The organism is Kitasatospora sp. NPDC059795, assembly GCF_042732175.1.
Classification (GTDB): Bacteria; Actinomycetota; Actinomycetes; order Streptomycetales; family Streptomycetaceae; genus Kitasatospora.
In genome coordinates this window covers 65307-121169 of sequence record NZ_JBHWID010000011.1, presented here as the reverse complement: position 1 = coordinate 121169, position 55863 = coordinate 65307, and the positions used below count along the sequence as shown (strand labels likewise).

Genomic DNA, 55863 nt, shown 5'->3' with positions numbered 1-55863 from the left:
TCGGAGGGGCGTCGGCGACTGCCGAAGAGCCCTGTCCGCTACTCCCCGGCACCGTGGTGGAGGTGAGCTGCGAGCCGACCGGCCGGTGTGCCGCGTCCGGAACGGACCACGCGGTCGGGGACGGCGCCAAGTTCCTGTTCGACCTGTGGCTGTTCTCCTTCACACCCGGCCTCGCGCTGATGGCACTGGGCGCCCGTCGCTCCACCAAGCTCCGGCGCGCGGGAAGGCCGACCCGCGGCGGCATCGGTATGCCGCTCCGCCTGGTCATCGTGTGGTTCGTCGTGCTGCCGGTCCTGGCGCTGGTGCTGGGCATCGTCTCGATCGTCCTTCAGACCTTTCTGTTGATCAGTTGCGCGGGTGGGTCTCGTACATCCGCACCGCCACGGTGACGCCCGCCGCGGCGGTCAGTGCGGCGACCGCCCAGATCGCGGTGGTCACGCCGTACGCGTCGGCGAGGATGCCCGCCAGCAGTGCGCCGACCGCGAAGCCGCCGTCGCGCCAGAGCCGGTAGATGCCGACGGCGCGTGCCCGCCAGGCGGGGTGGGCGACGTCTCCGACGACCGCCAGCAGCGTCGGGTAGACCAGCGCGGTGCCCGCGCCCAGCAGGGCCTGGGCGGCGGCCCACACCGGGAAGCTGGTCCCGACCGCGACCAGGCCGAGGGCGGCGGCCTGCAGCAGCATGCCCGCGGTGATCAGGTGCTTGCGTCCGATCCGGTCCGACCACCAGCCGGTGAGCATCTGCCCTGCGCCCCAGACCGCCGGGTAGAGCGCTGCCAGGATGCCGATCCGGCCGAGCTCCAGTCCGTGCGCTGCGTACAGCAGCGGGAAGATGCCCCAGGCGAGGGCGTCGTTGAGGTTGTTGACCATGCCGGCCCAGCTGGCGGCGGACAGCGCCCGGTCGCCGAGGCTGGTGGTCCGGGCTATTCGGGCCGTACTGAACCTCGCCGGGTCGTCCGGTCCGCCATGCGCGGGAGCCGTACCGCTGCTCTCGGACGCCGGCACGGCCGCGCGCTCGGGCGTCGCCTCGACTGCGCGCATCGCTGCACCGGCAGTGGCCGTTCCCTCCGGCGGCGTGCCGCTGGACGCCGCGTGTGCGGCGGCCTCGGCCCGGGCGTGTTCGCGGGTCTCCCGGACGGCGGCGACCGTGAGCCCCAGGCCGAGTGCGACGTAGGCCGCGCCGAGCAGGAAGGGCTGCGGGCGCAGACCCCACTGGGCCGCGATGGCGCCGGTGGCGGTGGCGGTGGCGGCCACCGCGAGGTAGCCCGCCGCCTCGTTGAGGCCCATCGCGAGGCCGCGCCGGGCCGGGCCCACCAGATCGATCTTCATGATCACGGTGGTGGACCAGGTGAGGCCCTGGTTGACGCCGAGCAGCACGTTCGCCGCGACGATCCATCCCCAGGTCGGCCCCCAGGCCAGCATCGCCGGTATCGGCAGGGCCACCAGCCAGCCTGCGATCAGCACCGGCCTGCGCCCGTACCGGTCGGAGAGGGTGCCGGCGAAGAAGTTGGTGACCGCCTTGGTCGCGCCGAACGCCAGGATGTACGTCAACGCCCCCGTGTAGGCGGACATGTGGAAGACCTGGCCGGCGAGCAGCGGCAGGACCGTCCGCTCCTGGCCGAGCATGCCGCCGACCAGGGCGTTGACCGCCACCAGCAGGCCGAACTGGGCGAGGTTGGCGCGCAGTCCGAGCCGGATCGGTCGGGTCGCGGCCCCGCCGGCCGGGGCGGCCGGGGCGGCCGGGGCGGTGCGCGGAGCGGCGTTGGGCGCGGCTGCTGGGGGCGGCAGCGGGCGCTTGGCCTGAACGGACATGGGTGGCTCCCGGGTGGTGCGTGGATCGTGGTGCGTGGAGGAACGGGGCTCCACGGGCGTCGGTCGAGCGGCGGAGCATCATCGATGATATTCCAATCTTTCATGGATGAATGGAACTCGTCTCCACCAGTGGCTGCGCGGGCAGCCTCCGGACAGCCGGCAGGGCGAGCAGGAGGAAGGCGGCAGGAACGGCCAGCGCGGTCATGCCGAACAGCGTCCGATGGACGCCGATCCCGTCCGAGAGCGGGCCTGCGAGCACCAGGCCGAGGGGCATCAGGGCCACCGCGATCAGGTGGTCGTAGGAGCTGACCCGGGACAGCACCTGCTCGGGTATGTGCACCTGGAGCGCGGTCTCCCAAAGCACGAAGAACAGCGAGACGCCGACTCCCGTACAGGCCTCCAGCAGCGCGATCACGGCGACCGGCGCACCGGAGCCGATGATCAGCGCCTGGCAGGAGGCGATCGCCATCGCGACGGCGGCCACCGCCATCGGCCGGGCCGGTTTCAGGCGGTAGGCGCAGACGTCGCCGACGATCGAGCCGAGGCCGAAGGCCGCGACCACCACGGCCCAGGCGCCGGCCCCGCCCCATTCGCGATCCGCCAGGACCGGGCCGAGCACGAAGACGGAGGGCAGCACCACCACGTGGTAGACCGCCATGGCGAGCATCCCCGACCACACCCAGGTCCGTTCCCGTACCTGCCGCCAGCCGACCCGGAGTTCAGCCAGGAACCCGAGCCGCTCGGCCCGCTCCGCGACGGCCGGACCGCCCACCGCACCGAGCCTCGCCAGCACGGCGGCGCTGGCGGCGAAACTCACGGCATCCACCAGCAGGGCTCCGCCCGGCCCGACCAGGGCGACCAGCGCACCGGCCAACGCCGGACCGACCACCAGGCCCACCGAGTGCACGAACCCGCGCAACGCGTTGGCCTCGCCCAGCCGTTCACTCGGCACCAGCAGCGGAAGCAGCCCGGTCGAGGCCGGCAGGAAGAATGCGTCCGCCACTCCGAACACCACCATCAGCAGTGCCAGCACCCCGACCCGGGCCGTCCCGGTGAGCAGCAGCACCGCGACGGCGGCCTGGACAGCACACCGCACCAGGTCGGAGACCAGCATGATCCGCTGTCTCGGTATCCGGTCTGCCCACACCCCGCCGATCAGCGTGAAGACCAGCATCGGCAACAGGCCCGCCGCGGTCACCAGCCCGACATCGACGGCCGAGCCGCCGATCGACAGCACCGCGAACGGCAGCGCCACGAACGACACGCGATCACCCAGGATCGACAGCGACTGGCCGACGAACAGGCGGGCGAACTGGCGCTCCACCCGGAGCACTTCGGGAATCAGCGCAGCCACGGGCACCTCCACAACAGGTCGGGGAAAAGCGATCACCGCGATGGTAGGAAGCCCCGGAACAGCCTGTCGCGTGATTTATCCACAACGCGACCAATGCCCCGATTTACCTCAACTGCCGTCATCAACACCGAAGTTGACTGCCACCCAGCCCGATTCGCCCGAAAACCGGCCGCTGGCCTTCCCTCCTTCCCGCATCCCAATCCCACCGATCGGCCAGACTTTCGCACCCCCCCTTCCGACCGACCGGCCGTCCGATCGCCCGACCTTGCCCAACGCCCCAAGCACGCCCGGCCGCGCCCGACGTCCCGAACGACCGTCAACAGGTCGCCCACGCACGGACGCCGCACTTCCCCGCTCCCACAAGGACGTTCCGTGCCCGACGGGCGCCCGAGCCCACGTGACGCACCCGTGATCCGGGCGCGATGAGCTTGTGATTGGTCCGTTCGAGTGAATAGGCTCGGTCCCGCCCGCACCGCCGGGTCCCGCACGCGGCAACGCCGAACCCTGTCCGCCGTGTTGTCGGGTCGACCACCACAACCCTGGACAGGGACGGGGGAACCAGGTACGTCGCCGTCCCCACGGCTAGGGGTGAAGCCGCCCGCACCGGATCCGACCGGAACGCGGCGGCCGGGCCTCCTCCCGGTCCGAACCCGACAGCTCACCTCGCAGGCGTGCGGAGAGGACCGGACATGCTCTTCACGGGTTCCGGGCGCCACCGTCGGCAGAGCCCGGCGGAGAAGGCCGCCGAGCGGGCGATCGCCGCGGCAGGCGTCGCCGGCGTCGGCCTCGCCCTGCCGTTGCTCGCCACGACGGGCGCACACGCCGCGCCCAGCTCGGTCTGGGACCGGGTCGCCGCCTGCGAGAGTGGCGGCAACTGGACCTCCGACTCGGGCAACGGCCTGTACGGCGGCCTCCAGATCACCGCCCAGCGCTGGGTCGACTACGGCGGCGCCCAGTACGCCGAGCTGCCCAGCGAGGCCACCCGCAGCCAGCAGATCGCGGTCGCCGAACGCATCCTGGCCACCGAGGGCCCGCAGCCGTGGGCCTCCTGCGTGGACTCCGCGGACCTTCGCACGGCCAGCGCCCCCGGCGTGGTGGACAACAACGACTCCGCGGACGAGTCGGGTGCGCTGCGCGGCGCCCGCGGCGCAGCGGCCGTCAACTCCGCCGCGGACGGCACCGTCGCCGCGCCGAACGCCGCTCCGGTGTTCTCCGGCCTGCCCGGCTACGACCCGATCTACCACGTGTACTGGTACCAGAAGAACGGCGCCTGGTTCTGGACCAGCCACCAGAGCCTGTACGAGCGCTACATGCAGCTGACGCGTCCTCAGCCGCCCACGGCCACGCCGTCCCCGACCACCACCCCGGACGCCCAGGCCACCCCGCCCGCGCCGGGCACTCCGGCCGACCCGAGCGCCACCCCCAGCCCGACCACGCCCCCCGAAGACCAGCACGGCAACGGGAACGGCAACGCGAACGGGAACGGCGCCGAGAATGGCAACGGCCACTCGCCCGCCCCGGACCCGGCACCCACCACCCCGGACCCGAGCACGTCCGCGCCCACCGCCCCGCCCGCGTCCACCGACGCCCCGCCGGCGTCGAGCGCCCCGGCCACCACGCCTCCGTCCCCGCAGCCGTACACCGTCGGCCCGGGCGACACCCTCGCGAACATCGCCCGCAGCCACGAGCTGGGCGGCGGCTGGACCGAGCTCTACAAGGGCAACCAGCAGGTGGTGGGCGAGAATCCGGACCTGATCCGCCCGGGCCAGGTGCTGAACCTGGGCTGACGCCCGCCCGGGCCGGCCGCCGTCAGTTCGGGACGGCGGCCAGCCCGGTGCACCCGCGCAGTCCGTCGCGGCGTTTCTGCGCGGCCTGCGCCGCGCTGCCGGCCTGCGGAACGGGAACGCCCCGACCGTCGATGTGCGCGGGGGTGAACGTTTCTCCGGTGACCCGCCCGTCCGCGGTGATGGTGAGCGTGGTGACGCCGGTCTCGTCGGAGGCGGTGTAGTTCGAGGTGCCGTACCAGAGGAAGTTGCCGAAGCCGTACGCCACATAGGTGTTCCCGAGCATGCCCGCACCGAGCATGGTGTGGGCGTGGGTGCCGACCACGGCGGTGGCTCCGGCGGCGGCGAGCTTCTTGGCGAGTGTCTTCTGCGCGGCGGTCGGGCAGGCGACGCCTTCCTCGCCCCAGTGCAGGTAGACCAGCACCACGGGTGCCTGCGCCTTGGCCTCGGTGACGGCGTGCAGCAGCGACTTCTCGTCGAACGCGGAGGCGATGCCGGCCTTGTGCTCGCCGGCCCGCCACTTCTGGTTGGTGAGTTCGTCGACCTGGCTCGCCGCCAGCACGGCGACCTTCGTCCCGTGCACGGTGGCGATGTGCGGCGCGAAGGCTTCGGCCGCGTCCTTGCCGATGCCGATCAGCGGGATCGGGGAGCTCGCCTTGGCGGCGAGGGTGTCGGCGAGGCCGTCGGCGCCGAAGTCGACGGCGTGGTTGTTGGCCTGGGAGAGCACGTCCACTCCGGCGTCCTTGAGCGCGGTGAGCGCCTTGGGGCCGGTGCGGAAGGTGTAGGTCTTGGGTTCGGGCTTGCCCCGGCCGGTGATCGCGGTCTCCAGGTTCAGCACCGCGAGGTCGGCGGCGGCCAGGGTCTTGGCGATCGGCCCGAGCGCGGTCTCGGCGGTGGGGGCGGTCAGCCGGGAGGCGGTCCGGCCCTCGAAGTGGACGTCGCCGGCGAAGGCGACCGTGATGGCACCGGCCCCGGCACTCGATGCCGCGCTCGCCCCGGCACTGTCCTCCGCCCCACCGTTTCCGGGCACCGCGGACGACGTGCCCCCGGCGGATTCCCCGGCGGGGGCGGTGGCCGTCGTCCCGTCTCCGCCCGGTGGTGTCGGTCCGCCGCACCCGGCGACGGCAGTGAGCAGCAGGACGGCGACAGCGGCGGTGCCGAGTGGTGCGCGGCGCATGGTGATCCCCCCGGATCGTTCGGTGCGTCGCACTGTATCTGCGCCACTTCCGCACCGGAAGGCCGCTTCCGCACCGAACGGTCACAACCGGGCCGCCGACAGCCCCCGTCGCTCAGGCGATCACTCCGGCGGCGCGCAGCAGCCAGCGGTTGGCGCCGCCGACGAGTCCGGCCCGGTCCAGGACGCCGATCACCTTCCGCGCCATCTCGATCTTGGTGCTGCGCCAGTGCGGGTTGGCCCGGGCGACGGCCTTGCCGACCTTCGGGTCGATGCCGACGGCGGCGTAGACCCGGGGGTGGATCAGCGCGGTGGTGGCGAAGTAGATGACCACGCCGAGGAAGAGCTGCTCCCAGCGTCGCTGCACCATTCCGAGGCGCTTGCGGACGAGTTCCTCGCGGGCGTAGCTGATGTGCCGGGCCTCCTCGATGACGTGGATCCGGGAGACCTGCCGGATGAGCGGCTGGAGGGTGTCGTCGTTCATCACTTCGCGCTGGAAGGCGTCCAGGATCTCTTCGACGTACATGGTGCCGCCGAAGGTCTGACTGTGGGTGGAGATCGCCTTGAACAGCCGGCCGAGGTTGTGGGCGACGAATCCGGCACCGTAGGAGGGCGCGCCCATCTTGGCGATCATGCGGGCGAACATGATCGAGTGCCGGCATTCGTCGGCGATCTCGGTGAGCGCGTACTGGACGTGGTTGCTGGTGGGGTCCCGGTCGAAGGCGTGGCGCAGCAGCATCTGCATGAGGATCTCCTCGAACCAGATGCCGACGCTCGCGATCGAGGCGACCTCGTGCTTGGAGAGCTCGATGCGCTCGTCCTCGGTCATCCGCTCCCACAGGCCGGTGCCGTAGAGGGAGAGGTGCCGGGGCGGGCAGTAGTAGGCGCCCGGGACGGGGTCGGCGTCCCAGTCGACGTCCTTGAGCGGGTCGAACGAGAGCTTCGCGGAGGAGGCGAGCAGACGTTCGGCGGTGCGTTCCCGGTCGGGGGCGGTGCGCTCGCGGTCGGGGGCGCCGGGTGTGGCGGCGGGCTGGGGCGGCATGCCGGCTCCTTCGCGGTGGGGTGGAGTGGAACGGTGCCACTGCCCGCGAAGGTAGAAGTTATTAGACTGCCCGTCAATACAATGCGCAGAAGACGGCGCCCGCCGCCCTTCTGATGGTCCGTCAGCCGCGCCAGCCGGCCGGGTCGGACCATGCCGCCAGGACCCGCCCGCTGACGTAGCGCCGTGCTGTGCCGTCCACGGGGTCGGTGAACTCCAGGCAGCGGGCGAGCAGTTGGAGCGGGCGCCGGTAGTCCTCGGGGTCCTGTTCGGGCAGCAGTTCGGGGTAGATGGGGTCGCCGAGGATCGGCAGGCCGAGCCCGTTCATGTGCACCCGGAGCTGGTGGGTGCGGCCGGTGCGCGGGGCGAGCCGGTAGCGGCCGAGGCCGTCGCGGGTCTCGATCAACTCGACCCGGCTCTCGGCGTTCGGTTCGCCCGGCACCCGGTAGGCGTCCAGTCGGCCGTGGTCCTTGACCAGCCGGTCGATCACGGTGGTCGGCAGGCTCACCGCCGGATCGTGGCGGGCTATCGCCTCGTACGTCTTGACGGTCTCCCGCCGTTCGAACAGTCCCTGGTAGGCGCCCCGGCAGGCGGGGTCGGCGACGAACAGCACCACGCCGGCGGTGAGCCGGTCCAGGCGGTGCGCGGGGCTGAGCCGGGGCAGGCCGAGGTCGCGGCGCAGCCGGGCGAGCGCGGTCTCGGTGGCGTGGCTGCCGCGCGGCGTGGTGGCCAGGTAGTGCGGCTTGTCGGCGACGACGATCCGCTCGTCGCGGTACAGCACCTCGACGGGGAACGGCACCACGGGTTCGGGCGGTCCGGGTTCGCGGTGGAACCAGACGTGGCCGCCGGGCCGGTAGGGCGCGGCGGGGGCGATCGGCCCGTCGGCGCCGACGAACTCGCCGGCGTCGAGCATCGCCGCGATCCGTCCCGGCCCGACGGCGGTGCCGTAGCGCTCCTCCAGGTAGGCCCGGACGGTCGGCCAGGGCCCGTCGATCGGCAGGCGTACGTGGACGGGGTCGATGCCGTCGCGCTGCGGCAGGGGGCTGACGGGGGCGGGGGGCCTACGCGCCATCGGGCGCCGCCCGGTGGTCGGTCCGACGGGTGTCCATCCGGTCCACGATAGCGGCCGATCACCCGTCTGGGCGCGGGCGGCCCGGCGTGCGACGATGGCAGGGCGGTACCCGCCCCCGGAACGGCAGGTGGCCAGATGGACACCGACAAGCAGGGCATTCACCGGATCCGCCCCAGTTCTCCGTTCGCGGAGGGCGGTGCGCAGCTGCCGGACGGCCTGCTGGCCATTCCGGTCGCGACGGCCCTGGTCTCCGCCGACGGCCGGATCCTGCACTGGAGCCCGGATGCGGAGACCCTGCTCGGTTTCCCCGCCGAGCAGGCGGTGGGAGCCCGGGCCGCGGACCTGCTGGTCGGTACGGACCGGCTTCCGGAGGTGCTGGAGCTGTTCTCCCGGATCCTCGACGGCCGCCCGTTCTCGGGGATCTTCCCGGTGCGGCACCGGGACGGGCACCTGGTGCGGCTGGAGTTCCGGACCTTTCCCATCGTCGGCCCGGGCGGCGTCCCGATGGTGCTGGCGGTGGCGTCCGACGTCAGCTCGGTGCGCAGACTGGCCTCCGACCTGGCCATTCTGGACGGCTTCTTCACCCAGTCCCCCGTCGGCATGGCGGTGTTCGACACCGAGCTGCGGTTCGTCCGGTTGAACGACGCGCTGGCCGGGTTCAACGGGGTGTCGCGGCAGCAGAGCATCAAGCGGCGGCTGACCGAGGTGCTGCCGAGCATCGACGGGCAGCAGGTCGAGGCGATGATGGCGCAGGTGCTGGCCGACGGCGAGTCGGTGCTGGACGCCCGCACGCACGGCTGGACGCCGGCCGACCCGGAGCGCGAGCACGCCTGGTCGGTGGCGTGCTTCCGGCTGGACCAGCCGGACGGCAAGGTGCTCGGGGTGTGCGTGACCGTCGTGGACATCACCGACAGGTTCGAGGCGGAGATCGCCGCCGAGGCCGCCCAGCAGCGGCTGGCGCTGCTGAACGACGCGTCCGCCCGGATCGGGACCACCCTGGACCTGGCCACCACCGCCCGTGAGCTGGCCGAGACGGCGGCGCCGCGGCTGGCGGACGCCGTGGTGGTCGAGGTGCTGGAGTCGATGGTGAGCGGCGCGGAGGTCGCGCTGCCGGACCGCTCCGACCGGTCCGCGGTGCTGCGCCGCTTGGCGTTCCACACCGTTTCGGACAGCGGGATGCAATCGATCGGCCCGGTCGGCACGGTGCAGCACTACGGCCCGGGCAGCCCGTACGCGTGGTCGCTGGCGCACGGCCGGCCGGTGCTGGTGCCGCACGCCGACTCCCCCGCAATGAAGTGGTTCGACGGGGACCCGGTGCGGGCGTCGGCGATCCACGAGCAGGGGGTGCGGTCGTTCATGGTGGTGCCGCTGATCGCCCGGGGTTCGGCGATCGGCACGGCGACGTTCCTGCGTTCGCGCACCGAGGCGCGGTACAACGAGGCGGACGTGGCGCTGGCGTCCGAGTTGTCGGGCCGGGCGGCGGTGTCGATCGACAACGCGCTGCTGTACACCCGCGAACGGGACGCCGCCGAGCAGCGGCAGCGTGCGTTGGAGACGGCCGAGGCGGCGCAGCAGCGCCTGGCCCTGCTGAACGAGGCGTCCACCCGGATCGGCACCACGCTGGACCTGCACCGGACGGCGCAGGAGTTGGTGGAGGTGGTGATCCCCCGGTTCGCGGACTTCGTCACGGTCGACATCCGCGAGGCGGTGATGGCGGACGAGGATCCGGAGCCGGTGCCCGAGTCGGGGTCGGTGCTGTTGCGGGCGGTCGCGATCGGCGAGCGCACGGGCGACGGCGAGGACGCCAAGCTGGCAGGTGCGGCGGACGAGGTCGGCGGGTCCTCGCACTCCGCGCACCTGTACGCGCAGGCGATGCGCACCGGGCGGTCGGTGCTGGTGCCGCACGTGGACGAGTTCGCGTTGCGCCGGATCGTCACCTATCCGGAGCGGGTGCAGCCGAGCCTGGACGCGGGTCTGCACTCGTACCTGATGGTGCCGCTGCTGGCGCGCGGGCAGGTGCTGGGCGGTGTGGAGTTCGCGCGGATGGCCAATCCGGAGGCGTTCACGGCGGCGGACCTGGCGCTCGGCGAGGAGCTGGCGGCGCGGGCGGCGGTGTGCATCGACAACGCCCGGCTGTACCGGCGCGAGCGGGACACCGCGCTGACCCTGCAGCGCAGCCTGCTGCCCCAGGACGTGCACCACACACCGGGGTTGGAGATCGCGCACCGCTATCTGCCGTCGACGGTGGGCGACGAGATCGGCGGCGACTGGTTCGACGTGGTGCCGTTGACCGGCGGCCGGGTGGCGCTGATCGTCGGCGACGTGATGGGCCACGGCATCCGGGCGGCCGCCACCATGGGCCAACTGCGGACGGTGGCGCGCACGCTGGTGACGCTGGACCTGGATCCGGCGCGGGTGCTGCGCCGGCTGGACGACGCGACGGCGCAGCTCGGCGAGGGCCAGTTCGCGACCTGCGTGTGCGCGGTGTTCGACCCGGTGGACGAGGAGTGCATCCTCGCCTCGGCGGGCCATCTGCCGCCGGTGGTGTCCGAGCACGACGGGCAGGCTCGGCTCGTCCAGCCGCCGCCGGGGGCGCCGTTGGGCGTGGGCGGGGTGCCGTTCGAGTCGATCCGGTTCCCGCTGCGCGAGGACGGGCTGCTGGTGCTGTACACGGACGGGCTGGTGGAGCGGCGCGGCCAGGATCTGGACGAGGGCCTGGAGTTGCTGCGGGAGACGGTCACGCACCGGCAGGGCACGTTGGAGCGGGGCTGCGACGTGGTGCTGGACGCGTTCGGCGCGACGATGGGGCAGGACGACGTCGCGGTGATCATGGCGCATGCCGGGCCGGTCGGCGAGGACCGGTTGGCGACGCTGCCGCTGTCCGGCGATGCGGCGCTGCTGCGGCACGCCCGGGAGTTCACCCGGCGGACGTTGACCGGCTGGGGGCTGACCTCACTGGTGGAGCCGGTGGTGCTGCTGACCGGGGAGTTGTTGGCGAACGCCCTGATGCACGCCGGTTCGCCGCTGCAACTGCGGGTGTTCCGGGGCGCGCTGTTGACGGTGGAGGTGTCGGACGCGGACAGTCGGGAGCCGCGGCTGCGGCCGTCGAGTCCGCACGACGAGGGCGGCCGGGGCATGCAGTTGATCAACGAGTTGGCGCACCGCTGGGGCAGTCGGGCGACCCGGGACGGCAAGGTGGTCTGGTTCGAGATGGAACTCCCGGCCCGCTGATCCGATCGTCATACCGCTCCTCCTCAACTCCCTTCTCCTGAACGGGAATCCACCGCACCTCCGTCCGGTACGTCATCCGGCGGTACCCCACTCACCCGTCACGGCACTGGCGTTGCCCCGGGCGGGTGACGACACGGGCGAAGGCGCGCGCCGCAGGTCGGGCCTCCTCCAGGATCGGTCGCGACCGGTCGCGTTCGGCACCAACCATGGAGGAACAGATGCGTTCCAGCATTGCCAAGCTCACCACCGCCGCCTTCCTCACCGGGCTCGCCCTGTTCGGCTCCGCGGGCACTGCCTCCGCCGACGAATACCCGCACGGGGCGATCGCCGTCGGCGGCGACGCGGTGGCGCAGAACGGTGACGCGGTGGCGATCGACGGCGACGCCTGGGCCGCGGGCGGCAGCGCCGCGGCCGTCAACGGCGACGCGGGTGCGCTGGGCGGCGACGCCGACGCCGTCCAGGGCGACGCCTGGGCCGAGGGCGGCGACGCGATCGCGATCGACGGCAACGCCGAGGCACTGTGCGGCAACGCCGACGCCGTCGAGGGCGACGCACTGGCCTACGGCGGCAGCGCGATCGCGGTCGGCGGGGACGCGCTCTCCTCGGAGTGACCGCACCCCCGACGCCCCGTCCGGGCTGAACGGCGCAGGGCCTCACGGCCGGGCGGTGTCCTCGCGACCCGCCCGGCCGTTGCGCTGCGCCCGACGGCTAGAGCGGGGTGACGTAGGCGCCGGAGATGCCGCCGTCCACCAGGAAGGTGTTGGCCGTCATGAAGGAGGAGTCGTCGCTGGCCAGGAAAGCGACGGTGGCGGCGATCTCCTCGGGCTCGGCGAACCGGCCGAGCGGGATGTGCACCAGGCGGCGGGCGGCCCGTTCCGGGTCCTTGGCGAACAGCTCGCGCAGCAGCGGGGTGTTGACCGGGCCCGGGCACAGGGCGTTGACCCGGATCCCCTCCCGGGCGAACTCGACCCCCAGTTCGCGGCTCATCGACAGCACCCCGCCCTTGGAGGCGCTGTAGGAGATCTGCGAGGTGGCCGCGCCCATCACCGCCACGAAGGACGCGGTGTTGATGATCGAGCCCTTGCCCTGGCGCCGCATGTGCCCGATCGCGTACTTGCAGCACAGGTAGACGGAGGTCAGGTTGACGTCCTGGACGCGCTTCCACGCCTCCAGTCCGGTGACCAGGATCGAGTCGTCGTCGGGCGGTGAGATGCCGGCGTTGTTGAACGCCACGTCGAGGCTGCCGTAGTGCTCGACGGCGGTGTCGAACAGCACCCGGACCTGTTCCTCGTCGCTGACGTCGGTGCGCACGAACAGGCCGCCGACCTCGTTGGCGGCCTTGGCGCCGGTCTCCTCGTCGATGTCGGCGCACACCACCTTCGCTCCTTCGGCCACGAACCGGCGCACGGTGGCCAGGCCGATGCCGCTGCCCGCGCCGGTGACGACGGCCACCCGGCCGTCAAGTCGCTTGGTCATGAAGCTCATTCCTCCGTCGCGATGAAGACGTTCTTGGTCTCGGTGAAGGCGTGCAGGGCGTCGGGGCCGAGTTCGCGGCCCAGGCCGGACTGTTTGAAGCCGCCGAAGGGCGTCCAGTACCGCACCGAGGAGTGCGAGTTGACGGACAGGTTGCCCGCCTCGACGGCGCGGGCGACGCGCAGCGCCCGGCCCACGTCGCGGGTCCAGATCGAGCCGGACAGGCCGTAGTCGGTGGCGTTGGCGATCCGCACCGCGTCGCTCTCGCCGCGGAACGGCACCACCGCGACCACCGGCCCGAACACCTCCTCGGTGAACGCCCGGTGCTCGGGCTCGATCGGCGCGAGCACCGTCGGCGGGTACCAGAACCCGGGCCCTTCCGGGGCGCTGCCGCGGAACGCGACGTCGGTGTCGCCGTCCACGTAGGAGGCGACCCGCTGCCGGTGCGCGGCCGAGATCAGCGGGCCCATCTCGGTCTTCTCGTCGGCCGGGTCGCCGACCCGCACGGACCGCACCGCGCTCTCCAGCCTGGCCATGAACGCCTCGTACACGCTCGCCTCGACCAGGATCCGGGAACGGGCGCAGCAGTCCTGCCCCGCATTGTCGAACACCGCGTACGGGGCGGTGGCGGCCGCCTTGTCCAGGTCGGCGTCGGCGAACACGATGTTGGCGCTCTTGCCGCCGAGCTCCAGCGTCACCGGTTTGACCTGGGCGGCGCAGCCGGCCATCACGGACCTGCCGACGGCGGTGGAACCGGTGAACACCACCTTGCGGACGTCCGGGTGCGTGACGAAACGCTGCCCGACCACCGACCCGCGTCCGGGCAGGACTTGCAGCACGCCCTCCGGCAGGCCCGCGCGCAGGGCGAGTTCGGCGAGGCGCAGCGCGGTCAGCGGGGTGAGCTCGGCGGGCTTGACGATCACCGTGTTGCCTGCGGCGAGGGCCGGTGCGAGGGCCCAGGCGGCGATCGGCATCGGGAAGTTCCACGGGACGATCACTCCGACCACGCCGAGCGGTTCGTGGAAGGTGACGTCGAGGCCGCCGGCGACCGGGATCTGTCGGCCGAACAGCCGCTCGGGCGCGCCCGCGTAGTACTCGATGACGTCGCGCGCGTTGCCGGCCTCCCAGCGGGCGTTGCCGATGGTGTGGCCCGCGTTGGCGACCTCCAGCGCGGCCAGCTGTTCGCGGTCGGCGTCCACCTCGGCGGCGAAGCGTCGCAGCAGCCGGGCCCGGTCGCCCGGGCTGACGGCCCGCCAGCTCTCGAACGCGGCCTTGGCGCGGGCGATCGCGGCGTCGGCCGCCTCCGGGCCGGCCAACTCGACGGTGGCGATCACCTCCTCGGTGGCGGGGTTGACCACCTGGTACGGATCGGGCTGGTCGGTCACGACGCTCTCCTCTGGTGTGGTGTCCGCGCGGCAGGGTCGGCAGGGCCCGCGCTGCGGTGGCAGCGCCGGGTGTTCGCGCCCTACAGGCGCTCGAAGCCGCGGCGGCGCTCCCAGTCCGTCACTGCGGCGTCGTAGGCGGAGAGTTCGACGCGCCCCGCGTGGGCGTAGTGCCGGACCATGTCCTTGCCGAATGCCACGGTGGCGGCCTCGCTGCGGTCGAACAGCTCGATCGCCTCGCGCAATGTGGCGGGCACCCGCGGCGCGTCGGAGGCGTAGGCGTTTCCGGTGAACTCCGGTTCCAGCGGCAGCTGGTGTTCCACGCCGTGCAGCCCTGCGGCAATCAGCGCGGCCACCGCCAGGTACGGGTTGACGTCCCCGCCCGGCACCCGGTTCTCGAAGCGCAGCGACCCGCCGTGCCCGACCACCCGCAGCGCGCACGTCCGGTTGTCGCGGCCCCAGGCGATCGCGGTCGGGGCGAAGCTGCCCGACACGTAGCGTTTGTAGGAGTTGACGGTCGGCGCGAGCAGCAGCGCGAACTCGCCGAGGCAGGCGAGCTGGCCCGCCAGGAAGTGCTCCATCGTCCGGGAGAAGCCGGCCGGCTGCCCGTGCCCGCCCCCGGCGTCCTCCGTACCGCTCCTGGGGAAGACGGGTCGGCCCTGCTGGTCGCGCAGGCTCAGGTGGATGTGGCAGGAATTGCCCTCCCGCTGGTCGTACTTGGCCATGAAGGTGAGGCTGACGCCCTCCTGGGCGGCGATCTCCTTCGCCCCGGTCTTGTACACGGCGTGGTCGTCGCAGCAGCTGAGCGCGTCCGTGTAGCGGAAGGCGATCTCGTGCTGCCCGAGGTTGCACTCGCCCTTCGCGGACTCCACCACCAGCCCTGCGCCCGCCATTCCGGTGCGCAGCCTGCGCAGCAGCGGCTCGATCCGACCGGTGCCGAGGATCGAGTAGTCCACGTTGTACTGGTTGACGGGCGCGAGGTCCTGGTAATGCTTCTCCCAGGCCTGCTCGTAGCTGTCCCGGAACACCATGAACTCCAACTCGGTGCCCACGTACGCCTGCCACCCGTAGCCGGCCAGGCGCTCCAGCTGACGACGCAGCACCTGGCGGGGCGACACCGCGACCGGGCTGCCGTCCTGGTGGACGAGATCGCACTGCACCATCGCGGTGGCCGGATGCCACGGCACCATCCGCAGCGTCGTCAGGTCGGGCCGGAACACCAGGTCGCCATAGCCGGTCTCCCACGAGGACACGGCGTAGCCGTCCACGGTGTTCATCTCCACGTCCACCGCCAGCAGGTACCCGCAGCCCTCGGCCCCGCCGTCCAGCACCTCGCTCAGGAAGTACTCCGCCGCCAGCCGTTTGCCCTGCAGCCGTCCCTGCATGTCGGTGACGGCCAGCACCACCGTCTCCACGGCGCCTTCGGCCACCAGACTGCGCAGGCGCTCCACCGTGAGTCGCGCGTCGGTCATCCGCCCTCCACCTCCGCCACCCCGAGTACGCCCCGGCAGCCTCGTGCGGCTGCCGTGACGCCGACCACCACGGCGACGATGATCCCGCCCCGGACCTGCCCGCACCAGTGGCTGCGTGCGTGTCGATCCGAACTGATTCATCGTCAGATCATCACTCTTCACAGCACTTTGACGCCGCATCAGCTCTTGACACCATTCCTCTCAACCCGCTCTGAACGCCCTCCGCACCCCCTGCACCCGCCGCCCCACATCGGTGTCCCTCGCCCGGTCGGCATCCGACGGAGATCGAAAATCGCTTGCGGCGGTCCGGCACGCCTGCTTCCGTGCCGCGTGCACGATCAGTTGCCCTGCCGTCCATCCCACTGGAGTTCACCACCCGTGACGTTCCGTCTGACCCTCCTCACCGACCCCGCCCTGCTTGCGCACTCGCGCCGTCTCACCTGGCTGGCATCCGCGCCCGACGGCACTCCGCTCGGAACCGCCGTCCTGGGACTGTTCACCTCCTCCAACCAGGCCCATCTGTCCTCGCTGACGCTGAACGTCCACCCCGCCGAACGCCGGCGCGGCGTCGCCTCGGCGCTGCTGTCCGCCGCCACCGCCGCAGCCGTCGAGGACGGCCGCCGGGTACTGCTCGTCCAGGCCGTCGAGGGCTCCCCGGGCGATGCGTTCCTCACGGCACGGGGTTTCGAACGGGCCCTGGTCCTCGAGTACGCCCGACTCGACCTGACCGCACCTGCCGACCCGCCGGCCGCCGATGACGCCCCGATCCGCCCCGGCTACCGGCTGATCTCGTGGCTCGGCAATTGCCCCGACGAGTGGCTGGCCACCTTCACCGTTTCGCGCACCGCCATGGACGACATGCCGATGGGCGACACCGACTTCGGTCGGCTCGTCTGGGACGAGGCCCGGGTCCTCGCCGCCGCGAAGGCCGTGGCCGACCGCGGTGAACTCCTGCACACCGTGGCCGCGGTGGAGGAGGCGACCGGCAGCATCGTCGGCTTCACCGAGCTCGTCCTTCCGGCCGACCGCTCGGGCGACGCCCAGCACTACGGCACCGGCGTGCTGCCCGCCCACCGTCGACGGGGCCTCGCCCTGGCGATGAAGGCCGAGGCCGTCCGCTGGTCCCGCACCGAGCAGCCGGGGATCACCGGCCTGCTCGCCGACACCGCCGACCACAACACCGGCATGCTCGCCGTGAACCGGGCCCTCGGCTACCGTGCCACGCACCGCTCCATCGAATTCCGCCTCTCGCTCCGACCCTGACCCTTCCGACCGTCCCTGGCCTACGGTCAACTTCCGGCCTGAGCCGCCACCTCCGCCACGTCCGTCGCCTCCCTCGTCTCCGCCGCTGCCCACCGGGTGGCGGCGGCGCCGACCAGCGCCGACCCGATGACGAACGCCAGCACCACCTGCCAGTCCGGCGATCCGTCCCTGGCAAGGCCCTGTACCGCCCAGTGAGCCAGTGACCAGACGGTCGCGGCCAGGCCGGCCATCAGGAGGGGCGGCCGCCACGCCCCGTTGATCGCGGCCCCCGGCATGGCCCGCCGGACCGTGCGTATCAGCAGAGCGTCGACCGGCCGCAGCGCTGCCAGCAGGAGGCCGAACAGTGCGGCCAGCACCAGGATCCAGGCGGGCCGCCAGGCCCACCAGGCGGCCGATCCCACCTCCGGCTCGGGTGCCAGGTCGGTCAGGTAGAACGCGGCGCCGGCGGCGAGGACCGGCACCATGTGCCACAGGTAGAGCGTCATACTGACCCTGCCGAGCGGCTCGACGAATCGCCTGCGCCGCGCCGACCGCAGCACCCGCTCCGCGAACGGAGCCAACAGCAGGCACAACCCGCACTGGGCGACCAGCCACGCCAGCATGGCCGGCGAGGGCGGGTTGGTGTTGGACACCTCCTCGCCGGTGACCAACACCAGGCTGACCGGGAACGGCCCGAACCCCACCAGCGCCGCATAGCCTGCCGCACCACCCAGGGCCAGAACGGCCCCGAACCACCGGCGAGTTGCCGGCCCGCCGTCCTTCCAGTCGAAGCCGAGTTGGTATGCGACCGCCCACACCAGCAGGTAGTTGAGCCAGCCGACCCGCCCCGCCCACTCCGCGTCCGCTCCGCGCACCACCAGGTCCACGGCGACCGCCGCAGCGGCCGTCACCGCCACCGGGCGAAGACCCCACCGCCGGTGCAGCGCGTACAGCCACGGTGTCAGCGCGCTGATCGTCAAGTAGACCGGCAGGAACCAGAACTGCATCGCCAGCGCCCAGCCGATCATCCCCAGCAGCGCCGGGTTCGCTCCGCAGGCCGCGGCGATCAGCAGCCCGCCCAGGGCCGGCACCAGGTACGCACCGGTGGGCAGCAGCATCCTCAGGGCCCGCCCGCGGATCCAACCGGCCGCGGTGCCACCCTCTGCGCGGCAGGCACTCCAGGAGCCGGTCACCGCATAGCCCCCGGCCAGGAAGAACACCGGCATGATCTGGAAGACCAGCGTCAGCCACTGGGTCCACGGCACGGCAACCATCAACTCGGGTGCCGCCAGCGACCCGTCGGGCCTCCGTTCCAGTGCGGTGATCAGCCAATGCCCGACCACCACCAACACGATCGCCACCGCCCGCAGCAGGTCGACGTACCCGCTGCGCACCGATGCTGCCTTCACTTCGTTCCCCTCTCCCCCATGTCGGTCATCATCTCCGGTCACCTTTCACGGCCGCCCCACCCGGCGCGTTGCGGTTCAGCCTCAACTCCCGCCCGCCCGATCGCTGCTTCCGCCCCACGTCCAGCCCCCGAGTTCTCCGTCCGGTCGACGGGCCCCGCCCCGGTCGTTTCCCCAGGTCCGACCAGGTCGGAGTCAAACCCTGGTCAAGGGTGCAGTGACTGGGGCATCGGTGGCCCTATCCTGGTCCGGTAAGGACAGACACCTCGTTCGGTGAGGCGTCTTCACGGACACAGGCCACTGATCCCACCCGTCGAGAGACGCTCCGGATCAGGACAGGTCTCCCCGGCCCAAGGGGTGATCCCAAGTGGCTTCCCCCAAGTCGGGGACACGCCGTGGAGTGCCAAAGCTCTGACGAGTTGGGGTGTGCCGGGCCCTCAGCGCCCGGTCGCCTGCCGCGCGGCCGCGAGTGGTACTCGTCGGCCAAGAACGGGAGGAGGCGAGATGGACTGCAGTAGTCCGGGGCACAGTCGGCCCCTTCCCGTTTTGTCCTCGCCGTTGTTCTGCGGTTCGAGGCAGTTCTCCCTTCTCTGACTCCGTGACGCTGTTCGGCTGAACGCCTCCGGTTGTCCGCCGTGTCTTCCGCTGTCATGCGGCGGACTCGTCGTTCCACCGGCGGCGCGGCCTGCGGTCGGCGCTGCCGTTACCGGCCTTCGACATGCCCTGGGCCGCAACTGCACCGGTCTGTGGTCCTGGCACGCCCGGTACCGGCCACGCCATGGTCTTCCACCACGGCGTCCCGCTGCCTGCCGTGGGCCCGAGACCGGCAGCCCGTTGCCGTCGGCCGAGCCCATGACCGCGCCCTCGACCGAACCGCCCCGACCCGGCCTCAGCACCGGGGCCTGGCCGTCCCGGTCCGGCCGGTCTGCGGCCGGACCGGTCTCGGCCGGGTTGATCCGCAGGGCTGGTCCGGTGGGATCGGTCCGCGCCGGTGGGCAGGCCGTTCACGGAAGTTGATCGGAGCTCGTGAGGAACTGCCCCGAGCCGCCCGTCGGCCCCGCCTCGCCGGGGCAGAGGGGTGTTCACCATGGCCACCAACACACTCTTCGGTTCAACCACCTCCAGGTTTCGCGATCGTCGAACCGACCTGAACCACCGCGCCACCGCCGGCCGTGCGGTGCGTTCCTCCCTCGTATCGTTGGCCGGGCTGATCGGGGCACCCGTCACCAACCAAGCCGGCGGCGAAGTCGGACGGCTCGCCGACGTGGTCGCCCGGCTGTACGGCCCGGAGCCGTATCCGCCGATGACCGGCCTGATCCTGCGGATCGGACGTCGCCGGGCCTTCCTGCCGGCGGACGCGATCGGACGCCTCGCAGCCGGGCAGGTCCGGTTGCGTGCCTCCCGGGTCGACCTGCGAGACTTTCAGCGCCGCCCCGGCGAGGTGCTGTTGGCCCGTGATGTGCTGGACCATCAACTCGTCGATGTGGACGGCGTCCAGGTGACCCGGGCCGCCGACCTGTACTTGGCGCCGTTGGTGGACCGGGTGGTCCTCGTCGGGGTGGACGTCTCGCTCCCGACGCTGCTGCGCCGGCTCGGCCCGCGCCGCTGGCAGGTCCGGCCGACACCGGACCGGGTCCTCGACTGGCAGTCCGTCGCTCCGTTCGGCGAGCAGGCCACCGACGGTCCGGCGGAGGTGCGGCTGCGTGCGTCGCGATCCGCCCTGCACCGGCTCCGCCCCGCCGATCTGGCCGACATCCTGGAGGACCTCGGCCGCAGCGAACGCCAGCAGCTCCTGGGGTGGTTGGAACCGGAGCGGGCCGCAGACGCCCTGGAGGAGATGGTGCCCGCGGAGCTGGAGAACCTCCTGCGCGAGGCCCGCCCGGAGCACGCCGCCCAACTGGTCGACGCGATGGAACCCGACGAAGCCGCCGATGCGCTGCGCGACCTGGCGCCGCGCGAGCGGGAGACCCTGCTGGCGCAGATGCCCAGCGAGGAGGCAGCCGAGCTCCGCGGTCTGCTCTCCCACCGGGAGGGCACCGCCGGTGGTGCCATGACGACCCGGCTGGTCACCGTCCAGCTGGAGCAGACCGTCTCCGAGGTCCGGGCCGAGCTGGCAGCCCAGGCCGACCACCGCGCCGAGATCGACGCCGTCGTCGTGCTCGACGCGGACGGACGGCTGATTGCCGACGTGCCGCTGTTCGAACTGGCGGTGGCCGAGGACTCCACCCCGATCGTCGACCTGGTGGACTGGCTGGCCCAGTTCGGCGCACCGGTCACCGTTGCCCCGGACACCCGACTCGCCGAGGCCGCCGACCGGCTGATGGCCGCTCGAAGGTCCTCCCTCCTGGTGGTCGGCGAGGACGAGCGGCCTCTGGGCCGCATTCTCGCCGACGACATCCTTGACGCCCTGCTGCCCGAGCGCGGGCCCCTGCACTTCCGGAGGTTCCGCCAGTGAACGCCCACCTCGACCCTGTTGCCACCGGCTCCATCGCCACCGACTGCACCGCTCAGCAGGCCTCTTCGTCGGCGGCCGTCAGTGCGGCGACCGGACTCGGCGTCACCACCGGGCCCGCCGGACCGACCGTCCCGCCGGCCCCCGCCCGCCGACGCCGGCTGCGCCGCCTCACTGCCCTGGCCATGGTCGCCGGGCCCGGCCTGGTCGCCGCCAACGCGGGCAACGATGCTGCGGGTATCGCCACCTACGCCTCGGCCGGGTCCCAGTTCACCTACGGCACGCTGTTCTTCATGGTGCTCGTCACCATCGCCCTGGTGATGGTCCAGGAGATGGCTGTCCGGCTCGGGGCCTACACGGGCAAGGGTCTCGGAGCGCTGATCCGCGAACAGTTCAGCCTCCGGCTGACCGCTCTGGCGGTCGGCTGCCTGTTGCTGGCGAACACCGGCCTGGTGGTCAGTGAGTTCGCCGGAATCGGCGCAGCATTCGAGCTGCTCGGTGTACCCAAGTGGGCTGTCGTCCCACCGGCTGCCGTACTGCTGTGGGCGCTGGTGCTGTTCGGCTCGTACCGGTGGGCCGAACGGATCTTCCTGGTGATGTCGCTCGCGTTCTTCGCCTACCCGGTCGCGATGGTCCTCGGCCACCCCCACTGGGGCCAGGTCGCCGAACACCTGGTGGTTCCGCACCTCCAGCCCTCCAGCGACTTCATCCTCCTTGCGGTGGCCCTGATCGGAACGACCGTCAGCCCGTACATGCAGTTCTATGCCGCGGCCGGGGTGGTGGACCGGGGAGCGAAGCCGGAGGAGTACAAGCTGATCAGGGCGGATGCCGTGCTGGGAGCGGTGTTCGCCTGCATCATCAGCCTGACCATCATCGTGGCCACGGCGTCGGCCATCGGCGGGACCGGTCCGCTGCAGTCCGCCGCCGAGGCCGCCCGGGCTCTGGAGCCGGTGGCTGGGCCGGGCGCGGAACTGCTGTTCGCCTTCGGCTTGTTGGGTGCCTCCGCTCTGGCCGGCGCCGTGGTGCCGCTGTCCGCCAGCTACGCGATCGGCGAGGCCGCCGGGGTGGAGCGCTCGGTCTCCCGACGGTTCCGCGACGCGCCGTTGTTCCTCGGTGTGTTCACCGCGCAGATCGCGCTCGGCGCGGTCGTGGCGCTGACGCCGGTGGACGTCATCCAGCTGCTGATCGGCACTCAGGTGCTCCAGGGACTGATCAGCCCGATCGTGCTGGTGTACCTGCTGGTGCTCACCAACCGCCGTTCCCTGCTCGGCGACGCCGCGAACAGCCGTCGGTACCGGATCGCCGCGACCACGGTGGTGGTCGGGGTGGCACTGATGTCCACCGTCCTGCTGGTGCAGACCGTCCTCGGGTGGTTCGGCCTGGCCTGATCCTGCGACCGGCCGACGCCGCAGCACCAGCGCTCGTAGGGCGGCCCGCCATCCGTTCGTCGTGCGCATGTGTGTCTCCTCTGTGAGTGACGTCGGCCAGTCGCCGACGTCTCGCATCGAAATCCGGTTGTCCGCCCAGCAGCCGGCCTGCAAGGCTCGCGCCATGTCCGCCCATGAAACGCCGGCTGCACTTGCCGCCTTCTTCACCGATGGCCGTCTGACGTCGATCCCGCGCAAGCCGGCCCGTCGCACCGCCCTGCTCGACCACCTCGCGCGTTCGCTGTTCGAGCCCGACCGCTCGTACAGCGAACGCGAGGTCAATGACGCGCTACTCGCTGTCCACGCCGACACCTCCATGCTTCGCCGCTACCTGATCGAGGCTCAGTTGCTGGCCCGCACCCGCGACGGATCCAGCTACCACCGGGCCGGCGCTTCCACCACCGTGGAAGCTCATACGCCTGCCGAGTAGCGCCAGAACTCCCGCATGAGCGGCGGCGGGGTGGGCCCGGTCATCTCCCGCTGGGTGAGCAGGATCGTCACCAGGCCGGTCGTCGGAACCAGGTGGGCCGCCGTCCCGGTGCCGCCCACCCAGCCGTAGCGGCCGGGCACGTTCCACGGATCGCGCCGTACGACGTCCACCGATCCGCCGAAGCCCCACCCCTGGCCCTCCAGGAACAGCTCGCTGTCCGCACGCTGCTGCTCCGTCAGGTAGTTCGTGGTCATCTGCCGGACCGCCCCTTCGGACAGCACGTGCCGCCCGTCCTCGGCCCGACCGCCGGACACCAGCATCCGCTGGAACGCGAACACGTCGTCCAGGCTCGACACCAGGCCGCCGGCCCCCGAGGGGAACGCCGGCAGGATGCTCCACTGGCCGCCCGGTGGGTCCGTCACGGTCAGCGTCCCGTCCGCGTTCGGCCGGTACAGCGGGCTGAGCCGGTCGGCCTCGCCCGACGGTGCGGAGAAGCCCGTGTCGACCATCCCCAGTGGTTCGAGCAATCGCTCCGCCAGCGCCTGGTCGAGTGGCTGCCCAGTCGCTCGCGACACCAGCACACCCTGAATGTCCGAACAGATGTTGTACAGCCATGCCTCGCCGGGCTGATGAAGCATCGGGGCCCGACCCAAGGTCGCCAGCCACTCGTCCGGTGGCATCACCTTCTGGGGCTGGGGCGGCCCCTGGAGCAGTTCACCGACCAAGGGCACCAGCGCCGGCAGGGAGAAGTCCGGCGGAAATCCGTACCCCGCCCGGGACTCGAGCAGGTCCCGCACGGTGATCGGCCGCTCCGCCGGCACGGTGTCCGTAACCGGTGACTGCGGCGTTCGCACCACCCGCCGATCCGCCAGTTCCGGCAGCCAGTGCTCCACCGGGTCGTCCAGGTCGAAGGCGCCGTCGTCGACGAGCTGCAGTACCGCGGCCGCCATCATCGGTTTACCGATCGACGCGATCCGCACCAGGGATTCCCGGGTCAAGTCGCCCGCCGCCGCTACCTCGACCTGGCCGCCCCTGGCCACCAGTGCGACCGCACCCGGCACCGCGCCGTCCGCGACCCGGCGCTCCAGCATGCTCTGAAGTTCACGCATGTTGTCTCCCTTCCAACTCCGGTGCCGCCTTCGCACCTTCTGCTCTGTGCTGCCTGGAGTGTTCCCGGCTGCCGGAGGACTCCCTCGAGACGATCGGATACCCCTTCCGCGCCGATCAGTTGACGGCATGTCAACCGATCGGTTGATCCCGGTATCCACCGGTCGGAGATTTCACGATCGGGAGTGTCAGGGCCAGTTACGATGCCCAATCGCCCGGGTACGTTGGCGAACACCACGTTGATCGGCATATGTCCCGGGAGGCACTGATGTCCCAGCTCGTCCTGATGATGTCCGTGTCGCTCGACGGCTACTTCGAGGGCCCTGACGGCGATCTCGGCTGGCAGTTGGTCGACGACCAGCTGCACGAGCACTTCAACCACAGGCTGGAGGCGATGAGCGGCTTCCTCGACGGCCGTGTCACCTACCAGTTGATGGCAGACTACTGGCCGACCGCCGACCAGGATCCGGCCGCCACCCCGCCCATGGTCGAGTTCTCGCGTATCTGGCGTGACATGCCGAAGACCGTCTTCTCGCGCACACTCACCCACGCCGACTGGAACACCACGATCGTCCGCACCGTCGACCCGCAGGCGATCAACGCCCTCAAAGCCGCCTCCGCGACCGACCTCGCGGTCGGCGGGGCCGTCCTCGCCGCCGAGATGCGACGGCTCGACCTGATCGACGAATACAGCCTGTACGTCCACCCGGTGATCCTGGGGCGCGGCCGACCACTGTTCCCACCGTCCGACACCCGAACCGACGTAGTCCTCGCCGAAACCCACACCTTCGAAAGCGGTGTCACCATGCTCCGATACCTGCGGCGCTGACAGCCGGCACCCCGCGACGGCACTGGCGTCGGCGGCGGGTTGCTCCAGGCCGGCTCAACAAGGCACGCCGGCCCCGTCCGCCCGGGAATCCGGATCGGGCGGACGGGGCCGGCGGTGGGTGATCAGCCTTCGATGCGGTGCTGGGTCCAGAACGAGGTCAGGTCCACGGTCGTCGCGGCCTGGGCGGCGGCCTTGAACTCGGCGGTGGTGGACACCCCGTACCAGTGCGCGGCCGCGTAGTCGTGCAGCAGCGTGGTCATCGCGGCGTCACCGATGGTGCGACGCAGATCGTGCAGCGCGCACTTGCCGTAGTTGTAGATGACCGTCGAGTACCGGGAGGAGTTGGCGTCCCAGTAGGCCATCGAGTTGGTGATCTTCTCGGCGGAGGACGCCCAGGAGACGCTGCTCCAGCAGTTGGTGCCGGTGCTGCCGAGCGCGAGGTCGGTGGCGTAATCGGTGAAGGCCTCGTCCAGCCAGGGGCTGTTGTACTCGTCATCGCCGACGATGCCGTACCACCACTGGTGGCCGATCTCGTGGGTGAGGGCAGTGGTGGAGACCAGGTCGAGTACGAAGCCGGGGTACTCCATGCCGCCGAACCAGAAGTTGTTGTCGATCACCGCGTCGAGTTCACCGTAGGGGTAGGCGCCGAAGCGAGCGGCGTGCGAGTCGACGGCGGACTTGGCAGTGGTCAGCATGGACTGCGCGCTGCTCGAGCTGATGCCGCTGACGGAGTACACGTTGACGGCGACTCCGGTCGACGAGGTGCCGGATATCTTGCTGAACGGCCCGGCTGCCCAAGCGAATTCGCGGACGTTCTTGGCGGTGGCGGTGGTGACGGTTCGTCCGCTGCTGCCAGGGGTGTCCACGGAGGTGCCGGTCGCGGGGACGAGCAGGCTGCTCGGGTGGTCGAGGGTGACCGTGTAGTCGGAGGCCAGCGTGTAGAAGGACTCACCGTTGTTGGTGTACGGGTCGAGGTGCCAGCCGGCCGCGTCGCGGACGGCGAGCACGGGAAGGGCATTGCCGATGAAGGCGAACGCACCGTCGCGTCCGAACCGGTCCGCGCCGGAGGGGACGGCGATGGACAGGTCGAAGCCGACGCTACCGCTTGCGCCCTGGGCGAGCGGTGCGGGCAGGGTGACCTTGAGCGCGGTGCAGCCGACGGTGAGCGGTGCGGTGGTGCCACCGGTCAGGTTGCTGACGGTGATCGGCGTCGTGGGGCAGCTGCCGTGGTAGTTGTCCCACAACCGCAGGTACACCTCGGTCAGCGGGGTTGCCGAGGGGTTGGTGAAGCCGATGGTCTGGTGACCGGACCAGTTGGCGCCGTTGGCGTCGCTGGTCAGGTTGACGGTGTACCCGGTGGGCGCGGGGGTGCGGGTCGCATCGTTCGGCGGCGGGGTGGTGCCGCCACCGGAGACGTCCAGCGCGACGTCGTCCAGCACGAAGCTGGTCTGCAGCCCGGAGTCCTCGACACCGTTGAACGAGATGCTGACGGTCTGCCCGGCGTAGGCCGACACGTCGAAGGTCTTCTTCACGTAGCCCGCCGCCGCATCCAGGTTGGAGTAGGTGGCGAGGGTGGTGGTGCCGATCTTGGCGGTGAGCTTGTCGTACGCCGTGGTCTTGGTGGTCTCGGCCGTGTCCACGTGCAGCCAGAAGCTGAGGCTGGCACTGGTGCAACCCGCCGGCAGCGTGACGCTCTGCGTCAACGAATCGGTGTGGGCCGATCCGTAGCCGTCCAGCCAGGCGAAGGACGTTCCGCCGTGGGCGCTCTGTCCGCCCCCGCTGGTGATCACGCCGCTCGACGTGGTCCATGGCGTGGTGCCGGACTCGAATCCGCCGTTCGCCACGACCTGGGTCGCCGTGCAACTCGCGGCCGCTGCACCACTGTTGCCCTGGGCGGCCTGCGCGGTGGGGGCGGCCAGGATCGCGGTGCCGGCGGCGACAAGCACGGTGGTGCTCAGTAGCGCGGCAGCGCGGGTGGCGAGGACGCGGAGTCTGTCGCTCATCGGTGCTCCTCTCGGTTGCCAGGGTCTGTGGGGGCCCTGGCCGAGGGGCAGATTGCCAGCAAACTCTCAGAATTGATAGGCGCATGTCATCAATCGTTACGACACCTTACGGATCACCAACCTGCCTGGAAACCGCCACAATTGGCCGAAATCCCACCATGGCAGCACGCGTCAGCGTATCCCGCCCGGATCGAACACGCGCCGCGCTCACTCGGGTCGCAGTGCCAGCGCCTGTCGCATCCGCATCACCTGAACAGACGGCCCCGCACCAGGCCGCAGACCGGCTTCGTCCCGGCGGCGGTCCGCCGCACGGCGAGCGCGTCGGGCGCAGCGCGGTTGTGCTGAACAGTGAGGTCGGAGGCGTCGATTCTGAGGTCGCTGCGCCCACTGGAAGCCGTAGCATCGCCGGTCACCGAGGGGGCAGCGGCGGGATCACGGCCGAGGGCCCATGTACGGGCACGGCAGAGTTGGCATCACGTCGCGGCGGGTCTGGTGAACCGGCCTCGCGCGGCACGCACCGCCCCTTGATCTCCCGCACGTCGTCGATGCCGTTCCCGGCCTTGAGCAGCCGCTCGGGGGGCGGTTTTCGGCCTTCCGGGTGAGAGTGGAAGACGGTCGCCACGGGTTGGGTACCTGTGGGGTCGGGACCGAGCGGCCCATAGGGCGGCGGATGGGAGCGGGTTTGTGAATACCTGGGCAACCTGGACCACGCAGGGCATTCTGTCCGGCCACGGTGGCGTGAAGACCGTGGAGATCGGCGTCATCACCGGGGATCTGACCGTGCACACCATGTGGATCGAGGGCGAGGCGCGGCTGACGGTGCAGTACAGCGGGGCACTCGACTGGTTCACCGTGGAGGGCAGCCCGGTGGCCGCGGCGGACGAGGCAGCGGCACGCGAGGTGCATCAGCACATGGTGGAGGCAGTGAAAGCGGGCGGTGGCGCGGCCGCTCCGCAGGCGTGACTCCCCCGGACCCGGGCCGCGAACGGTGCAACCGACCGCGACCCGGGTCCCGGCCTGCCCGCGCGATCCGACAGGGTCCCCGCACACGCTTCACCGATCCGACGACCGCAGGCACCGGCCGCTGAGCGGCGCGCCACCAAGCCCACGCCACGCCACACCGCACAACACGCCAAGCCGCGGCACGGCACGACGCAGCACCGCACGAAGCGCGCAGCACGAATGGAACAACGCGCCGATCCTCCGCAGTTACAGCGCGTCGCGACGGCGGGCGGATTCGACGGCTTCGGCGGCGGTCGAGCCGTGGTGGATCAGTTGCTGTCCGAGCGCGGCCAGGGCCCGGCCGACGGCGAGTTCGTCGCCGATGGCGGGGTCTGCGGGGTCCTGGGCGCTGCGATGGGCCTCGGCATCGACCTCGATCAGGTTGACGCCGGTGTCGAGGATGGCGTGCGCCTGGGTGAGGTCGCCGACCTCGACCAGCCGCAGGCGTACGGACCATTCGGTGGTGTGCGGTTCGGAGACCGCGGCGCGGCCGCTCACCGCTGCTCCTCCTGCTGGGGCGGCTCGGCGAGCCGGTCGCCCTCCGCCTGCGACTCCTCCCAGGCATGCATGTTCTGGTAGGAGGTGATGCCTTCCTCGGGGTCGGCGGCGCGGACGTCGTCCTCGTCGCGCTGTGCCTTGTCGTTGAGCCTGTCGTTCATCTCGGACATTCTCGGCTCCTCGCTGTCGGGCCCCCACTGCTCCTTCCAGCCTGCTCCCGACGAACGTTTCAGTCGAGTTCGATCAGCAACGCGGGGTTGACGGCGGCGAGGACGGTCCGCAGGTCGGCTTCGGCCACGGCAGGCCACAGGACGGCGCGGGCGTCCCGGTAGCGTCCGGCGAGCCGGGCGCGGTCCGCCTCGGGCAGGTGGGCGGCCCGGTCGGCGCGGGAGTTGTGGGCGTTGTCGGCGATCTTGACGAGGGTGGCTGCGTGGTCGGTGACGATGTCGAGCAGCATCGCCCGGTAGTCCGTCCCGGGTGCCCGGGTGACCCGGCGGACGGTGGCGACCACGGCTGCGGGGATTCCGGCGGCGAGCAGGTCCTCGGGGCTGGTCGGGGTGTCCTCCAACACGTCGTGCAGTAGGGCGGCCATCTGCAGGCCGCTGCCGAACGCGGCCATTCCGGCCGCCACCGCGCGAACGTGTTCGATGTAGGGGACGCCGATCCGGTCGTACTGTCCGATGTGCGCGCGGGCAGCGAAGGCGTCCACTTCGGCGAGGGTCGGCGAATGCACGGCGAGGTCCCCCTGGGATGAGCGACGATCAGGTGTCGGAAAATATAGTCCGGTTGACGGAAGGAAGTGATCGCCCGGTGCGGGTGACCCCGATCTCTCCGGAGCGCCTGGCCGACCTGCTCGCAGAACGGATCCACCAGTTGCCCGGCGCGCCGGACCGCCGCCTGCGGGTGGCCATCGACGGCGCGGACGCCGCCCGCCCGGGTGAGCTGGCGGACGCGCTGGTGGAGCCGCTTCGGCTGCTCGGGCGGCCGGTGCAGCGAGTGTCGGCGGGGGATTTCCTGCGTCCGGCCTCGGTCCGTTTCGAATACGGCAAGCAGGACCCGGACGCCTTTCACGACCTGTGGCTGGACGAGGGCGCGCTGCTGCGCGAGGTCCTCGACCCGCTGGAGCCGGGCGCGGACGGCCGGATTCTGCCGACCTTCTGGGATCCGAAGACCGACCGCTCGACCCGGGCCCGCTACGTGGAGCTGCCGCCGCGCGGTGTGCTGCTGCTGGACGGCCCGTTCCTGCTGGGCCGCTGGCTGCCGCTCGAGTTCACGGTGCACCTCACCCAGTCCCCTGCCGCGCTCGCCCGCCGCACTCCCGCCGACCGGCACTGGACGCTGCCGGCCCACGAGCGCTACCGCGCCGAGACCGACCCGGCCGCACTCGCCGACCTCACCGTCCGGGTCGACGATCCCCGCCACCCGGCGCTGGTCGAGCAGGACTGACGCGCCCCGGCAGCTCGTCCCCGCAGCGCCGAAGCCGCCGAAGCCTCCGGTGTCGTCAGCCGGTCGGCGCCGGTCCCCGCTGGCAGCGCGGGCACCAGTACGCGGTCCGGTCCTGCGCGTGGGTGCCGGTGCGGATCGGCGTGCCGCAGCGCACGCAGTTGCGGCGGGCCCGGCCGTACACCCAGTTCTGGCAGCCGGGCCGGGTGTCGCCGGTGGTGATGTGGCCGTGCCGCAGCTTGTTGGCGTCCAGCAGTTGGTGCGCCCGGTGCAGCAGCCGGTCCAGGTCGGGCAGTTCGGCGACCGGGAGCCACGGGGTGACTCCGGCCAGGAAGCACAGCTCGTTCGCGTACACGTTGCCGATGCCGGCCAGGTTCCGCTGGTCCAGCAGGGCCGCGCCGACCGGGCGTTGCGGGGCGGCCAGCAGGCGGCGGCGGACCTCGGCGGCGTCCCAGTCGGGGCCGAGCAGGTCGGGGCCGAGGTGGCCGACCGCCCGGGCCTCCTCGGCGGTGCGCAGCAACTGGACCACGGGCAGTCGGTAGCCGACGGCGGTGCCCTGCTCGGTGCCGAGGATCGCCCGGATCTGGAACGCGGGCCCGCTGCGCCAGCGCTCGCCGGGCCGGAACACTTGCCAGCGACCGTCCATCCGCAGGTGGGTGTGGAGCGTCACGCCGCCCTCGAACCTGGTCAGCAGGTGTTTGCCGCGCGGCACCGTCTCCAGCACTCGGCGGCCGGTGAGGTCGGCCGTGGCATGGGCGGGAACGCGCAGGTCCGCCACCGTCAACACTGCGCCGGCGAGGACGTGGTTGAGCTGGGTGGCGACCAGGTAGATGCTGTCTCCTTCGGGCACCCTCCCATCATGCCGGTCGCTTCGGACACCGCGGCCCGGCCCTCCTCCACCCTCTCTGCCGGCAGCAAATTTCCTGGTCGGATGGGGTGCCGCTGTTCTAGGTTGGCGCGATGACGATCACTCACGAGGTGGCCGGCACCGGCCCCGCGGTGCTCCTGCTGCACTCCTCCGTCTGCGACCGGCGGATGTGGGACGGCCAGTGGGACGCGCTGCGCGAGGCCGGGTACCGAGTCGTGCGGTGCGACTTCCGCGGTTTCGGGGAGACCCCCTGCGCGGAGGCGCCGTACAGCAATCTGACCGACATCGAGGAACTGCTTGACGAACTCGGCATCGACCGGGTCTCGCTCATCGGCGCTTCCTTCGGCGGCAACATGGCCGCGCAGTTCGCGGCCCTGCGCCCGGAGCGGGTGCACTCGCTGACGCTGCTCTGCCCGGGCAGTGCCACGCACGAGCCGAGCGCCGAGCTGGTGGAGCTGGGCGATCGGGAGGTCGCCCTGGTCGAATCCGGGCGACTGGACGAGGCGGTCGAGCTGATGGTGGACACCTGGCTCGGGCCCGACGCAGACGAGGCCGCCAAGGCCAAGGTCCGGCTGATGCAGCACAACGCGTACGAGGTGCAGCTCGCAGTCGCGGAGGAGATCCACCCGACCGAGATCGAGGTGGACCTGCGCAACGCCGTCGCCCCCACGCTGGTCTTCGGCGGCCGGCACGACGTGGACGACTTCCGCCGGATCGCCGTCGACACGGCGGCCGCGCTGCCTGCCGGTGAGTACCGCGAACTCCTCTGGGCCGGCCATCTGCCCGCCCTGGAGCGCCCGGCCGAGGTCGCCGAGCTGTTGATCTCCCATCTCGCCGAGGTATGGACGGCCTGACGGATCGTCAACACTGCACCGCGCGTCTCCCCTCCCGCGGGTGAACATCGACGTCCCGTTCGGATTTCCGGGCCCGTCCCCCACCACCCGCGGGAGGTGAAGACACCCCCGTCTCGCACCCCTGCAGGGCAACCACCGCAGCGCAGAACCGATTCGGCACTCAACTCCGTCACAAGCCGGTCAAGTCGAACGATCGGTGTGCGCGGTTCGAAAAAAGAGGTGCACGCCTCCTACCGCCCTGCTTTGATTCCGCGTGATCAACCTCCACGAGAGGACGCACCACACCTTGGACGGCACGATGCGCGACTCCCTGCACGACACCGACCTCACCTCCGCCCCGGGGGCTGAGGTGGGCGGGCCGTCGGCCGTCCTGGCCCGGCTCGAAGAGTTCTACGACGCCGTTCCCCGGTTCTCCGCGGCCGCCGAGGAACACGGCCCCTTCACGCTGTTCGTCCGCACGGGGCCGGGCTGGCACTACTACGGACGCCCGACGCTGGGCGGCGACGGGCCGTTCACCGTGGCCGATGTTGACCGGGTCCGGGCGCGCCAGCGTGAGCTGGGCGCACCGGAGAGCTTCGAGTGGGTGCACGAGACTTCGCCGGGTCTGCGCGCCGCCATCGAGGCCTCCGGCCTGGAGGTGCACGAGCATCCGCTGCTGGTCCTGGAGCTCGACGGCCCGTCGACTGCCGCCCCGGCGGCGGAGGACGGACCGGAGGTCCGGGTGCTGACGACCGACGACCCGCTGCTGCCGAGTGCCGTCGCCGTTCCGCACCTCGCCTTCGCCGAGCCGGGCACCGAGGTCGGCGAAGCCGGCCCGGAGCAGCTCGCCGAAGCCACCCGGACGGCGATCGCCGACGGCCAGGTGACGCGGATGATCGGGCGGATGGAGGCCGGCCGCACCGTCGTCGCCGCGATGGCCGGGCCGGACGGGCTCGCCATCGCCTCCGGCTGCCACCAGCCGGTGGGCGAGGTCAGCGAGGTCGTCGCGGTGGCGACGCTCCCGTCCCAGCGGCGGCAGGGCCTGGCGCGCCGGGTCACCGCACACCTGGTGGAGCACGCCCGGGCCACCGGCATACGCACGGTGTTCCTGTCCGCCAGTGACGGTGCCGTGGCCCGGATCTACGAGAACGTCGGCTTCCGCCGCATCGCCACCGCCCTGATCGCCGAACCCGCCGCGGAGGCCGCCACGTCCTGACACCTCATCACCGCCGCACTGCCCTCGCACCCTGCCCTGCCCTGCCCCCGAACCTTTCCTGCCCCGTCCCTGGCCGGCCGGTGCCGGCAGGCCAGGTCACCCTCGCCCCAACGTCCCGAACCGACCGCGATTCCCGAACCGACCGCGATTCCCGAACCGACCACGAGTCCCGAACCGACCACGAGTCCCGAACCGACCCGCGACTTCCGGACCGACCCACGATTCCGCTCGACCAACCACGAAAGGCAGGCGAAGCATGCTGATCGGCCCACCACCCAGCTCCGTCGACCTTCGGGTCAGTCGTCTGGCTCCGGCAGTGTCTGGTCGTCGCTGAGCAGGTCGGCCAGCAGGTCGCCCTGCTCGGCGTATCGGTCGACCACTTCCTGCGGGCTGAAGGTCAGCTCGGCCGGGTCGGTGCACTGCTCGACCTCGCTCCAGCTCACTGGGGCCGACACCCCCGGGATGCTGGTGGCGCGCAGGGTGTAGGGCGCGGCGGTGGTCTTCGCCGTCGCGTTCTGCGACCAGTCGACGAAGACCTTTCCCCGGCGCAGCGCCTTGGTCATCCGGGACACCACCAGGGCGGGGTGCTCGCGGGCGAGGCGTTCGGCGAGGGCGCGTGCGTAGTCGCTGACCTTCCGGGCGGGGGCTGGGCGCAGTGCGGCGTAAAGGTGCAGTCCCTTGCTGCCGGAGGTCTTGGGCCGGCAGACCAGGCCGTCGGTGGCGAGGGCTTCACGGATCAGCAGGGCTACCTGGCAGCAGTGGGTGAGGTCGGCACCGGGTCCGGGGTCGAGGTCGACGACCAGGCGGTCGTGGGCGTCGGGTCCGCTCTCGGCGGTCCACTGCGGGACGTGCAGTTCCAGGGCGTAGCCGTTGGCGACGGTCATCAGCGTCGGCAGGTCGTCCACGGCGACGCGCTGCTTGGGTCCCTCGTGGCTGGGTGCGGTCACGGTGCGCACCCAGTGGGGCAGTCCGGGTGGCGGGTTCTTGGCGAAGAAGCCTTCTTCGCCGATGCCGGACGGGAAGCGCAGGAAGCTGGCGGCGCGGCCGCGCAGGTGCGGAAGCATCGCGGGGGCGATCTGCGCGTAGTAGTAGAGGGCCTCGCCCTTGGTCCACCCGGTGACGGGCCACAGGACCTTGTCGAGGTGGGAGAGGACCAGGCGGCGGCCCTCCACTTCCGTGACCTGTCGCTCGGGCATACCGTGGGAAATCCCCGCGAAAGGGCCATGCCATGCCACAGGTCACCTGGAAAGGCGTCATCACGTTCGGGCTGGTCAGCGTGCCGGTCCAGCTGTATGCCGCCACGGAGGAGCACAGCGGCCCTTCCTTGCACCAGGTGCATGTGAAGGACGGTTCGCGCATCCGGTTGAAGCGGTTCTGCGAGGCGGAGGGAGAGGAGGTTCCGTACAGCGAGATCGCCAAGGGCTACGAGTCCGCGGACGGCCGGCAGGTGGTGCTCGACGACGAGGACCTGGCGGAGTTGCCGCTGCCGAGCAAGAAGGTGGTGGACGTGCTGGCGTTCGTCCCGGCCGAGTCGATCGATCCGCTGATGTTCTCCAAGGCCTACTACGTGGCCACGGCCGACAAGGCTCCGGCGAAGCCGTATGTGCTGTTGCGGGACGCACTGCGCGAGTCGGGGCAGATCGCGGTGACCAAGGTGACCATGCGGACCAGGGAGTCGCTGGCGGTGCTCCGGGTGCACGAGGACACGCTGGTGCTGCAGACCTGCCTGTGGCCGGACGAGGTGCGCTCGGCAGAGGGGATGGCGCCGGACGAGAAGGTGACGGTCCGTCCGCAGGAGCTGAAGATGGCGCGGTCGTTGATGGACACGCTGTCGGAGGACTTCGATCTGTCCGCGCTGCACGACGAGTACCAGGCGGCGCTCCAGGGGTTGATCGACGCGAAGCTGGCCGGCGTGGAGGCACCGCACCTGGAGGAGCAGTCCGAGGGCGGCGAGGCCGAGGTGATCGATCTGATGGCGGTGCTGCGCAGCAGCGTGAAGGCCGCCAAGGGCGAGCACGGCCGGGGCTCGGGGCACGGCCGTGCAGCCGGGGAGAGCGCGGAAGCCGAGGAGGTGGAGTCGGGCCAGGGCACGACGTCGAGCGGCGGCGCTGTCTCGAAGCGGTCCCGGAAGGCGACGGCGAGCCGGACCGGGTCGGCCACGAAGAAGAGCACGACGGTACCCGCCAAGAAGGCCACCGCGAAGAAGGCCGCACCGCGCAAGGCCTCCTGACAACCTCTCAACTCCCCCGGCGACCAAGGTCACACCCATCGCCCACCACCCACCGGTTTCCGGCAGGCGCAAGCTCGCATGCGCGGCGCGCAGCCCCGGTCGAGGCAGAGGCCGCGCGGCACTGGACGCGGAGGCGGCCGGGTCAGGAGAAGACGGCGGAGCGCAGCTCGAGGCGGTCGGAGGCACGGCCGCCGGGGCGCAGCGAGTAGTACTCGCCGTCGCAGTCGGGGCCGGTGAACATGGTAACGGTCGAGCCGGTGAGGTTCTGCGGGGCGAAGGCGGGTTCGGTGGTGTCAGGGTCAGCGACCTCGCGGAGGGTGTGGCAGACCCGGCTGGCGGGGTCGACGAGCGTGCCATTGGCCCGGTTGCCGAAGTCGTCGTAGTAGGTGTACCGGAACTCGCCCTCGGCCGCGGCAGCGGGGCATGGCGTGGCGAACAGCAGGGCGAGCGAGGCGACGGCGGCGACGGCGGCGACAGCCGTGTGACGCAGGTGCATGGGGGTGGTACGGCCTTTCCGATGAAACGGCCCGAGTCGGCGGGTCCGGCCCGGCGCGCACCACCGCAGTGGCGGGGCCAGGTCGCGAATCGGTTCTTCGCGTGCACGTCGCGCGCCGTCGCACCGGCCGTGCGCGGGCCGTGCGGGGCCGTGCGGGGGCCGTCCGGAGGGGTGCGACCGGGGCTCGTGGGATGCGCGCGGTACGCGGGTCATTTGGGTCGTCCGGGGACGAAACGCCGTTCGCAGCACGGCGGTTCGGCACGGCGTTCGCATGTTAGAACCGGCGTGCAGCGGGCAGATGTGTTGCTACCTGGGACGTAGGGACGCGCCGGCGGGGAAGGCCGGGCGCGCCTGCCTGGCGGCGCGGAGGTGGTTGATGGACGGACCGGCACTCTCCCCGCGCGAGCTCCTGATCCTTCATCAGATCGAGGCCGAGCTGGGGAGCGATCTGGAGCTGGAGCGCGAGCTGCGCACGATGCGACCGGCGAGGCTGGCTCGGCTTCGACGGTCGTTGGTCGCGCGACCACGGTCGGTGGTCGTGGTGATCGCATGCTGTCTGGCTTTGTCGTTCGGGCTGTTGGGACTGGCGGTGGCGCTGCGGGTGCCGGTGCTGCTGGTCGCCGTGGTGGCGGCCTGGGGCACCGCGTTGGCGGCTCTGATGGCGGTGGCGCACTTCACGCGGCGTGCGAGGGGTCGATAGCGGGCAGGCCCGCCTCGCGCCGGGACCACGATCGGCCGGTGCCCACCGGAACGCGGCGGGCACCGGCCGATCGGTGTGTCGGAGCAGCGCTCGCACGGCGCGGACCGCCGGACCCCACACCCAGGCCGCCGAACCCCGCACACCCAGGCCGCCGGACGCCAGACACGGACCACCGCCGGACGCCAGACGCGGTCCGCCGCCGGACGCCGGCCGCAGAGCTGCGTCAGACGCCGGGCAGGCCGGTCTCGACGCCGTCGAGGGCGTGCGAGCAGAGGCAGTCGCGGGTGGTGGGCAGCGATTCGAGGGCCTTGAACAGGACGGTGCGCAGGCGGTCGACGTTGCGGGCGAAGACCTCCAGCACCTCGGCGTGGGTGACGCCCTCGCCGGTCTCGACCCCGGCGTCCAGGTCCGTGACCAGGTTCAACGAGGTGTAGCAGAGGCCGAGTTCACGGGCGAGGACGGCCTCGGGGTGGCCGGTCATGCCGACCACGGACCAGCCGTTGGCGGTGAACCAGCGGGATTCGGCGCGGGTGGAGAAGCGCGGCCCCTCGATCACCACCAGGGTGCCGCCGTCGACGGGCTCCCAGGCGAGCGAGCGGGCGGCGGCCAGTGCGGCGTTGCGGCCGTCGGGGCAGTAGGGGTCGGCCATCGGGATGTGCACCACCTCCGGGATCGTGCCGTCGGGCAGGCTCCGTCCGTCGTAGTAGGTCTGCATCCGGCCGGAGGTGCGGTCCACGAGCTGGTCCGGCACCAGCAGCGTCCCGGGACCGTACTCGGGGCGCAGGCCGCCGACCGCGCACGGGCCGAAGACCTGGCGCACCCCGAGCGAGTGCAGCGCCCACAGGTTGGCCCGGTAGTTGATGCGGTGCGGCGGCAGCCGGTGGCCGCGGCCGTGGCGGGGCAGGAAGGCGACCCGTCGGCCGGCCACCTCGCCGATGAACAGGGCGTCGCTGGGCGGTCCGTAGGGTGTTTCGACGTGCACTTCGGTGACGTCGTCGAGCAGCGCGTACAGCCCGGATCCGCCGATGACGCCGAGTTCGGCGGTCGGGGTGCCGTCGGTACGGGGCGGGTGGGTCTCGGCCATGGCTCTCCTCGGCTCTGCCGGTCGGACGCGGACCCGCCACGGCCCGGCGGGCCCGGCGGCTCTGCGGTGGGGTGCCGTCCGGCGGGCGGTGCGGCCCGCCGCGGGCACGCTGCCACCCTACGAGCAGTCAGGTCCGCCGTCCCGCACCGCCCCTGACCACTCCGCCCCGTTCCTCCTCCGCCGCTCCCGCACACACCCCCGCCCGGCTCGTCCCCGGACCTCCGCTCCCCCGCCCACTCGGGCTCCCGGTCGGCGGCGGCGTCCGCGTACAGTGGCAGCCCAGGTCGGCGCGGTGACGGGACGGTGTGATGAACGACGGGCGGCTGGCGGTGCACTCCGGCGGGGTGGGGACGGAGGCGGCGCACCGGGCGCTGTCCTGGCGGGTGCGGCCGGCGGCGCCGGAGGCGGCGGTGCTGGTGCTGCACGGCGGGCGGGAGTTCGGCCCGGAGCCGGTGCCCGCGCTGAACCTGCCGGGCCTGCGGATGCGTCCCTTCGCGCGGGCCGTGGAACGTGCGGTGCGACGCGGTCCGGGCGGGGCCGCCGGCCGGTCGCTGGCGGTGGGCACGGTGCATTACCGCTGCCGGGGCTGGAACGGCGATCGCGCGGACGCGGCGCGTGACGCGGAGGCGGCGCTGGCGGAGTTGGCGGAGACGCTCGGTCCGGTGCCGACGGTGCTGATCGGGCATTCGATGGGCGGCCGGGCGGCGCTGCGGGCGGCCGCGCACCCGTGTGTGCAGGGCGTGGTGGCGTTGGCGCCGTGGTGTCCGCGCGACGAGCCGACCGAGCATCTCCGGGGCCGGTCGGTGCTGATGCTGCACGGCGACCGCGACCGGGTGACGCCGCCCGCGGACACCGATCTGTTCGCGCTGCGGGCCCGCGACCACGGCGCGCGGGTGGCCGGCTACCGGGTGTTCGGCAGCGGCCACACCTTGATGCGCCGGGCCGGCGAGTGGCACCGCACTGCGGCCGACCTGGCGCTGGCGGTGCTGGGGCTGGCGGCGCTGCCCGAGGAGATCGGCACCGCGCTGGCCGTGGAGGCCGGCGGCTCGGACGGCGTGTGCATTCCGCTGGCGGGCCGCCGCTGACCACGTCGGCCGACCGCACGGCCCGAGGCGCGTCCCGGACGCGGCACGGCCAGGTGACGGTCCCCGGCCACCGGGACGCGGGCAACCGGCCAGGGGGCGCAGGCAGCCGGGTGACGGGCCGGTGACGGCCCGTTCCGGCCGGTTCTTCGGCTCGACTCGGGCGGGTCGGGGGCGCACACTCCGGGGGAGGAGACGTCCGCCAATCGAACGAGGGAGGACCCGGCCATGGGGATCAGCCTGACCACTGATCGGCTCGTCGTCCGCGACTGGACGCCCGACGACGCCGACGACGCGCTGGCCGTGTACGGCTCCACGGACGTCGCCCGCTGGCTGACGCCCGCGATGGCCCGGGTCACCGATGTCGATGCGATGCGTACGGTCCTGCAGGGCTGGGCGCAGGAGCAGTCCGGGTTGCTGCCGCCACGCGGGCGGTGGGCGGCGGAGCGCCGGGAGGACGGGAGGGTGGTCGGCGGGCTCAGCATCCGCCCGCTGCCGCCGCACGAGGAGGATCTGGAGATCACCTGGCAGCTCGCCCCGCACGCCTGGGGCCAGGGGTACGCGACGGAGGCGGGCATCGCGCTGTTGCGCTGGGCGTTCACGCAGGACGTCGAGGAGATCTTCGCGGTGGCCCGGCCGAAGAACGACAGGGCGCACGCGGTGGCGAAGCGGCTCGGGATGCGCTGGGTCGGCGAGACCACCAAGTACTACGACCTGAACCTTCAGGTCTACCGGATCCGCCCCGCCGACCTGCCCTGACCCATCACAAAGTCCCACCACGGAACCGACCCCGAAACCAACCACGAAACCGACCGGGTGGCGGGTTTCAGACCCGGCAGAGGCGCGCGGCGAGTTCGGCGGGCAGCGGATAGCGGCGCTCGTCCGGGAGCAGTTTGCGGGCCTGTTCGGTGCGGCCGGTGCGGACCAGTTCGGCGGCGCGCCGGATCTGCGGGGTGAGGTCGGTGAGCGAGACGATCCACTCCTCGGCGAAGGCGCGGATCGTCTCCCGCCCCAGGCCGACCTGGATGCTGTAGTGATTGAGCGCCGCCCCGCGCAGCGACCGCTCCGGGTCCCACTGGACGTGCACCTCGGCCGCCGCCAGCCGCTGCGGGTCGCCGGTGGTCAACTCGGCGGCGGCGAGGGCGCGTTCCCAGCCCCGGCGGGTGATCCGGACGGCCAGGACGCGTTCCTGTCCGGGTTTGGTGCCCCAGTTGCTGCGGTGCAGCAGCCAGGGCAGCGAGGGTTTGATCCAGGTCATCCGCCGGAACGAGAACGGCGCGACGAACCGCCCGGCGCGCAACGCGGGTTCGGCGATCGCGGGCGCGTACGCCTGGTAGACCACGATCGTGCTGTCGTCGAAGTCGGCGCGTACGACGTGCAGTTCGGACGGGTTCCGGGTCGTGCCCGTCCCGCAGGGCGAGCTGCGCTGCTGGGCCATCCTCAGACCCTGCCACTCGCCCCGTTCTGGCGGCCACGCATTTTCCGGGCGGTCTCCGCGGGAGCGGCTACTGCGCCACCAGGGTGCCCATCCGCGCGGGCCGGACCGGGTGCTTGCTCAGGATGGAGACCCGGTTGAAGGCGTTGATGGTGACGGCCACCCAGATCACGGCGGAGATCTGCTCCTCCCCGAACACCTCCCGGGCCTGCGCGTACGCCGCGTCCTGGGCGGTGGCGTCGGCGGGGTGGGTGGTGGCCTCGGCCAGTGCCAGCGCGGCCCGCTCGCGCGCGTCGAACAGTTCGGTGTCGCGCCAGGCGCTCAGCACGCCGAGCCGCTGCACGCTCTCGCCGGCCTGCAACGCGGCCTTGGTGTGCACGTCCAGGCAGTAGGCGCAGCCGTTGAGCTGCGAGACGCGCAGGTTGACCAGTTCGACCAGGCGGCGGTCGAGTCCGGCCTCGGCGGCGGCCTCGCGGACCGTCTCGGCGGTGGAGCGCATGGCCCGGAAGACCTGCGGGTGCTGCTTGTCGATGTAGACCCGCTTGCCGGTCGTCGTGCTGGTCGCCAACTCGGTCACCTGGAGCTCCTCCACCTGCGTGCTGGTGTTTGCCGGACGATACCGCATAATAGTTGAAGTTGAAACTATTTGCGAACGAGTCGTGCGGAGCCCCGGCTTCCGGGTTCCGGGCGACACGGGAGGGAGCACAACCATGAGCACCACCGAGAACGGGCCCCACCCGGCCACCGTCCGGGTCCTCCCGCCCCGCGACGTCCCGCTCGGCGGCCCGCGCGCGATGACGGTCCGCCGCACCCTCCCCCAGCGCGAGCGCACCCTGATCGGCGCCTGGTGCTTCATCGACCACTACGGCCCCGACGACGTCGCGACCACCGGCGGCATGGACGTCGCTCCGCACCCGCACACGGGCCTGCAGACCGTCAGTTGGCTGTTCAGCGGCGAGATCGAGCACCGCGACAGCCTCGGCGTGCACGCCTTCGTCCGCCCCGGCGAGCTCAACCTCATGACCTCCGGCCACGGCATCGCCCACTCCGAGACCTCCACGGCCGCCACCACCGTCCTGCACGGCGTCCAGCTCTGGGTCGCCCTCCCCGACGAACACCGCCACACCGCCCGGGACTTCCACCACCACATTCCCGGCCCCGTCGCCCTCGACGGCGGCGAGGCCCGCGTCTTCCTCGGCACCCTGGCCGGCGACACCTCCCCCGTCCCCACCTTCAGCCCGCTCCTCGGCGCCGAACTCACCCTCGACCCGGGCGCCACCCTCACCCTCGACGTCGACCCTGCCTTCGAACACGGCCTCCTCGTCGACCAGGGCGACATCACCTTCGCCGGCACCCCCCTCCACCCCGCCGACCTCGGCTACCTCCCGCCCGGCCCCACCGCCCTCACCCTCACCAACCCCTCCCCCACCACCGCCCGCCTGATCCTCCTCGGCGGCACCCCCTTCGACGAGCAGATCGTCATGTGGTGGAACTTCATCGGCCGCACCAGCGAGGAGGTCGTCCAGGCCCGCCTCGACTGGGAAAAGGGCGACCGCTTCGGCGATGTCCACGGCTACCCGGGCGACCGACTGCCCGCGCCGGAGCTTCCGAACGTCGCCCTCAAGGCACGTGGAAACCGCCACTGACCTGCAGAAACGCATTCCCTGGGCGGTCGCGGACACCAAGGCGCGAAGGGTGCTCCACGACCGCCCTCGGCACCGGCGCCGGGGGTCGTGTTCGCCTCCGGCGGGCATCTCGGCAACGAACGCCGACACCCCGCCGATTCCCATCTGTGGACCGGTTTTGCAGGCTGTGGGCGGATGAATGCTGACTCTTTGCTGACTTTTCCGACTGTCCGTCAGCTCGCTCGCGGCCGCCATCGGTCCAGGTGGCGGGGTGAGGGGACGACAACTCCGGCGGGTGCACTCCCTCGGCGATCGCGCACGTTTGCCGACCTTCGCCGGCGTCCCGCCCTGGGATGGCCGACGGCTGCGCAGACGTTCTGCTCCATCCGATGTCAGTGCCGTCGCCCGCGCCCTCGCCCCCATGCGTGTCCGACACGCGCGAACCGACCACTGCCCGAACCGGCGCCGGCGTCGTGCTGCCCACGAGGTAGTCCCCTCCACCCAGGCCAGCAGGCGTATCCGAACCACCCATGCTTCGAAGGAGTGGAGCTTTTGGAAAGCGCGTCGTTCCCCCGGCCCAGAGGCGGGGCCGGCCGTCGATCGGGCGGCGCGACTCGACTTGTCGAGGTCGAGACGGGGCCGACAGCGGCAGCGTCCTGATTCCGACCGCCGACGGCGGGCGTGCGCCCCGGCCTGCGGCCCGCAGGTGTGGCGGCTCGGGGCAGGAGAAGCTGCGTACGCAGGCACCGGGTGCCCCGCAGCGGCGCCCCTCCCCCGAGACGCACTGCGGCGGCGAGCCGACCGCCCCGTTGGCCTCGCCCGCCCCCGGGCTGCCGCTCGGCCCCCCGCGTCGGCCCGGCGCACCCAGGTGCTGGGCGGGCCCGGCCTGCCCTTCACCGCACACATCCCGACCGGCCTCGCCCCCTACGCGCCGACCGCGGCGCTGGAGTCCCTGAGGACCGCCGGGCCGATCGACGAGATCACCATCCCGAGGCCCGACCCGCCTGCCACCTTCCCCGCGGCCCTCTGGGCGAAGGCGCGCAGCACGTCCGCGCCTGACGGGCTGCGAGAAACGGGATGTGACGGTACGTCAGGCGTCCAGTCCAACACCCGCGCCTGTGGAGGACTTCGACCGCGAGTTCCGTCGACATGGTTGACCGCATTGAAGTGACCATGGCATTTTCGTGCGGCGCGGACGTGCGCCAACCGGTCGCACGCCTGCAATCCCCCACAAGGAGAGCCATGTTCAAGAGATTCGCCGCCGCGCTCGGCGCGGTCGCGGTCGTCGCGGGTGCCCTGACACTCGGTGCCGCTCCCGCGCAGGCCGTTCAGGCGGGCGACCTGACCTCCACCATCGCGCTGAGCAACTGCTCCGCCTCGCTGGTCCGCTACCCGAGTTCGGTGGACACCGACCGGGCGATGATGCTGACCAACGGCCACTGCCTGCCGACCATGCCGTCGGCCGGCCAGGTCATCCAGAACGCGAGCGCCAGCCGCAGCGGCACGCTGCTCAACTCCGCCGGCACCTCGCTCGGCACCGTCCAGGCGGACAAGGTGCTGTACGCGACGATGACCGGCACCGACGTCGCGCTGTACCAGCTCACCGACACCTTCGCCGCCATCACCACCAAGTACGGGGCGACGGCGCTGACGATCAGCGACACCCATCCGGTCGACGGGTCGGCGATGTACATACCGTCCTCGTACTGGAAGCAGGTGTGGAACTGCTCGATCAACGGGTTCGTCGGCACCCTGCGCGAGGACCAGTGGACCTGGCACGACTCGCTGCGTTACAGCGCGGGCTGCAACACCACACACGGCACGTCCGGCTCGCCCATCGTCGACGCCGCCAGCAAGAAGGTCGTCGGCATCAACAATACGGGGAACGACGACGGCGCCATGTGCACCATGAACAACCCGTGCGAGGTGGCCGCGGACGGCACCACGACCGTCACCAAGGGCCAGAGCTACGGTGAGGAGACCTACTGGTTCACCACCTGCCTGGGCACCGGCCGGGTGATCGATCTGAACGTCAGCGGCTGCCTGCTGACCAAGCCGGCCGGCGCGGCCGTGTCGGTGACCAACCCGGGCAACCAGTCCACCGTGGTCAACGGCTCGGTCAGCCTGCAGATCCAGGCGTCCGGCGGCACCGCCCCGCTGAGCTACTCGGCCACCGGCCTGCCCGCCGGCCTGTCGATCAACGCCTCCACCGGCCTGATCAGCGGGACCGCCACCACTTCGGGCGGCTCCTCGGTGACCGTCACCGTCAAGGACGCGGCCGGTAAGACCGCCTCCACCACGTTCTCCTGGACGGTCACCACGAACCAGGGCACCTGCACCCCGGCGCAGCTCCTCGGCAACGCGGGCTTCGAGACCGGCACCGCGGCCCCGTGGACCACCAGCAGCGGCGTGGTCGACAACTCCACCTCGCAGGCCGCGCACAGCGGTTCGTGGAAGGCGTGGATGGACGGCTACGGCTCCAGCCACACCGACTCGATCTCGCAGACCGTCACCATCCCGGCCGGCTGCAAGGCGTCGCTGAGCTTCTGGCTCCACATCGACACCGCCGAGACCACCACGTCGAGCGCGTACGACAAGCTCACCGTCACGGCGAACGGCACCTCGGTCGCCGCGTACTCGAACCTCGACAAGAACACCGGCTACGCCCAGAAGACCATCGACCTGTCGGCCTACGCCGGCCAGTCGGTGACGGTGAAGTTCAACGCCGTCGAGGACGCCTCCCTCCAGACGTCCTTCGTGATCGACGACACCGCGATCCAGACCAGCTGAGCCCCACAGCCCGGCGGAGCCACCCGAACGCTTCCGGTGGCTCCGCCGGGCTCGTCCTCGCCCGGCTCCGCATCGCGGCCGACGAGCCCGGGCCCCGTCCCGTGCTACCCGGCCCCACGTTGTCGGCACACGGGTTCTGACGCCTGGCCAGTCCGGTCGGCGCGCGCCGAATCGGATTCGTCGGCCCGGAACCGGTTCTGACGTCCGGTCAGCCCCGATGACGGGCATGGACCAGGGCACCTGTCCGCCGGACCGGTTCGCTGTCGCTGCGGGCGGGGTGGGGCGCAGTGGCAACACCCTGCGGTGCAGGCCGCGCTCCTCGGGGATGCCGGCGACAATCCCGGCCCACCGCGCAGCGCTGCGGGCCTGCCGGGACCCCCGGGTGTCGCGGACCGAGGCGTGGCGTCAGTTCGCGCTCTCCGTCGGCCGGGCGGCCATCAGGTCGACGCCGGCTTCCACCGGGACGAGGGTGGCGGGCTGGCCGGCCACCAGGCTTCGGCTGACGGGGAGTTGGGTCTCCAGGAGGTCGAGGAGTTCCGGTGCGGTCAGGTCGGGGGCGGCGACCGCCGTGAAGCGGACCCATGTCCTGCTGTCGTCGCGGGTGTGGACGACGCAGGACTCGATCGCTGTCGGCGGGTTCGGTGTCCGCCCCGCTGCCAGGTTCCATGCCACACACCGGTTGAGGGGGACGCCCAGGAGGAGGGCCTGGGCGCGGCTCTGGTAGCGCTTCAGGAGCGGCGAGTGTTCGCCGTGCGGAGAGTCGAGCCGGTGATCGGCCTTCAGGTAGTTCGCCCACCGGCCCACGGCGACGAACGAGTGCTGGGGGTGGGCACTGCGCACGCTGCCCGGGTGGGCCCGCCGGCCGACGCCGAGACCGGCGTCCCGGCGCGGTCGAACGGCGGCATGGAGGACAGATAGGCACTCCGGGCGGCAGGTGTCAGGCCGTCGAGCGCGGCCCGCGTGTACCCGGAGTTCGACGAGTTCTCCGTGGTCGCGGCCGACATCACCACGGCGCCTTCCGGTCCCACCTCGTGCAGGAGGGCGGAGATCAGCTGGTCGGGGCGCACCGAGGCGAGGACGCGGCCGTCCGCCTGAACGAACAGCACGCCACCGTGCCGGACGCCCAAGTCGCGCAGCCGGCGGACGAGTCGGTTGTCGGAGTGGCTGACGTTCGGCGGGACGGAGAGGCTCGCGGTCGGGCGTTGCAGTGCGATCAGTTCGGCGGCCGTGAGCCCGGCGACGCCGAACCAGGCCTGTTCCGCGCCGGATTCGTCGGCCGGCCGGACTGGTAGGAACTCCTGGGGTCGCCGCGCTGTCGCCCCGCTGCATGTCCTGGCGGACCTCCTCCATGAGGAGGACTGCCAGTGCTCCGCCCAGTCCGCCCAGGGCCCGGCGGCTCTCGTCGGCGAGGGAGATCAGGAACTGGACGTGCAGAGCCGGAGTCACGAACGGGCGGGCCGCTGCCGTTCTCAGCTGGGCCCGAATGTCCGCGAGTTGGAGGAACACGTCGTCCGCGAGCGGTCGCCCCTCGTGGTCGGGGAGCACGACGATCTCGGTCTCCAGGGCGGCCCGGGTGCGGGCCTGGCCGGGGGCCCGGACGCGCAGGAGCACCGTGCAGGCGCCCTGTTCGGTGAAGACGTGGTGTCCGACCTGCCGCTCGAACGGGCCGACGTGCAGGAGGACCCGGAACGGCTCGTTCGTCGGTGCGGCGGGCGGGACCACCAGCGTTCCGCCGGCGGGTGCCAACTGGAGCTCGACGGGCAGTCCCAGCACGGCTTCCCGCCGGCGGCGGTACAGGTGAGATCGGCACGGCCACCGGCATCAACGCCGCCCTCCTCGCCGAACTCGTCGGCCCGGATGGCCTCGTGGTGACGATCGAGCTTGACGAAGACCTCGCCGAATCCGGCCGCGCCCACCTCGCCGCCGGATACCAGGTCACTGTCCTGTGCCGCGACGGCGCCCTCGGTGCCCCGGAATCGGCGCCGTTCGACAGGATCATCGTCACCGCCGGCGCCTGCGGGTGAGTCTGAAGTCGCCTTACCAGTGCACCAGTTGTGGCGCGGGGGTGGAATCGAGAAGTACCTGACAAGACCCGGGGCTGATGGCTAACCTCGACATGCCCGGCATCGGAGAACCCCTCGAACTGGCACCGGGCTTACCCAGGAACCGGGGCTGGAGGGCGGGCCAGGGCCGCACGGCACGACTCGGACTACCGCGATCGCCGGCATGGGATCGGGGCCACCGCAAGGCATAGGAGATGATCTTGATGGTTCGCAGGAAACTCTCGGCCATGGCCCTCACCGGCGGCATCCTGGCCGGCGGCGTGGCGATCGCCACGCCGGCCAGCGCCATCGGCCCCACCGCGTGCCCCACCCAGGACAGTAGCTACCCCATGAGCCACGGCCTGGAAGTCTGGACCTCGCACGGCAACTACTGCTACGCGGGCACCCCCGGCACGTGGAACGTCAACCAGAGCGGCGTCTACAGGATCACGGCCGACTGGAACCACGGGCTCTTCGCCACCAGCGCCAGCCCCAACCCCATCGAAGTCGGGCCGACCGATACGCGCTGGAACGCGGTCGGCTTCAGCTCCACTGTCACCGTGTACACCGTGACGATCCTCAACGGCTAGAGCGGGCCCTGGTGATGGCCTGAGGTCGAACGCTACCTCGACGCCCTGCGTCGGCCGGAGTTCGCCGAACACGTCGGCACCGAGCACCATCCGGCCACCGTCGTCGCGGACGAGATCCTCTCCCGGGCCGGACTCCTCCCTGCGGTCAGGGGTCACTTCGGCACGCGAGCGTCAGCAGCGACCGCGGCCGGTCCGGGCCGAGCGCCAGCAGCAGGGTGGGCAGCCGCGGCCCGGTGTCACGCCCCACCAGCAGCTCGTACAGCAGGACGACCAACTCCCTCTGGACCACCTTGAGTTCGGATGTCGCCGACGCGTCCAGGGGCAGGCCCGCCTGGAGCTTCGGGATGCCGTACACCAGCGACGTCAGCCCCGGCAGCGACCGGTGCTCGTCCAAGCCGTCCAGCAGCAACTCCAGCGCCCCCCGCTGCACCTGGTCCAGCCGCTCCACGTCCGGCTCACCGCGCACCTGGGTCCGTTCCTCGGCCGGGAGGGTCTCCGTCCACGCCCGGGCGCGGTCGAGCCTCGGCCGGGCATCGTCCAGGCCCGCCAAGGGCTCCTCGACGGTGGCATCCCGCAGGATGCGCAGGGTCTGCACCGGATCGCCCGCATCGACGTCCGCCGCTGCGGCCGGCAGCCGGAACGGCAGAGGCCGGGACGTGGACAGCAACGGCCCGGACAGCGGACCGGCAGCGCGGACCCGGGCCGCCGCCTCGGCCTCGCCCGCCCCGCCGTCCGCTGGTCCGGCGTAGCCCTCTACGACGGCGGCACCCGCGCCTTCCTGGTCACCCCGCCCGGTGAACGACGACTCCGACGAGCTGGGCATCATCGCCAGTGGACCGCTCCACGATGAACTGGCCGGGCAGGTCTCCGACCTCCTGCACCGCTGGAGTCGGACACGACCCGCTCGACCGACCGTCACCGCATGCCCCGCCGAGCTCCCCGGTGCCCAACTCGAAGAGGTGGCCCGGGTCGCCCGGCCCACCACTCAACTCACCATCAGCTGGTAGCCGCCACCACCGCTTCGCCTGGAGCCGCAGCGCCATCCGGCCCGACCTGGTCGAGCGTCACCAGCCGACACTGCGGAAGGAACACCGTGGAGCACAAGCCAGTTGAGGTTCGCACAGCGGACGGTTCCTTCGGGGTTCTCGACGCCGGTGCCATTCAGGGCGACCCTGCCGACTACTCCAACGGCCTGATCATCACCATGCCGACCGGGGCCCGTATCCACACCGGAATCGACACGGGCCCCGTTCTGGTCACCGCCACCGGTAGCGACCGCCGACCCGACTCACCGGCCGACACCGACTCCTGGGACGAGATCATTGAGGCGAGTGTGCATGCCCCACGCGGCATACTCCGGGTCGAAGCCCTGGAGAAGGGCCCTGTGCCTGAACTACCGGTGCTCTCTCTCGCCGGCCCCGGCTGGTACCGCCTGCTCGTTCAGGCCCGCGGACGAGACAGCGCCCCGGACACAGTCGCGTATCACCCGGTCGAGGAATACGTGATCACCGTGTGGCCCGAACCGCCGTCGCCCCTGCACCTGCTGAAGACCAGCGACGAGTGCGGGCGCAGCTTCCGACTGGCGGCCTCACGCCGACATCAACATCCAGCCGCCCCCGCCGCCGACACCGACACCGACACCGAGGAAGTCGATCAGCAGCTTGCCAAGCGACGTGCACGCCTCCAGGCCATGGGCGCTTCACAATCGCCAGAGTGACCGCTCCCCGAATTGGCCGGCTGGCCTGCGCACCACTTCCTCATGCCGACACGGAAGAGTGCGACGAATTCCCGTTCGCGTCCACTTGGGAAGGCGCTGGACGCGGCGATCAAAACTACTCCGTTCTTTACGTCGGTGGAACACAGAACGGCCAAGCCGGAACCGCGCTCGGGTCCTGGTACGGGTCGGACAGGATCTTGCACAACGACGCTTTCGGGGTTCGCATCACCCCGTCGCAAACAAGTTCCACCTACAGCGCCGATGCCGGAGTGGCGGACTTCATTCCGACATCGGCGCAAACCTGATCAAATATTCCTCGAGTCCACGTGGAACGCCCACCAAAGCAGCATCTCGTGACTTCGCGTCGGCGCCGCCAGATCGAAATACCTGAACAACAAAATCAGACTCCGAAGCCGCGAGATCAAGAGAGATGCCAGCGGGCCCTGAAAAGAGAGACCACACTTCCACTTTTCCGGTCCTGCTTCGATAAGGCCGCTCCGCCAACAGTTCCCAGCCACCCCCTGCCTCACCCGAAAGCGAGTCGACCAACTCAAGCCTCACGGTCGCATAGTGGTCCCTTACCATGCTCCGAACTTTGGCCATGCCTGGACCAACTTGAAACTCCGGCGAACCCGTATCGAACTCCAGGTCGTACCACTGTTTCTCGGCCTCGAGGAAAGGGTCGTCCTCTGCGATCCCGAACGAGGAACGCTCGACCGAGACCTCGCCAATAGAATTTGCGTAGGACTCTGCCATGGCAATATCCTTGCACGCGATGTGGTTCCATGTCAGGATATTTGCCCGCCGGGCAGGTCCATGGATTCTCCCTAAGGGCTGTCCGACTACTCCCGACGGCCCGGCGGCGGAGACGTGTCGGTGGGGCCTGAGACACTCTGGTCCGTGCTGATCAAGGGATACGACTACGGGCCGCTGGTCGCGGGTGATGGCCTGCTTGAGCGCGCCGGGTTCTGGTCCAATCACCTGCTGGCCATGTGCCGGTTCACCTCGGGTGAGACCCGGCCGGCACCCGAGTGGTTCGGTGATGACGGCGCCGACACGGACGCCCTGGCCGAGGTCCTCCTGGACGACCAGGCCTGGCCGGCGTTCCGCATCCCGTTCCAAGGCGGTCACAGCGCCGTCGTCGTCTACCGGAACCTCATCGACAATGTCGAGGGCAAGATGCTGCGCAACCTCCGCGAATGGCAGCGGGACAACAGCGCGCCGATGACGCTCAACGGCCATCGGATAGCGTTCTGGAAGCAGCCGGGCGTCGACCTGCTGTCCAATGTCTACGTGGGAAGGCGCCGACGGTGAGCGAGTTCCTGATGGACGCGGACGAGCAGATGCTCGAGTTCTTCTCGGAGATCGCCGACGTCCTGCAGTCCTTCGGCATCACCCGGGCCGAGGCCGTCGCCCGGGTGAACCGCTCCTGGGGAAACGAGAAGTTCGATCCCTACCCCGACCTGATGTGCCACGAGGAGCCCGAGTACTGGGCCTTCGGCATGTACTACGACGACGGCAAGGGCCAGGGCGGCACGGTGCCGTACTGGGAGGAGAACCCCGACCGCAGCACCTGGCTGATTACCCCGCCGCCGCCCGCCGACTCCTCGGACTGGACACTGCCCCGGAAGCCGTGACCGCACAGAACTTCGCCGGGCGGCTCCTCCCACTCGAACCACCCCGCGAGGCCGACCAGCAGGTACCGGCCTCGCCACAGCATCCGACTCAGAAGTCGTAGAACGTCTCGACCTGGGCGCCCAGGGAGTTCAGACGCATCGCCAGGTCCTCGTACCCCCGGTTGATCACGTACACGTTCCGCAGCACCGAGGTACCTTCGGCCGCGAGCATCGCAAGCAGCACCACGTTCTCGGTGACCGTGCCCCCCCCCGCTCGGTCAGCACGATCGGCCTGCCGGGCGCCACCGTCCGGTCGACCTCCGCGTGGTGGACACCCGTGGTCGCGGCCACCTCCAGGCCGAACCGCCGAACCGCCGCACCGCCGAACCGCCGAAGCGCCGCCAGGTGCGGCTCCACCGCCCGGGTGCCGAGGTCGCAGCCGCAGGCGATCACCAGCGGCGCCAGGCCTGCTCGTCGGGGTCGACGCTGCGCGCCGCCGTAAGGACGGCCGGAGGCACGTCGCGAACCTGCGGAGCGTCACGAACCTGCGGCGCATCGCGAACCTGCGGCGCGTCGCGGGTCGCCGGCGCCCCGGCCGTGTCGGCGCCGGAGGTGACGGCGACCTCGGGCGCCTGGAGGAAGGCCGCGTCCTCGGTGGAGGCGAAGGCCCCCTGCCACTGCGTCGGCGACGTGCTGAACCAGGCCCGGTAGTACAGCGCGTCGGCCTGCCCGACCCGCTGCCAGACCTGGTCCGGGAGCCGGTATTCGGCGCTGCTGAGGAACGAGGAGTCCTGCCAGCTCGCGTAGAAGGTGTCCGGCGTCCGGTCGGCCTGGTGTGCCTGGCGCTGGAAGAGCTGTGGATCGGTCGCCACTTCGACGGCGTAGTACAGCTCGATGCCGTCGGAGGCGAGGTCGAGGGCGAAGACCGGCGGCGGGCCGGACCTGTCGGCGCTCGCCGGGCCGGTGATGGACGGCGTCCCGGCCGGCAGGGTCGGCGCCTGCCGCTGCGCCGCTTGCACGGCCGCGTAGGCGTCCACCTGGCCGTAGCCGTACTCCGGGCTGTGGCCGTCCGGGCCGTAGCCGGAGCCGATCTCCCGGGCGGTGTCGCGCAGCAGGCCGCGCACGTCGGTCGCCGTCAGCTCCGGGTTGACCGACAGCACCAGGGCGACGATGCCCGCCACCAGGGGGGCCGCCGCCGACGTGCCGCCGAAGGTGTTGGTGTAGTCGGGGTCGACGCCTTCGCTGCCGTCGTTGTAGCCGGCGCTGCCGGTGCGGTCGGTCGTGGTGACGGAGCGCTCGCCGAGCGCGGCGGCCCCGCTGGAGGGGGCGCAGATCCAGATGGCGTTCCCGTGGTCGCTGTACCAGGCGCGGCGCGCCCGGTCGGTGGTGGCGCCGATCGCCATCACGTTGGGGTTGCAGGAGTACCCGTCGGTGTCGACGGACTCGTTGCCGTTGCCGGCCGCCCAGCAGATCGGAATGCCCTTTCCGCCGCGCCCCTGCTCGGCGCAGTACGCCGTCGCGGCCTCGGTGCTGCCGGGCAGCGGCACGTACGCGCTGCGCCCGTCCGGCGGCCCCCAGCTGCAGCTGATCACGTCGGCGCCGTTGTCCGCCGCCCACTGGAACATCTTGGCTTCGTCGGCCGAGCCCAGGAAGTCGGGGAACCGGGCCAGCAGCAGAGTGCACGCGGGGGCGGCGCCGGCGGCGCGCAGGCCGCGGGCCGTGGCCACGCCGGCGCAGGCGGTGCCGTGGTTCTCGAAGTCCGACTTCGGCGACGCGTCCGCGGTGTGACTCGCGAAGTCGTACTGCGGGCCCAGCTTTCCGGCGAACTCCGGGTGCCCGGTGTCGGTCCCGTCGTCCAGCACGGCGATCCTGATCCCCGCCCCGTGGGTGAGCGACCACGCGTCCGTCACCCCGGCCGCCGCCAGGTGCCACTGCTGGGCGAGGTATCCCACGTCGCGCAGCGCCTGGACGGAGGGCCCCGTCCTGGTCGCGGCGGGCGCGAGGTCCGTGCGCCGGTGCCGGCGGGTGACGAGGTCGGGGTGGGCGAACCGGGTGAGGCCGGTGTCGTGGTAGGCGTTGGCGGTGTGCAGTGCGCCGAGACCGTCCGGCCCGGGCGGCGCGGCGAGCAGGAAGCCGTTGGCGGCGTAGCCGAGTTTCTCGACCACGGTCACCCCGTGCTCGGCGTTGAGGGCGTCGATGCGCTCCCTGGTGACCTCGGGAAGGAACTGCACGACGAACCGGTCGGTGACGTAGATGTCGTCAGTGTCGCCGTCCGCCCGGTGCAGCACCGGCGCGGCCTGCTGCACGTCGCGTTCCCGGTTGAGCGTCCGAACGGCATCGGTCGCTTCGACCGGGGTGAAGCCGTAGACGGTCAGCCCGTACTCGGGCAGTTCCGCCAGCGGGGCGGCCCGCTCCCGCAGCAGGCCGCCGCTGGTGGGACCGAGGGCGTCCGGCCGGACGCCCAGCCGGACGGTGACCTTCTTCGGGTCCCGTACGACGGCGGTCGAGGCATCGCTGCTGTTGGGGTAGTAGAGCAGTTCCCCGTCCGGCCGGCTCGCGGGATCGGCGGCTTGGCTCACGGCGATGTCCTCCGGGTCATGCGTCGAACAGGCCGACGACGGTGGCGGTCGAGGCGTCAAGGTGCGCGAAGTACTCCGTCCAGCCGGCCCCGGCAGGCCGGTCGAACAGCAGGCTGAGGCACTGCCAGCGGGATCCGGTGCTCGCGCAGAGCAGGTCCTCGCGGAGCAGGCCGACCCGGACGTACGGGCTGTCCAGGGCGGCCGACGCCGCGTGCAGCCGCCCGACCGACTCCCGGGTGAGGCGGTCCGCCTCCTCGGGCGTGCGGGCGAGCAGGCACACCTCCCGGGTGCGGCTGGGCCGCCCCAACGCCCGGTAGTCGTGGCCCTGGCAACTGGAGTAGGTCACGCAGTCCAGCGCCCGGACGACGGCGGGCACCAGCTCGCGCACGCCGTCCTCCAGAGCGCCGGTCCACCCGGCCGGTTCGCCGTCCAGGGCCACTCCCTCGCCGGGCACGACGGCCACGGCGGAGGGCCGGTCGGGGCTGCCGTCACGGTTGCGGTTGCCGAAACCACTGGTCTGCACGGCAACCCGGGCACGCCCCTCGGCACCGCTCTCCCAGCGGGCCACGAAGCCGGCGACGTCGCCCATCTCGTTCTTCCCGCGGCTGAGGACGGGAAGGTCTGCCCAGGTGACGGTCACCGGACCGGCTCCCTCAGGCGGGTGGCACGGCGCGCGAGGACCTCCTCCGCCTGCGCGGCGAGGTCCAGCAGCACCTCGCGCACGCCCACGTCGACGGCGCGCATGGACCGGACCACGGCCGGCAGCCGCCCGCCGTCGAAGCCCGTCGCGGCCCGGCGGAACATGTCATCGGCGCCCTCGACCCGGGCCTCCGCCCAGAAGCAGGTCAGGGCGAACCAGACGAAGCAGGCATGCACGAAGGAGTGCAGCGGGAGGTCCCGCCCGCTCCAGAGCGAGCGCATCGAGGACCCCCACGCGGCCGCCTGGTCCGTGAACCAGTTCTCCTGCTCCTCGATCATGTACAGCAGGCAGTGCACCGCTTCGTGGATGACGGCGTCCACCCGCAGGGCGAGGTCGCCCTGCTCGGCGTTCCACAGCCGGATGTAGCCGGGCAGCGACGGCCAGGAGGAGGACGACGGTGCGCGCGAAGCCTCCCGGCGCATCGAGATCACCCGCACGCAGCCCGTGATCAAGGTCTCGACATGCTCGTTGGACGCCGCCGCCGTCAGCGTCGCCCCGAGCAGTCGCTCCAGCTGTCCGAGCTCCGCCCCGCCGTAGTCCGAGGCCCCGTTGAAAGCCGCGTCCACCCGGGCGAAAACGGGTGCCGTGCGCCGGCTCGACGTGTCCACCTCGATGCCGTGCACCCGGAGCCCGGGCCGCGCCCGCACCCGCTCCAGCAGCGCCTCGACATCGGCGGCGGGCTCCGCCCTGCCGAGCCCGCCCTTCAGCAGGCCGAACGCCGAGGGGTCGGCCAGCAGTCGATGCCAGGCCAGGTCGTCGAGCCGTGCCAGCTCGCCGAGTTGGGTCCGGGGCAGCTTCGGCAGCAGCGGGGCGAGCCCGTCCTGGACCACCCGGAGGTGGCTGTGCAGCGCCACCGCGACCACCTCGGACATGCCCGGCCCCCAGCGCAGCACCCCGGGCAGTCGGCGGGTCAGTGTCAGCGTCGCCATGGCCGCTACACCCCCACCGGTCGGCCGAGTTCACGCCGCAGCCGCAGCGTCTCCCGAGGCTCGACGTCGAGCCGGGATCGCAGATGGGCGAAGATCTTCAGCAGGTCCGCGCACCAGACACTGCGGTTGTCGAACCCGCGCTCCTTGGAGTACCGGTGCGGGTGGTACCCGCCGGCGCAGGTGTGCTGCTCCACGCACCCCACGCAGTCGCCGGGCAGCGGAGCCCCCTCGAAGACCATCCGGCTGTGCAGCGGGCTGGTCGTCGCCATGTCGGTGAACTCGTGGTCGAGGACGTTGATCCCGGTGCGCGTCATGCCGTCCTCGCAGGCCTTCAGGACGTCGAGGCCCTCCACCTCCCCGCTCGGATTGACCACGACGAACCCCAGCGGGATGTTGCCCAACGCGTCCACGTGGCTGCTGCCGCCCAGGATCAGCCGGGACACCTCCCAGAAGTTGCGGATCCGCACCTCCAGCGTGGAGTAGTGCCACCAGTGCTCGAAGATCGGGATCAGGTAGTCCGCGCACGGGGTGGGACCGTACTTCTCCCGGATGTCGCCGATCGTGTCGTGCGTCATGTCCGGCATCAGGTAACTGACGCTGCGACAGCCGATGTCCAGGAAGTGCCGGTGGATGCGCAGCGGGTCCGCGCCCAACTGCACCACGGCGAGGATCCCGTACCGCAGACCGCTGCGGTGCAGCAGGTCGAGACCTCGTCGAACCGCCCGGTACGAGCCGCTGCCGTTGCGCCGGACCCGGAACGTGTCGTGAACGTCCGGCGGACCGTCGAGGCTCAACCCGACGTCCACGCCGTGCCGCAGCAGGACCTCGATCCACTTCGCGTTGAGCAGCGTCCCGTTGGTCTGCATGGAGATGTTGACCCGCAGGCCGGCCAGCTCCCGGCGGGCCTCGGTGCACCAGCGGTCGAAGAGCTCGGCGCCGATCAGACAGGGCTCACCGCCATGGAACGACAGCGTCACCGAGCGCTGGCCGCTGCGCTCGGCATGGCGGCGGATCCGCTCGATCGTCGCGGAGAAGACCTCCTGCGACATCGTCTTCGGACCCGCCGCCAGCGTCTGGTCGGCCAGGTTGAACTCGTAGCAGTACGTGCAGTCCAGATTGCACCGGCCGGCCACCTTGAGGATGACCAGGCTCAGGGCGGGTGCGAACATGGCAGGGCTCACCTGCGGTTCCTTACGGATGGTCGGGCTGGTCATCGTCCACGCCCCTACGCGCCGGCCGGCGGCGGTCCGGCGGGGCCCGCGGCCCCACCGGCGGGTCCGGTGGCGCCCGGGGGCTTGGCCGGACCGGCCGCACCACCCGAGGGCTTGGCCGGACTGGCCGCACCGCTCGCGGACTGGGCCGCACTCGCCTTCAACTCCGCCTCGATGACCGGCCGGAGCAGGTCCGCGACCCGGGCTTCGAGCGACCCACCCCCACCGCCGCCGCCACCGCCGTTGCTGCTGTGGCCCTGGTCGTGCGCCCCCTCCACAGCGGAACCCACATCCCGCACCGCCGCCGCGAGTTCCTTGCCGCCACCGCCACCGCCGCCGCCACCGCTGCTGCTGTGCCCCTGATCATGAGCCGCCTCCGCGCGGAAACCCACATCGCGCACCGCAGCCGCAAGTTCCTTGCCACCGCCACCACCCCCACCGCCACTACTGCTGTGCCCCTGGTCATGCGCCATGTCCGCGCTGGCACCCAC

The 55863-nt window shown here is 71.6% G+C and carries 53 protein-coding genes, 4 pseudogenes and 2 riboswitches; of the genes and pseudogenes, 28 read left to right on the top strand and 29 right to left on the bottom strand.

Translation table 11 applies throughout. The annotated features are described in order from the left end of the window. Positions 1 to 53 precede the first annotated feature (53 nt). Positions 54 to 389 (top strand): hypothetical protein, encoded by a 336-nt coding sequence (locus ACFV4P_RS22910; RefSeq protein WP_380473807.1) that lies wholly within the window; start codon positions 54 to 56, stop codon positions 387 to 389. Here ACFV4P_RS22910 and ACFV4P_RS22905 read toward each other — a convergent pair. After that, entirely contained in the window at positions 346 to 1809 is a 1464-nt protein-coding gene (locus tag ACFV4P_RS22905; protein WP_380473805.1) for an MFS transporter, read from the bottom strand. The genes ACFV4P_RS22910 and ACFV4P_RS22905 overlap by 44 nt on opposite strands. A gap of 100 nt (positions 1810 to 1909) precedes the next feature. Beyond that, on the bottom strand, positions 1910 to 3163 hold the full coding sequence (locus tag ACFV4P_RS22900) for an MFS transporter (RefSeq protein ID WP_380473803.1): 1254 nt from the start codon (positions 3161 to 3163) through the stop codon (positions 1910 to 1912). Between the two features lie 519 nt (positions 3164 to 3682). Then, positions 3683 to 3849, top strand: a riboswitch (cyclic di-AMP (ydaO/yuaA leader). 3 nt (positions 3850 to 3852) lie between these two features. Between ACFV4P_RS22900 and ACFV4P_RS22895 the strand changes: the two genes are divergently transcribed. Next, on the top strand, positions 3853 to 4950 hold the full coding sequence (locus ACFV4P_RS22895; protein ID WP_380473801.1) for a transglycosylase family protein: 1098 nt from the start codon (positions 3853 to 3855) through the stop codon (positions 4948 to 4950). A 22-nt stretch (positions 4951 to 4972) separates the two neighbouring features. On the opposite strand, the gene ACFV4P_RS22890 is transcribed toward ACFV4P_RS22895, so the two are convergent. The 3 genes from ACFV4P_RS22890 to ACFV4P_RS22880 all read right to left on the bottom strand — a co-directional run bounded on the left by ACFV4P_RS22890 (position 4973) and on the right by ACFV4P_RS22880 (position 8232). After that, the gene (locus ACFV4P_RS22890) at positions 4973 to 6124 is read right to left on the bottom strand and encodes a CapA family protein (protein WP_380473799.1); all 1152 of its coding nucleotides are present in this window, start codon (positions 6122 to 6124) and stop codon (positions 4973 to 4975) included. Between the two features lie 112 nt (positions 6125 to 6236). Continuing rightward, positions 6237 to 7163, bottom strand: coding sequence for a diiron oxygenase (locus tag ACFV4P_RS22885; RefSeq protein ID WP_380473797.1), 927 nt, complete (start codon positions 7161 to 7163; stop codon positions 6237 to 6239). A 121-nt stretch (positions 7164 to 7284) separates the two neighbouring features. Further along, positions 7285 to 8232, bottom strand: coding sequence for a pseudouridine synthase (locus tag ACFV4P_RS22880; RefSeq protein WP_380473795.1), 948 nt, complete (start codon positions 8230 to 8232; stop codon positions 7285 to 7287). Between the two features lie 135 nt (positions 8233 to 8367). Here ACFV4P_RS22880 and ACFV4P_RS22875 point away from each other — a divergent pair, with 135 nt between their 5' ends. Then, positions 8368 to 11463: a SpoIIE family protein phosphatase gene (locus ACFV4P_RS22875; protein WP_380473793.1), complete on the top strand. Its 3096-nt coding sequence runs from the start codon at positions 8368 to 8370 to the stop codon at positions 11461 to 11463. Between the two features lie 218 nt (positions 11464 to 11681). Next, entirely contained in the window at positions 11682 to 12074 is a 393-nt protein-coding gene (locus ACFV4P_RS22870) for a hypothetical protein (RefSeq protein ID WP_143200157.1), read from the top strand. A gap of 97 nt (positions 12075 to 12171) precedes the next feature. Here the strand turns inward: ACFV4P_RS22870 and ACFV4P_RS22865 are convergent, their stop codons facing one another. From ACFV4P_RS22865 to ACFV4P_RS22855, 3 genes are all read right to left on the bottom strand, one after another. Next, positions 12172 to 12948: a 3-oxoacyl-ACP reductase gene (locus ACFV4P_RS22865; protein WP_380473791.1), complete on the bottom strand. Its 777-nt coding sequence runs from the start codon at positions 12946 to 12948 to the stop codon at positions 12172 to 12174. Beyond that, on the bottom strand, positions 12945 to 14321 hold the full coding sequence (locus ACFV4P_RS22860) for an aldehyde dehydrogenase family protein (protein ID WP_380473789.1): 1377 nt from the start codon (positions 14319 to 14321) through the stop codon (positions 12945 to 12947). The genes ACFV4P_RS22865 and ACFV4P_RS22860 overlap by 4 nt, the downstream gene beginning before the upstream one ends. 80 nt (positions 14322 to 14401) lie before the next feature. After that, positions 14402 to 15790 (bottom strand): glutamine synthetase family protein, encoded by a 1389-nt coding sequence (locus tag ACFV4P_RS22855; RefSeq protein ID WP_380473787.1) that lies wholly within the window; start codon positions 15788 to 15790, stop codon positions 14402 to 14404. Between the two features lie 378 nt (positions 15791 to 16168). Between ACFV4P_RS22855 and ACFV4P_RS22850 the strand changes: the two genes are divergently transcribed. Further along, positions 16169 to 17053, top strand: a complete 885-nt coding sequence (locus tag ACFV4P_RS22850; protein WP_380473785.1) for a GNAT family N-acetyltransferase — start codon at positions 16169 to 16171, stop codon at positions 17051 to 17053. Positions 17054 to 17079: 26 nt separating this feature from the next. On the opposite strand, the gene ACFV4P_RS22845 is transcribed toward ACFV4P_RS22850, so the two are convergent. Then, the gene (locus tag ACFV4P_RS22845) at positions 17080 to 18441 is read right to left on the bottom strand and encodes an acyltransferase (protein WP_380473783.1); all 1362 of its coding nucleotides are present in this window, start codon (positions 18439 to 18441) and stop codon (positions 17080 to 17082) included. 255 nt (positions 18442 to 18696) lie between these two features. After that, positions 18697 to 18869, top strand: a riboswitch (M-box (ykoK) riboswitch). A gap of 767 nt (positions 18870 to 19636) precedes the next feature. On the opposite strand from ACFV4P_RS22845, the gene ACFV4P_RS22840 reads away from it, so the two are divergent. From ACFV4P_RS22840 to ACFV4P_RS22830, 3 genes are all read left to right on the top strand, one after another. After that, entirely contained in the window at positions 19637 to 20893 is a 1257-nt protein-coding gene (locus ACFV4P_RS22840) for a magnesium transporter MgtE N-terminal domain-containing protein (protein WP_380473781.1), read from the top strand. Then, complete coding sequence (locus ACFV4P_RS22835; RefSeq protein ID WP_380473779.1) at positions 20890 to 22278, top strand: NRAMP family divalent metal transporter; 1389 nt, start codon at positions 20890 to 20892, stop codon at positions 22276 to 22278. Before ACFV4P_RS22840 ends, ACFV4P_RS22835 begins: the two co-directional genes overlap by 4 nt. Positions 22279 to 22441: 163 nt before the next feature. After that, entirely contained in the window at positions 22442 to 22747 is a 306-nt protein-coding gene (locus ACFV4P_RS22830; RefSeq protein WP_380474071.1) for a DUF2087 domain-containing protein, read from the top strand. On the opposite strand, the gene ACFV4P_RS22825 is transcribed toward ACFV4P_RS22830, so the two are convergent. Continuing rightward, on the bottom strand, positions 22729 to 23856 hold the full coding sequence (locus ACFV4P_RS22825) for a serine hydrolase domain-containing protein (RefSeq protein WP_380473778.1): 1128 nt from the start codon (positions 23854 to 23856) through the stop codon (positions 22729 to 22731). The two genes, ACFV4P_RS22830 and ACFV4P_RS22825, sit on opposite strands and share 19 nt — an antisense overlap. A 266-nt stretch (positions 23857 to 24122) precedes the next feature. Between ACFV4P_RS22825 and ACFV4P_RS22820 the strand changes: the two genes are divergently transcribed. Further along, positions 24123 to 24683, top strand: a complete 561-nt coding sequence (locus tag ACFV4P_RS22820; RefSeq protein WP_380473776.1) for a dihydrofolate reductase family protein — start codon at positions 24123 to 24125, stop codon at positions 24681 to 24683. Positions 24684 to 24805: 122 nt separating this feature from the next. Here the strand turns inward: ACFV4P_RS22820 and ACFV4P_RS22815 are convergent, their stop codons facing one another. Further along, positions 24806 to 26686 carry a M1 family aminopeptidase gene (locus ACFV4P_RS22815; RefSeq protein WP_380473774.1) on the bottom strand — a complete coding sequence of 627 codons (1881 nt, stop codon included), beginning with the start codon at positions 26684 to 26686 and terminating at the stop codon, positions 24806 to 24808. Positions 26687 to 27370: 684 nt separating this feature from the next. Between ACFV4P_RS22815 and ACFV4P_RS22810 the strand changes: the two genes are divergently transcribed. Continuing rightward, positions 27371 to 27649 carry a hypothetical protein gene (locus tag ACFV4P_RS22810; RefSeq protein ID WP_073810682.1) on the top strand — a complete coding sequence of 93 codons (279 nt, stop codon included), beginning with the start codon at positions 27371 to 27373 and terminating at the stop codon, positions 27647 to 27649. 246 nt (positions 27650 to 27895) lie between these two features. On the opposite strand, the gene ACFV4P_RS22805 is transcribed toward ACFV4P_RS22810, so the two are convergent. From ACFV4P_RS22805 to ACFV4P_RS22795, 3 genes are read right to left on the bottom strand one after another with little or no spacing between them, the layout of a single operon-like run. Further along, entirely contained in the window at positions 27896 to 28186 is a 291-nt protein-coding gene (locus tag ACFV4P_RS22805; RefSeq protein WP_380473772.1) for a dsRBD fold-containing protein, read from the bottom strand. After that, positions 28183 to 28356: a hypothetical protein gene (locus tag ACFV4P_RS22800; RefSeq protein WP_158071892.1), complete on the bottom strand. Its 174-nt coding sequence runs from the start codon at positions 28354 to 28356 to the stop codon at positions 28183 to 28185. The genes ACFV4P_RS22805 and ACFV4P_RS22800 overlap by 4 nt, the downstream gene beginning before the upstream one ends. Positions 28357 to 28415: 59 nt before the next feature. Beyond that, positions 28416 to 28919: an HD domain-containing protein gene (locus ACFV4P_RS22795; protein ID WP_380473770.1), complete on the bottom strand. Its 504-nt coding sequence runs from the start codon at positions 28917 to 28919 to the stop codon at positions 28416 to 28418. 77 nt (positions 28920 to 28996) lie between these two features. Here ACFV4P_RS22795 and ACFV4P_RS22790 point away from each other — a divergent pair, with 77 nt between their 5' ends. After that, positions 28997 to 29632: a uridine kinase gene (locus ACFV4P_RS22790; RefSeq protein WP_380474068.1), complete on the top strand. Its 636-nt coding sequence runs from the start codon at positions 28997 to 28999 to the stop codon at positions 29630 to 29632. Between the two features lie 55 nt (positions 29633 to 29687). On the opposite strand, the gene ACFV4P_RS22785 is transcribed toward ACFV4P_RS22790, so the two are convergent. Continuing rightward, positions 29688 to 30479: a DNA-formamidopyrimidine glycosylase family protein gene (locus tag ACFV4P_RS22785; RefSeq protein WP_380473768.1), complete on the bottom strand. Its 792-nt coding sequence runs from the start codon at positions 30477 to 30479 to the stop codon at positions 29688 to 29690. A gap of 110 nt (positions 30480 to 30589) precedes the next feature. Here ACFV4P_RS22785 and ACFV4P_RS22780 point away from each other — a divergent pair, with 110 nt between their 5' ends. After that, positions 30590 to 31351: an alpha/beta fold hydrolase gene (locus ACFV4P_RS22780; RefSeq protein WP_380473766.1), complete on the top strand. Its 762-nt coding sequence runs from the start codon at positions 30590 to 30592 to the stop codon at positions 31349 to 31351. Between the two features lie 286 nt (positions 31352 to 31637). Continuing rightward, positions 31638 to 32546 carry a GNAT family N-acetyltransferase gene (locus ACFV4P_RS22775; RefSeq protein WP_380473764.1) on the top strand — a complete coding sequence of 303 codons (909 nt, stop codon included), beginning with the start codon at positions 31638 to 31640 and terminating at the stop codon, positions 32544 to 32546. A 296-nt stretch (positions 32547 to 32842) separates the two neighbouring features. Here ACFV4P_RS22775 and ligD read toward each other — a convergent pair whose 3' ends face one another. Then, positions 32843 to 33742 carry a non-homologous end-joining DNA ligase gene (ligD, locus tag ACFV4P_RS22770; RefSeq protein WP_380473762.1) on the bottom strand — a complete coding sequence of 300 codons (900 nt, stop codon included), beginning with the start codon at positions 33740 to 33742 and terminating at the stop codon, positions 32843 to 32845. Between the two features lie 32 nt (positions 33743 to 33774). On the opposite strand from ligD, the gene ACFV4P_RS22765 reads away from it, so the two are divergent. Continuing rightward, on the top strand, positions 33775 to 34776 hold the full coding sequence (locus ACFV4P_RS22765) for a Ku protein (RefSeq protein WP_380473760.1): 1002 nt from the start codon (positions 33775 to 33777) through the stop codon (positions 34774 to 34776). A gap of 142 nt (positions 34777 to 34918) precedes the next feature. Here ACFV4P_RS22765 and ACFV4P_RS22760 read toward each other — a convergent pair whose 3' ends face one another. Then, complete coding sequence (locus tag ACFV4P_RS22760; protein ID WP_380473758.1) at positions 34919 to 35272, bottom strand: hypothetical protein; 354 nt, start codon at positions 35270 to 35272, stop codon at positions 34919 to 34921. A 376-nt stretch (positions 35273 to 35648) separates the two neighbouring features. Between ACFV4P_RS22760 and ACFV4P_RS22755 the strand changes: the two genes are divergently transcribed. After that, positions 35649 to 35972, top strand: a complete 324-nt coding sequence (locus tag ACFV4P_RS22755) for a hypothetical protein (RefSeq protein WP_073810669.1) — start codon at positions 35649 to 35651, stop codon at positions 35970 to 35972. 223 nt (positions 35973 to 36195) lie between these two features. On the opposite strand, the gene ACFV4P_RS22750 is transcribed toward ACFV4P_RS22755, so the two are convergent. Further along, positions 36196 to 37056: an S-methyl-5'-thioadenosine phosphorylase gene (locus ACFV4P_RS22750; protein ID WP_380473756.1), complete on the bottom strand. Its 861-nt coding sequence runs from the start codon at positions 37054 to 37056 to the stop codon at positions 36196 to 36198. Between the two features lie 308 nt (positions 37057 to 37364). Here ACFV4P_RS22750 and ACFV4P_RS22745 point away from each other — a divergent pair, with 308 nt between their 5' ends. Beyond that, positions 37365 to 38141, top strand: a complete 777-nt coding sequence (locus ACFV4P_RS22745; protein ID WP_380473754.1) for an alpha/beta fold hydrolase — start codon at positions 37365 to 37367, stop codon at positions 38139 to 38141. A 225-nt stretch (positions 38142 to 38366) separates the two neighbouring features. Further along, on the top strand, positions 38367 to 38897 hold the full coding sequence (locus ACFV4P_RS22740; RefSeq protein ID WP_380473752.1) for a GNAT family N-acetyltransferase: 531 nt from the start codon (positions 38367 to 38369) through the stop codon (positions 38895 to 38897). A 67-nt stretch (positions 38898 to 38964) separates the two neighbouring features. Here the strand turns inward: ACFV4P_RS22740 and ACFV4P_RS22735 are convergent, their stop codons facing one another. Then, entirely contained in the window at positions 38965 to 39576 is a 612-nt protein-coding gene (locus ACFV4P_RS22735; RefSeq protein ID WP_380473750.1) for a DUF4291 domain-containing protein, read from the bottom strand. A gap of 67 nt (positions 39577 to 39643) precedes the next feature. Next, on the bottom strand, positions 39644 to 40198 hold the full coding sequence (locus tag ACFV4P_RS22730) for a carboxymuconolactone decarboxylase family protein (protein ID WP_380473748.1): 555 nt from the start codon (positions 40196 to 40198) through the stop codon (positions 39644 to 39646). An 85-nt stretch (positions 40199 to 40283) separates the two neighbouring features. Between ACFV4P_RS22730 and ACFV4P_RS22725 the strand changes: the two genes are divergently transcribed. The 3 genes and pseudogenes from ACFV4P_RS22725 to ACFV4P_RS22715 form a co-directional block, all read left to right on the top strand. Next, positions 40284 to 41219, top strand: coding sequence for a pirin family protein (locus ACFV4P_RS22725; RefSeq protein WP_380473746.1), 936 nt, complete (start codon positions 40284 to 40286; stop codon positions 41217 to 41219). Positions 41220 to 42347: 1128 nt separating this feature from the next. Then, positions 42348 to 43058 (top strand): annotated as a pseudogene (locus tag ACFV4P_RS22720) (serine protease); the annotation flags it as partial. A gap of 201 nt (positions 43059 to 43259) precedes the next feature. Further along, a pseudogene (locus ACFV4P_RS22715) lies at positions 43260 to 43988 on the top strand (putative Ig domain-containing protein); the annotation flags it as partial. A gap of 405 nt (positions 43989 to 44393) precedes the next feature. On the opposite strand, the pseudogene ACFV4P_RS22710 reads toward ACFV4P_RS22715, so the two are convergent. Together ACFV4P_RS22710 and ACFV4P_RS22705 are read right to left on the bottom strand one after the other, a co-directional pair. After that, positions 44394 to 44834 (bottom strand): annotated as a pseudogene (locus ACFV4P_RS22710) (AAC(3) family N-acetyltransferase); the annotation flags it as partial. Then, complete coding sequence (locus ACFV4P_RS22705; RefSeq protein WP_380474065.1) at positions 44768 to 45055, bottom strand: AAC(3) family N-acetyltransferase; 288 nt, start codon at positions 45053 to 45055, stop codon at positions 44768 to 44770. The gene ACFV4P_RS22705 and the pseudogene ACFV4P_RS22710, both read right to left, overlap by 67 nt. A gap of 636 nt (positions 45056 to 45691) precedes the next feature. Here ACFV4P_RS22705 and ACFV4P_RS22700 point away from each other — a divergent pair. Together ACFV4P_RS22700 and ACFV4P_RS22695 are read left to right on the top strand one after the other, a co-directional pair. Beyond that, positions 45692 to 46012, top strand: coding sequence for a hypothetical protein (locus ACFV4P_RS22700; protein ID WP_380473744.1), 321 nt, complete (start codon positions 45692 to 45694; stop codon positions 46010 to 46012). Positions 46013 to 46278: 266 nt separating this feature from the next. Further along, complete coding sequence (locus ACFV4P_RS22695; protein WP_380473742.1) at positions 46279 to 46620, top strand: hypothetical protein; 342 nt, start codon at positions 46279 to 46281, stop codon at positions 46618 to 46620. Between the two features lie 145 nt (positions 46621 to 46765). Here the strand turns inward: ACFV4P_RS22695 and ACFV4P_RS22690 are convergent, their stop codons facing one another. Continuing rightward, on the bottom strand, positions 46766 to 47443 hold the full coding sequence (locus ACFV4P_RS22690) for a hypothetical protein (protein ID WP_380473740.1): 678 nt from the start codon (positions 47441 to 47443) through the stop codon (positions 46766 to 46768). On the opposite strand from ACFV4P_RS22690, the gene ACFV4P_RS22685 reads away from it, so the two are divergent. The 3 genes from ACFV4P_RS22685 (at position 47415) to ACFV4P_RS22675 (ending at position 48642) form a co-directional block, all read left to right on the top strand. Further along, a complete protein-coding gene (locus ACFV4P_RS22685) occupies positions 47415 to 47627 on the top strand; it encodes a hypothetical protein (protein WP_380473738.1) in 213 nt (70 codons plus the stop codon). The genes ACFV4P_RS22690 and ACFV4P_RS22685 overlap by 29 nt on opposite strands. Positions 47628 to 47713: 86 nt before the next feature. Further along, entirely contained in the window at positions 47714 to 48337 is a 624-nt protein-coding gene (locus ACFV4P_RS22680; RefSeq protein WP_380473736.1) for a hypothetical protein, read from the top strand. Continuing rightward, on the top strand, positions 48334 to 48642 hold the full coding sequence (locus tag ACFV4P_RS22675; RefSeq protein WP_380473734.1) for a hypothetical protein: 309 nt from the start codon (positions 48334 to 48336) through the stop codon (positions 48640 to 48642). Before ACFV4P_RS22680 ends, ACFV4P_RS22675 begins: the two co-directional genes overlap by 4 nt. On the opposite strand, the gene ACFV4P_RS22670 is transcribed toward ACFV4P_RS22675, so the two are convergent. Continuing rightward, positions 48617 to 49093 carry a hypothetical protein gene (locus tag ACFV4P_RS22670; RefSeq protein WP_380473732.1) on the bottom strand — a complete coding sequence of 159 codons (477 nt, stop codon included), beginning with the start codon at positions 49091 to 49093 and terminating at the stop codon, positions 48617 to 48619. The genes ACFV4P_RS22675 and ACFV4P_RS22670 overlap by 26 nt on opposite strands. A 144-nt stretch (positions 49094 to 49237) precedes the next feature. Between ACFV4P_RS22670 and ACFV4P_RS22665 the strand changes: the two genes are divergently transcribed. Beyond that, entirely contained in the window at positions 49238 to 49651 is a 414-nt protein-coding gene (locus ACFV4P_RS22665; protein ID WP_380473731.1) for a hypothetical protein, read from the top strand. Continuing rightward, a complete protein-coding gene (locus tag ACFV4P_RS22660; RefSeq protein WP_380473729.1) occupies positions 49648 to 49974 on the top strand; it encodes a hypothetical protein in 327 nt (108 codons plus the stop codon). The genes ACFV4P_RS22665 and ACFV4P_RS22660 overlap by 4 nt, the downstream gene beginning before the upstream one ends. 88 nt (positions 49975 to 50062) lie before the next feature. Here ACFV4P_RS22660 and ACFV4P_RS22655 read toward each other — a convergent pair. From ACFV4P_RS22655 to ACFV4P_RS22635, 5 genes and pseudogenes are all read right to left on the bottom strand, one after another. Then, positions 50063 to 50200, bottom strand: a pseudogene (locus ACFV4P_RS22655) (UDP-N-acetylglucosamine 1-carboxyvinyltransferase); the annotation flags it as partial. Positions 50201 to 50402: 202 nt separating this feature from the next. Then, positions 50403 to 52532, bottom strand: coding sequence for a S8 family serine peptidase (locus ACFV4P_RS22650; RefSeq protein WP_380473727.1), 2130 nt, complete (start codon positions 52530 to 52532; stop codon positions 50403 to 50405). Positions 52533 to 52548: 16 nt separating this feature from the next. Next, entirely contained in the window at positions 52549 to 53172 is a 624-nt protein-coding gene (locus tag ACFV4P_RS22645; RefSeq protein WP_380473725.1) for a hypothetical protein, read from the bottom strand. Then, positions 53169 to 54161, bottom strand: a complete 993-nt coding sequence (locus ACFV4P_RS22640) for an aKG-HExxH-type peptide beta-hydroxylase (RefSeq protein WP_380473723.1) — start codon at positions 54159 to 54161, stop codon at positions 53169 to 53171. Before ACFV4P_RS22640 ends, ACFV4P_RS22645 begins: the two co-directional genes overlap by 4 nt. Positions 54162 to 54166: 5 nt before the next feature. Then, positions 54167 to 55342 (bottom strand): radical SAM protein, encoded by a 1176-nt coding sequence (locus ACFV4P_RS22635; RefSeq protein WP_380473721.1) that lies wholly within the window; start codon positions 55340 to 55342, stop codon positions 54167 to 54169. A 281-nt stretch (positions 55343 to 55623) separates the two neighbouring features. Here ACFV4P_RS22635 and ACFV4P_RS22630 point away from each other — a divergent pair. Beyond that, positions 55624 to 55863: hypothetical protein (locus tag ACFV4P_RS22630; RefSeq protein ID WP_380473719.1), on the top strand; the 240-nt coding region annotated here is incomplete at its 3' end.

Coding starts and splice junctions, on each gene's coding strand:
- ACFV4P_RS22905 (WP_380473805.1), bottom strand. CDS start 1,809: ATGTCCGTTCAGGCCAAGCGCCCGCTGCCGCCCCCAGCAGCCGCGCCC.
- ACFV4P_RS22895 (WP_380473801.1), top strand. CDS start 3,853: ATGCTCTTCACGGGTTCCGGGCGCCACCGTCGGCAGAGCCCGGCGGAG.
- ACFV4P_RS22890 (WP_380473799.1), bottom strand. CDS start 6,124: ATGCGCCGCGCACCACTCGGCACCGCCGCTGTCGCCGTCCTGCTGCTC.
- ACFV4P_RS22885 (WP_380473797.1), bottom strand. CDS start 7,163: ATGCCGCCCCAGCCCGCCGCCACACCCGGCGCCCCCGACCGCGAGCGC.
- ACFV4P_RS22880 (WP_380473795.1), bottom strand. CDS start 8,232: ATGGCGCGTAGGCCCCCCGCCCCCGTCAGCCCCCTGCCGCAGCGCGAC.
- ACFV4P_RS22875 (WP_380473793.1), top strand. CDS start 8,368: ATGGACACCGACAAGCAGGGCATTCACCGGATCCGCCCCAGTTCTCCG.
- ACFV4P_RS22870 (WP_143200157.1), top strand. CDS start 11,682: ATGCGTTCCAGCATTGCCAAGCTCACCACCGCCGCCTTCCTCACCGGG.
- ACFV4P_RS22865 (WP_380473791.1), bottom strand. CDS start 12,948: ATGAGCTTCATGACCAAGCGACTTGACGGCCGGGTGGCCGTCGTCACC.
- ACFV4P_RS22855 (WP_380473787.1), bottom strand. CDS start 15,790: ATGACCGACGCGCGACTCACGGTGGAGCGCCTGCGCAGTCTGGTGGCC.
- ACFV4P_RS22830 (WP_380474071.1), top strand. CDS start 22,442: ATGTCCGCCCATGAAACGCCGGCTGCACTTGCCGCCTTCTTCACCGAT.
- ACFV4P_RS22825 (WP_380473778.1), bottom strand. CDS start 23,856: ATGCGTGAACTTCAGAGCATGCTGGAGCGCCGGGTCGCGGACGGCGCG.
- ACFV4P_RS22820 (WP_380473776.1), top strand. CDS start 24,123: ATGTCCCAGCTCGTCCTGATGATGTCCGTGTCGCTCGACGGCTACTTC.
- ACFV4P_RS22815 (WP_380473774.1), bottom strand. CDS start 26,686: ATGAGCGACAGACTCCGCGTCCTCGCCACCCGCGCTGCCGCGCTACTG.
- ACFV4P_RS22800 (WP_158071892.1), bottom strand. CDS start 28,356: ATGTCCGAGATGAACGACAGGCTCAACGACAAGGCACAGCGCGACGAG.
- ACFV4P_RS22780 (WP_380473766.1), top strand. CDS start 30,590: ATGACGATCACTCACGAGGTGGCCGGCACCGGCCCCGCGGTGCTCCTG.
- ligD (WP_380473762.1), bottom strand. CDS start 33,742: ATGCCCGAGCGACAGGTCACGGAAGTGGAGGGCCGCCGCCTGGTCCTC.
- ACFV4P_RS22765 (WP_380473760.1), top strand. CDS start 33,775: ATGCCACAGGTCACCTGGAAAGGCGTCATCACGTTCGGGCTGGTCAGC.
- ACFV4P_RS22760 (WP_380473758.1), bottom strand. CDS start 35,272: ATGCACCTGCGTCACACGGCTGTCGCCGCCGTCGCCGCCGTCGCCTCG.
- ACFV4P_RS22755 (WP_073810669.1), top strand. CDS start 35,649: ATGGACGGACCGGCACTCTCCCCGCGCGAGCTCCTGATCCTTCATCAG.
- ACFV4P_RS22750 (WP_380473756.1), bottom strand. CDS start 37,056: ATGGCCGAGACCCACCCGCCCCGTACCGACGGCACCCCGACCGCCGAA.
- ACFV4P_RS22745 (WP_380473754.1), top strand. CDS start 37,365: ATGAACGACGGGCGGCTGGCGGTGCACTCCGGCGGGGTGGGGACGGAG.
- ACFV4P_RS22740 (WP_380473752.1), top strand. CDS start 38,367: ATGGGGATCAGCCTGACCACTGATCGGCTCGTCGTCCGCGACTGGACG.
- ACFV4P_RS22735 (WP_380473750.1), bottom strand. CDS start 39,576: ATGGCCCAGCAGCGCAGCTCGCCCTGCGGGACGGGCACGACCCGGAAC.
- ACFV4P_RS22730 (WP_380473748.1), bottom strand. CDS start 40,198: ATGCGGTATCGTCCGGCAAACACCAGCACGCAGGTGGAGGAGCTCCAG.
- ACFV4P_RS22725 (WP_380473746.1), top strand. CDS start 40,284: ATGAGCACCACCGAGAACGGGCCCCACCCGGCCACCGTCCGGGTCCTC.
- ACFV4P_RS22695 (WP_380473742.1), top strand. CDS start 46,279: ATGGCCCTCACCGGCGGCATCCTGGCCGGCGGCGTGGCGATCGCCACG.
- ACFV4P_RS22690 (WP_380473740.1), bottom strand. CDS start 47,443: ATGCCCAGCTCGTCGGAGTCGTCGTTCACCGGGCGGGGTGACCAGGAA.
- ACFV4P_RS22670 (WP_380473732.1), bottom strand. CDS start 49,093: ATGGCAGAGTCCTACGCAAATTCTATTGGCGAGGTCTCGGTCGAGCGT.
- ACFV4P_RS22640 (WP_380473723.1), bottom strand. CDS start 54,161: ATGGCGACGCTGACACTGACCCGCCGACTGCCCGGGGTGCTGCGCTGG.